The organism is Marinobacter caseinilyticus, from assembly GCF_011074955.1.
In the GTDB taxonomy this organism is placed as follows: domain Bacteria; phylum Pseudomonadota; class Gammaproteobacteria; order Pseudomonadales; family Oleiphilaceae; genus Marinobacter; species Marinobacter caseinilyticus.
This window is the reverse complement of sequence record NZ_WUQJ01000022.1, coordinates 114,179-164,594: the sequence shown is the minus strand read 5'-3', so window position 1 is coordinate 164,594 and position 50,416 is coordinate 114,179. Positions and strand designations below refer to the sequence as shown.

The window sequence follows — 50,416 nt, the reverse complement described above, 5'->3', positions numbered from 1 at the left end:
GGTAATCCCCCCTTTTTCCAGGGGCTTCAAAAGTAGAGTTCAGGCCACAGCGGCCAGTTTCTGTTGTGGGGTTATGCCCCCAAGTGCCATGTTCGGTCGTTCGTGATTGTAGGTCCATAACCAACGCGTTGCATATTCCTGCACTTCCTCGATGGAGTGGAACAGGTACTGGGCCAGCCAGTCATAACGCACCGTGCGGTTGTAACGCTCGATATACGCGTTCTGTTGCGGGTTGCCCGGCTGTATAAACACGAGCGTGATCTCACGCTTTTCAGCCCAGGCGGCCAAGGTGGCGCTGATGTATTCCGGGCCGTTGTCACAACGGATCTGGGCGGGCTTTCCCCGCCACTCGATGATCTGTTCCAGGGCCCGAATTACGCGTTCAGAAGGCAGTGACAGGTCTATCTCGATGCCCAGGCCCTCCCGGTTGTAGTCGTCGATCACATTGAACAGCCGGTAGCGGCGGCCGTCCTCCAACTGGTCGTGCATGAAGTCCATGGACCAGCTGGTGTTGATGGCCATCGGCACCGCTAGCGGCTCGGGCTTTTCACGTACCAGCCGCTTTCGGGGCTTGATGCGCAGGTTCAGCTCCAACTCCCGATAAACCCGGTAAACGCGCTTGTGGTTCCAGGGGTAGCCCTTCACGTTGCGTAAATACAGGAAGCACAGACCAAAACCCCAGTTGCGCTGGTTGTGGGTTAACCGCACCAGAAGATCCGCAATTTCGGCATTTTCAGTGCTGAGTTTGGCCTGGTAGCGATAGCAGGACTCGCTGACGCTAAAGGTGGCGCAGGCCAGGCGAATGCTACAACGCACATCAGCAACCGCTTTACGCGCCATCTCACGGCGGAGAGATGGCTTTAGAACTTTCCCTCCAGGGCTTCCTTGCGCAGCTCGGACTTGAGGCGCTCTTCGGCGTACATTTTCTTGAGGCGCCGGTTTTCGTCTTCGAGCTCCTTCAGGCGCTTCATCATGGAGGTGTCCATGCCGCCGTACTTGGCCCGCCACTTGTAAAAGCTGGCACTGCTCATGCCGTGCTCGCGGCACAGCTCAGGGACCGGCACGCCACTCTCCGCCTGCTTGAGGATGGCCATGATCTGGCTGTCGGTAAAACGTGATTTCTTCATGCAGAATCTCCCTGCGTTTAGCTTACGGAAAATTCTACTTTTGAGCACCTGGGTTTTTCGGGGGGATTACCAGACGGCTTGCATCACCATCGCCACCGTTTACTTTCTCCACTTGGAAGTAACCGTACTGAACGCCGAAATTGACATTTTGCACCGGGCTCCATTGATAGTTAACAAAAGCGTTGGTGTTGGTTTCATATTTGTCACCCACGGCCAACCCATCATCGACAGCGTCGTCCCAGTCCATGGTGGTCGCGCCATAAACAACGTTGAATGCACCTGGGCCAGCCTTGACGCTGGCGCCAATATTGGCGCTGTAGCCGGTAATGGTTTCTACGTTGCCGCTGGCGTCCACATAGGCGTCCTCACCGTAGTAGTTGGTGCCTGAACGCCACAGGTAGCCGTTGGCGCCATCGGTGTAATTGACATTACCCTGAATGCTGACAGTGTCGGTGACACTGAACTTGGCTTAGCCGAATACAGCAAAGCCTATTGCTGTATCGTTCTCGGTGCCGGTGTCATAACCAACTTGCTGGATGAGTGCAGACGTAGAAAAGGCCACAGGTCCGGACTTGCCAGTATAGCGGGCGGTAAAGGTCGGAATGCTCTGTTTGGTCCCTACTGCACTGGTTCCGTCAGTAATGCTGGCCTTGGAGTCCTCAGCTGAGAATGACAAATCACCCGTGGTGTAACGTACTTGGGCGGAGCGGCTGTAAAGGCCTGCATTGCCTGCTACCCCATCAAATTCCAATACCGAGGTGGCACCGGTAAATGCAGTATGGTTCGACCAGGTCTGCCCGACGATCCAGTTCCTGTACTGACCGAAGGCATGGCGCAGACGAACGGTACTGGTGCTGGTCCGAAAGTCACCTTCGATAGTGACTTTCACATCGTTAGCGAGAGTCGTACGAACTCCGAGGCGTGACTGTACAGCGTCGGCTCCAAAATGACCGGAGACTTCGCTATCTTCTTCCGCACCGGTGTTTACTTTACTAAAATCACCTGAACGGGTGCCGTTGGCGTGGCTGATATCTTCTTCAATATCGTAGGAGGCGTTGAGTCGTGTATAGCCATAAATATCGACAGTCGCTTCGCCAGCATTGAATTCAATGGCTGTCGCCGGACCGGCGACGCCCAGGGCCACAGTGGCTGTGGCCAGCTTGAAAACCATGGATAATTTGTTGTTAGGCATGGGATCTGCCTCTCCAGATATTATTGTTGGAATATTTGCAGTCTACTCAGGCATGCCTCGGCTGACGTATTGTGAAGTTGTCTTTGCCAGCCAAGTGCCATGTGCAAACTAGCAGTGGATAATGCCGCCAACAATTATCTATATTTGATATTAACTATGCCAAAAAATTATATATAAGCTGGAGATTAACAAAGATCGTTCCTCTTCTGTGGTGTTATTCAGGCGTCTGGAAGCTTGTTGGAGTGATTGATTTCTTTCGGATCAAACAATAATTTGCCTTTCCACGCACCTGATCCCACCTGTTCGGCGACTTGTTGCATGATGATTTCCGCCAGTTTCAATGTCGCCACCGAGGATGGCAGGTCCGTGGGGGTGACAATAGAAAGTGTTCTTTTCAGTTCAGGCGAGGTAATGGGGATGGCAATGACCTCCTTGCGGGTCGTCATTTCATGAACTGCGGCGGACGACAATATAGTGTACCCAAGGCCCCTGCGTACCATGTCGGTAAGCATGGGCCAGGCGCTGACTTCGAGTGCCAGGTTCAGGGATTTGTTTCGCTCAGCGGCCTCTTTTTCCATGGAGACTCTCAGCCCGTGTTTTTCTTCCGGCATAACCAGAGGAAGTTCAAGCACCTCATCCAGGGTAATTTCTGACCGGTTGGATACTTTTGTATTGGTGGGGGAGATCAAATAAAGACGCTCCTCAAGTAACGGACGGTATCGCAAATTTTTATGGTTACTCGGGCTATAGGAAATAGCAAGATTCAATCGATGCTGCATAACCATTTGCTGAAGTGTGCCGCTCATGGCTGATTTAACCGCGAGGTTTACCTGCGGGAACCGCTTTCGATATTCCTCAATAATGGACCCGGAGAATGTATGGGCCACAGTGGGGAGTAGCCCCAGTACAACCTGCCCCGTGACTTCACCCGCCACCGCGGTGACATCAGCTTGCGTTCTCTCAAGGCTCTGAAGCAGGCTGCGCGCGCGTTCATACAAAAGCTCACCGGCCGCAGTCAGCACTACGCCGCGTCCGTGCCGGACGAATACATCAACATTCAAGGCTTCTTCCAGCATCCGGATCTGACGGCTCAATGCCGGCTGGGCTACAAACAGTTTTTCAGAAGCCCGGCTAAAGCTGCCGGTGTCGGCCACGGTCAGGAAGGTATTGAGCTGGCGCAAGTCGACGTTCAGATTGAAGGGCATCGGAATTCCACCTATAACTTTGAAGTATCTAATTTCTCACAATACACCATTTCTGTTGATGACGAACCATCGTGGCTCCCTCTAAGATATGCTTAAAAAAGATGGTTGATATAAAAAGTATATAATTGTTGTAGGTTTTTCTTGCTGATACGGTTGAACCATAAACGGGAGCCAGCCGAGTTCTTCTCACTTCTTTACCGGTTTATCCGGCGCCAGAAATAACAGGGACTAACAAACATGCAGAGCAGAGCTATCTACAGCAGTGAACACGAGCTTTTCCGCGAGAACGTCCGTCGTTTTTTTCGCGCTGAGCTGGAACCGAATATAGATCAGTGGGAAGAGCAAAGTGTGGTTCCCCGGTCACTGTGGGAGAAAGCCGCGGCAAACGGCTTTCTCTGTTGTGGTGTGCCTGAAGAGTATGGCGGGCCGGGTGCTGACTTTCTCTACAACATGGTGCTGTCGGAGGAGACTGGCTACGCCATTGGCGGTGCCAGTGTCGGCTTCTCCGTTCAGGCTGACATAGTAGCCTACTACCTGATGAACGCGGGTACCGAGGAGCAGAAGCAATACTGGTTGCCGAAGATGGTAACGGCAGAAAAAATTGCTGCCATTGGTATGACTGAACCGGGCGTTGGCAGTGATCTCAAGAGCTTGCGCACCAGTGCTGTTCGCGACGGTGACGAGTATGTAATCAATGGCCAGAAGACATTTATTACCAATGGCCAGAACTGTGATTTTGTATTGGTTGCCTGCACTACAAACCCAAGCAAAGGTGGCCGTGGAATCAGCATGATTCTGGTTGAATGTGATAGCCCCGGCTTCTCTCGTGGGCGTAATCTGGACAAGATCGGACAAAAAGCGGCCGATACCTCGGAAATGTTTTTCCAGGACGTCCGGGTACCGGTCAGCAATCTGGTAGGTGAAGAAGGTGATGGTTTCAAGATCATGATGCGGGAGCTTCCTCGGGAGCGCATCACTATCGCCTGTCGCGCTCAGGCTGAAGCGCAACGGGCCTTCGATCTGACCCTGGCGTACACCAAGGAACGCAAAGCGTTTGGCAAAGCCATTAACGAGTTCCAGAACACCCAGTTTGTCTTGGCGGATATGAAAACCAGCCTGGAAGTGGGCTGGGCTTATCTGGACCAATGCATAAGGAAGTGTGATGACGGCACCCTGACTCCTGAGGAAGGTGCCATGGCAAAACTTTGGACTACAGAAAACGAAGGCAAGGTAGTTGACCAATGTCTGCAGCTGTTCGGAGGTTATGGCTACATGCGCGAGTACCCGATATCCCGCATCTATGTGGATGCGCGGGTACGTCGGATTTACGGCGGCACTTCGGAGATCATGAAGCTGGTTATCGGACGCTCCCTTTAAGCAAGCATAAGAGGAAGGAAATCACATGTTTGGTATTACCGCCTACGGTGCCTATATACCGAGAAGCCGGCTCTCCCGAGCCGCCATAGCTGATGCAAACGACTGGTTTGATGCCAGCCTTCGTGGACTTGCGAAAGGCGAGCGCAGTATCTGCAATTGGGATGAAGACACCATCACCATGGCTGTGGAAGCGGGGCAGGATTGCCTCTCTCTTCTGGACGCCGGCTCGGTCGGTACTCTGTATCTCGCCTCCACTACCTTGCCTTTTCTTGATCGCCAGAACTCTGTGGTGGTCAGTCAGGCGCTGAACCTGGGCGATCATTTACGTACCATGGATGTCAGTGCCTCCCAGCGCGCAGCGACATCTGCACTGATTGCGATACTGGAAGCGGGTAACTCTGAGAAAGGCGCCGCCATGCTGGTGGCATCTGAGCATCGGCGCAGCAAGTGTGGCTCCCGGGCAGAGATGCTCTGGGGTGACGGCGCTGCCGCGCTGGGTGTGGGTAGTGATGGCGTGATTGCTGAATATCTGGGCAGCGAAACCTATGTAACAGACTTTGTCGATCATTATCGCGGTGAAGACTCCACCCTCGACTATGAGTGGGAAGAACGCTGGATCCGGGATGAAGGTTATCTCAAAAGTGTGCCGCTGGCCGCTTCCCGGTTGCTGGATAAGGCAGGTGTCAAAGCCGCTGATATTGCCCACTTTGTGCTGGCATCCGACCAGGCAAAAACCCCTTCGGCAGTTGCAAAAAAGCTTGGCATTACGGCCGAAGCAGTGGTGGATAATCGCATTCCAGCAATGGGGATAGCCGGCTCGGCACATCCAATTCTTCTTCTTACCTCAGCGTTTGAATTTGCCAAGCCTGGCGATCTGATAATGCTGGCAGGCTTCGGTCAGGGCACGGATGTTGTGCTCTTCAAAGCTACTGACCAGATTACGGACCGGCGCCCTGAAACCGGCTTTGCCGGAGCGATTGAACGCCGTCGTCCCGATGAGAACTACAACCGCTTCCTCAGCTTCAATAATCTTGTCGAGCGTGAAACCGGCAAGCGTGGCGAGCTGGACAAGCAGAGTTACCTGGCGGCGATGTACCGCAAAAAGGATCTGTTGACCGGTTTTATCGGTGGCAAGTGTCGCGAATGCGGCACTGTTCAGATCCCCCGGGAGAACTATTGCGTCAATCCGGAGTGTGGCGCCCTCGACAGTCAGGATGATTACCCCATGTCTGCCATACCCGGTCGGGTGAAAACCTGGACTGCCGACCGCCTTACCTTTGACTGGAACCCGCCCGCCTATTTCGGGCTGGTCGAATTCGAGGGTGGCGGTCGCTTGATGATGGACTTTACGGAAGTGGAGGAGGGCAGCATTGAAACCGGTGTTGCCGTCAGTATGCATTTCCGCATCCGGCAGTTCGATAACCAACGGGGCTTTCGGAAGTACTTCTGGAAAGCGACACCCTCCGGACAAGAACGCGCGCAGCTGACAACAGGTGACTGAATATGGCTAGTGGAATCAAAGATAAAGTAGTGATCCTGGGAATGGGTTGCAGCAAGTTTGGTGAGCGCTGGGATGCGAGCCCCGCCGACCTGATGGTGGAAGCGTTCGAGGAATGTATTGCTGATGCAGGTATCGAGAAGAAAGATATCGAAATGGGCTGGTTTGGCGCCGGCATCGACGCCTACAACGTGGGCTCCAGTGCTCTGCCGCTTTCTCTCGCCCTGCGGTTGTCGAACATTCCGGTCACCAAAGTCGAGAACATGTGCGCGACCGGTACCGAAGCATTCCGGGGTGCGGTCTATGCGGTTGCCTCCGGCGCCTGCGACATAGCTCTGGCGCTGGGTGTGGAGAAGCTGAAGGACGTGGGTTACGGCGGTTTGCCTCAGCGCACCCGCGGTGTGGAAAACGACATGTTCTGGCCCAACCTGTCAGCACCAGGCTCATTTGCCCAGCTCGCCAGTGGGTATAGGGCCAAGCATGGCATTGATAAGAGCGAACTGAAGCGGGCCATGGCGCACGTATCAGTAAAGAGCCACGCCAATGGCGCTAAGAATCCGAAGGCTCATCTTCGTCGGGAAATCACCGAAGAACAGGCCATTAACGCCCCTTATATTGCCGAACCGATCGGGCTTTACGATTGTTGTGGCGTGAGTGATGGCTCGGCCTGTGCCATTGTCACCACGCCCGAGATCGCACGTCGCCTCGGAAAAACCGATCTGGTGTCCGTTAAGGCTCTCCAGCTGGCGGTTTCCAATGGTGACGAGGCAAGTTTCAGTGACTGGGATGGCTCTTACCTGAAGACCACCCGAATTGCTGCCCAACGCGCCTACAACGAAGCCGGTATAAAGAAACCGCGCGAAGAAATCAGTATGACGGAAGTCCACGACTGCTTCTCCATTACCGAGCTGGTGACGATGGAAGATCTGCAGTTGTCGGATGAAGGCCAGGCAGTCCGTGATGTTCTCAACGGTGATTTTGACGCCGATGGCCGAATTCCGTGCCAGATCGATGGTGGGCTTAAATGCTTCGGCCACCCCATCGGGGCCTCTGGTCTTCGCATGATCTATGAAAACTATCTGCAGTTTCAGGGACGTGCGGGCGACCGGCAACTCTCGAACGCACGCCTGGCCCTGAACCACAACCTTGGCGGCTTTCCGCACCAGAATATCTGTAGCATCTCGATTATCGGGCGTTACGAGTAAATGTCGAAAGAACAGGTGACCTGATGAGTCAAACACACGAAGCCGTCATACCGTCGGGCAGTGATGCCGAAACACTGGCAGTTGCCCAACGCAGCCTTGAGAAAGTCCGGCAGCAACTGGGCCTCGCTCTCAAGAACCTCAAGAGCTATTGCACCGTTGACGGCCGTCTGAGCGCGGGCTTACTCGATCGTCACCAGTTGAGCTGCTACGAAGTTGCCTTCTGCGCGGCAGAATTATCGGCTTGCGATGCGGTTTGTCATTACGCAACGGAGACCGGCGCAGAAGACGAGCTTGCGCGGGAAGTTGCGCTGGCGTTCTGCGCAGAGACAGTGCCTTCAGCCATTCAACGTTTATTGGCCCGGGCCGGGGATACCGGACTTGATCGCGCCGCGGTCATTGGTTTGTACAGCGATAATGATATCCGGAAGTTGATTGAGGATTTCGGTAGCAGCGACTTTCTGGCGGCTATCGGCGCCACCGTGGCAGAGCGTGGCAGCACCCGTCTGCCGTCCACGCTCGGGGAAGAGAAAGAAATGGTGCGGGACATGTTTGCCCGTTTCGCTACTGACGTGGTGATGCCGCTGGCGGGAGAAATCCATCGGCAGGACCTGGATATTCCCGATGAGATTCTAAAGCCAGCGACAGAACTCGGCTGTTTCGGCATCAGTATTCCGGAGCACTTCGGTGGCTTGTTGCCCGATGACAAACCGGACAGCCTTAGTATGATTGTCGTGACCGAAGAGCTTTCACGGGCGTCGCTGGGTGCGGCGGGTAGTCTGATTACCCGTCCGGAAATCGCGGCCAAAGCGCTACTGCAAGGTGGGACCACTGAACAGCAGCAGAAATGGTTGCCGCGAATTGCCTCTGGGGAAACCCTGTGTGCAATCGCGATTACGGAACCAGATTATGGCTCAGACGTTGCCTCGCTTGGGTTGAAAGCAACGCAGGTTGAAGGCGGCTGGGTACTTAACGGCAGTAAAACCTGGTGCACGTTCGCGGGCAAGGCCGGCATGTTGCTGGCCATGGCCCGGAGTGAAGCGGACCCGTCCCTGGGCCACCGGGGCCTCAGCCTGTTTCTGGTTGAGAAACCTCCCGCGCCAGGCCACGAGTTCCACCATCAACAACCGGCCGGCGGCGTTATTTCAGGCAAGGCCATAGCCACCCTGGGCTATCGGGGCATGCATTCCTACGACGTCTTCTTTGAGGATTACTTTGTTCCTGCCGAGAGTCTGATCGGCGGTGAGAAGGGGCGCGGTCAGGGTTTTTATTTCACTATGGCCGGATTTGCGGGAGGGCGAGTCCAGACTGCCGCCCGGGCAACCGGTGTCATGCAGGCGGCATTCGAGAAGGCTCTCAGCTACGCTAGAGACCGCAAGGTTTTCGGCAAAGCCGTAGGTGATTACCAACTCACCCAGGTGAAACTGGGCCGCATGATGTCGACCCTTGCCGCCTCCCGTCAGTTCAGTTACGCGGTTGCACGTCAGATGGACAAAGGCGGCGGCCAGGTGGAAGCCAGTCTGGTGAAACTGTTCACCTGCCGTGCGGCAGAGTGGGTCACCCGTGAAGCCATGCAGATCCACGGGGGCATGGGCTACGCCGAGGAGACAGATGTCAGTCGCTACTTTGTGGATGCCCGGGTATTGCCGATCTTCGAGGGAGCTGAAGAAACCCTGGCTTTAAAAGTCATTGCCAGAAATCTGGTTGCCCAGGCTTAAAACAACAAATCTGTAAGAGACCTTTAAGGAGGATATTGTGAGCGATAAAAAAATGTTAGATGGGAAAGTGATTGTAGTCACCGGTGGTGGTCGTGGTATCGGCCGCGCAACCTGCGTAATGCTTGCCGAACATGGTGCCAAAGTTGTGGTCAATGATATTGGCGGCGGCGCTGACGGTGCCGGCAATGATCAGGCCCCTGCTGACGAAGTCGTGTCTGCGATCAAGGAAGCCGGCGGCGAGGCGGTGTCGAGCTTTGATAGCGTGACGGAGTGGGAAGGTGGTCAGGCCATCATTCAGACCGCCCTTGATACCTTTGGGCAGATCGACTGCGTCGTCAATAATGCGGGTAACCTTCGTGACGGCATTTTTCATAAAATGTCGGAGCAGGACTTCGAATCAGTGCTGGCAGTCCACCTCAAGGGTACGTTCAATGTTAGCCGGGCGGCGGCTCCCCACTTTCGCGAGCAGGGCAGTGGCACCTTTGTGAACATGACATCCACTTCCGGCCTGATCGGCAACTTCGGCCAGGCCAACTACTCCGCCGCCAAGATGGGCATTGTGGGTCTGTCCAAATCCATGGCGCTGGATATGGACCGCTTTGGTGTTACGTCTAACTGTATTGCTCCGTTTGCCTGGAGCCGTCTGATCGGCAGTATTCCGACCGAAGACGAGGCGCAGAAAGAGCGTGTGGCCAAAATCCAGAAAATGACTCCGGACAAAATTTCCACCCTGGTGGTTTCATTGTGCAGTGACCAGGCTAAGCATGTGACAGGGCAGATCTTTGGCGTTCGTAACAACGAGATTTTCCTGTTCAGCCAGCCACGCCCGATTCGTTCCGCCCACACATCCGATGGCTGGACACCGGAGACCATATTGAGCAGGGTCATGCCCGCCTTTGAAGCGGACTTTTACTCACTGAGCCGCTCTGCTGACATCTTCAGCTGGGACCCGTTCTGATCAGATTCGGGTAACCATGAACCCGTCCGGTATCGCTGGGCGGGATCGTTTTCCGGACACGGGAGGATGCAAGTGGCCATCAGTTACGAGAAGTTGCTGAACCGCAAGTTCGAGCGTATTGACCAGAAATATACTGAAAAAGACACCATCCTTTACGCACTTGGCGTGGGTATGGGGATTGACCCTCTGGACAGGGACTGCCTGCCCTTTGTCTATGAGAATAGGTTGAAGGCGCTGCCCAGTATGGCGGTGGTTATGGCTTATCCGGGTTTCTGGGCAAAGGAGCCAGACACGGGTATCGATTGGGTTAAGGTTCTGCACGCCGGCCAGGAAGTGGTCATGCACAAGCCATTACCCGCTTCCGGTCACGTGTATGCCACCACCCGTGTGACCGATGTGATCGATAAGGGCGAGGGCAAGGGTGCCCTCATTCTTTCCGAACGCACGGTCAGGGATGCTGAGACCGATGAAGCGCTGTGCACTTTGTCCATGACCACCATGGCACGGGGCGATGGTGGATTCGGAGGGCCCGGTACCCAGCCACCAAAGCCGGACCCGCTCCCCGAACGCGAGCCGGACCTGGTGTGTGAGTTACCGACGCTCCAGCAACAGGCTTTGATTTACCGGCTTTCCGGTGACTATAACCCGCTACACGCAGACCCGGACGTGGCAAAAAATGCGGGCTTTGACGCCCCGATCCTGCATGGGTTGTGTACCTTTGGGGTCGCTTGCCATGCGCTTCTGAGAACGCTATGTGACTACGACCCGGCTCGCTTCCAACGTATGCGTGTGCGGTTCTCGGCACCGGTCTATCCGGGTGAAACCATCCGCACCGAAATCTGGCATGAAGGCGGTGCGGTGGCCTTCCGTTGTCGTTCTGTGGAGCGTGATCTGGTGGTCATCAACAACGGTTATGCTGAGGTGAGCTGAAATGCAGAATATTCTTTCCGGACTTCGGGTAGTTGAGGGCAGTGCCTTTGTGGCCGCCCCTTCAGGCGGCATGACTCTGGCCCAGCTAGGGGCCGATGTGATTCGGTTCGATCCTATCGGCGGTGGCATCGACTATCGCCGGTGGCCGGTGAATAGTGACAACCAGAGTCTCTACTGGCACAGCCTGAATAAGGGCAAGCGTTCCATAGCGGTGGATATCCGTCGTCCGGAAGGCCAGGAAATCCTCTCCAGGCTGATTACCCTTCCGGGCGACGATTGCGGCATGTTCCTTACCAACTTTCCGGCCAAGGGCTGGCTTTCCTATGACCGCCTCAAAGAACTCCGGGAAGACCTGATTTATTTGAACCTCACCGGTGACCGTCACGGCAATAGCGCTCTGGACTATACCGTTAACTGTAAGGTCGGCTTTCCGTCCATTAGCGGTGTTGGAAAGGCGGGGGAGATCCCGCCGCTGAACAGTCCGCTGCCAGCCTGGGATGTCATCACCGGCCAGCAGATTGCTTTGGGTTTACTCGCCGCAGAGCGTCATCGGTCTCGAACCGGCAAAGGTCAGTTGGTGAGAATTGCTTTGGCAGACGTGGCGCTGGCGACTCTGGGGAATCTGGGCTATATCGCCGAAGCGATGATCAACGACGCCGACCGCGAGGCCATCGGCAACGACATCTTTGGTACCTATGGTCACGACTTCGAGTGCAGCGATGGTGAGCGGGTAATGGTCGTCGGAGTCAGCCCGAATCAATGGCAGGTTATCGTGTCTGTGACCGGCACCGAAAATTCCATTCATGAGCTTCAGGAGCGGATGGGCCTGGACTTCAGCAAAGAAGGTGATCGCTACAAGGGTCGGGCGGAAATTACCGCCATTTTCCAGCCCTGGTTCAACCGGCGTCCTTACAGCCAGGTCAGCGCTGAATTGGATAAAGCGGGGGTGTGTTGGGGTAAATACCAGACCATCCGCGAAACCGTAAATTCAGATGTCGACTGCTCCACCGACAACCCGCTGTTCCAAATGGTAGACCAGCCCGGAATTGGGGAATACCTGATGCCGGATCATCCCCTCAGGTTTACAGCAATGGACCGTGAACCGGTTCTGCGTGCCCCGAAACTGGGAGAGCACACCGAAGAAATTCTAGCCCAGACACTGGGGCTGTCCAGCGGTGAGATCGGCAAACTGTTCGACGACAAGATTGTAGCGAGCAGCCAGCAATAGTGACACGAAAGGTGCTGCGAAGAGTGCCAGGAACAGTGCCATGAAAAGTGCGATAAAGAGTGAGCTCAAGAGTGCCCGCAGGGCGCCTGAACAACAAAGATAAGAAACGCCGGGCAATCGCCGTGGCAACAGGAGGCCATAATGGGACCGTTGAATGGGTTTCGGATTATTGAACTTGCCGGAATTGGCCCGGGACCGTTCTGCGGCATGGTGCTGGCTGACCTGGGCGCAGACGTGATCAGTGTTGAACGAGTCGGAGCTCAGGCTCTGAAACCGGCAATGGACTGCAGCCGCCGGGGCAAGCGCTCCGTAGCCCTGAACCTGAAAACCGAGGAGGGTGTCGAAGCCCTGCTTAAACTGGTGGAAACTGCCGATGCCTTGTTTGAAGGCTTCCGTCCCGGCGTGACGGAAAAGCTCGGAATCGGACCGGAGCAATGCATGCAGTGCAACCCGCGGCTGGTATACGGCCGCATGACCGGCTGGGGCCAATATGGCCCACTTGCCAAAGTCGCTGGTCATGATATCAATTACATTTCTCTGACCGGTGTTCTCAGTGCCATTGGCCGTGCTGGCGAAAAACCCGTACCGCCCCTGAATCTTGTAGGTGACTACGGCGGTGGCGGTATGTTTCTGGCGCTTGGCATCGTCTCAGCCCTGCTGGAAACTGCCAAGTCCGGTGAGGGCCAGGTTATCGATGCCGCTATGACCGACGGTTCCGCTGTGCTCATGTCGATGTTTCATTCGGCTTATGAAATGGGCCTGAACTCGCTGGAGCGTGGTACCAACCGGCTGGATACCGGCGCCCATTTCTACAACTGCTACGAAACAAGCGATGGGAAATACATTTCCATCGGTTCCATAGAGCCCCAGTTCTACGCCCAGTTGATGGACGTGGCGGGTTTGTCACGTGAGGCGTTTGGCGAGCAGCTGGACAAAAGTCGCTGGCCGGAATTAAAACGCTCCCTTGAGCAGGTGTTCAGACAGAAAACCCGCGCTCAATGGTGTGAGCTGATGGAAGGGACGGATATCTGCTTTGCCCCGGTGCTGGATATCAAAGAGGCTCAGTCACATCCCCATAACAAAGCCCGGAATACCTATATAGATGTGGACGGCATGCAGCAGCCGGCTCCAGCGCCCCGCTTTAGCCGCACCGAGCCCGCTATACGTTTCGCCGCCCGCCAATATGGAGCGGACACAGCAGAGATTTTGGGCGAACTGGGTTTTCAGCCCGAACAACTCGAAGCCATGCGCCTCGCAAAAGTCTGTGGCTAAGCCCTGGCCCCACGTTAATTACCCGACAGGATCAGACAACATGAGTGACTTGAACTATGAGATCGATGGCCAGGTCGCCTACCTGACCATGAACCGACCGGAAGCCCGCAATGCACTGTCGCTGGAAATGCGTACCGAGATCCGGGACCGTTTGCAGGAAGCGGAGCTTAACGACGACATCCGTTGCGTCGTATTGCGGGGGGCGGGTGAACACTTTCTGGCCGGTGGTGACGTCAAGTCCTTTATGGCGTTCACCAAGCTGCCGCAGGAAGAGAGGCGGCTCACGTTTATCAATCGCATTCACGGCCTGAATACCATCATGTATGCGATGCGGCGATTGAACAAACCGGTCATAGCCAGTGTACGTGGTGCGGCGGCGGGGGCCGGGGTCAGTTTGGCGCTTTGCTGTGACATGGTGGTGGCCTCCGAGGACGCCTTTTTTACGCTGGCCTATTCCAAAATTGCCAGCAGCCCGGATGGTGGTGCTTCCTATTATCTGCCACGTCTGGTGGGCACCAAAAGAGCCATGGAAATTGCCCTTCTGGGTGACCGTTTCACCGCGAAGGAAGCTCTGGACATGGGGCTAATCAACCGCGTGGTGCCGACAGAAGAACTGGAAGTCAGAACCAAGGAACTGGCAGACCGGTTGGCAAATGGACCCACCCGAGCCTATGGCAATATCAAGAAGCTGATTCTGGCCGCTTCCGATAATTCCCTGGAAGAACAACTTCAGGCTGAGGCTGAGGTGTTTGGAGAAACCGTCATGGCTGATGACTGGATTGAGGGTGTGGTTGCGTTCAACGAGAAACGCAAACCGGATTTCAAAGGGCATTGATTCCATTCAGCTTAGCCCGGATTCAAGGAAAGGTTGCAGTGACAGATACACCAATCGACAAGAAAACGTTTAAAGGTATTGTTTGCGGATCCCGGCATCTCACCCATGAAGAGTTCCAGCACGATGTAAAACGTGCTGCCAGCGTGTTCAGTAAATTGGGTGTCGGCGAAGGGGAGTGCGTGGGTATTTTCCTGCGCAATGACACTCACTTCATGACCGCCAACCACGCTGCCAATTATGTCGGGGCTTACGCGGTCCCCATCAATTGGCACCTGGCAGGAGAAGAGCTTACCTACATATTGAACGACTCCGGGGCGAGAGTCCTGGTCATTCATGCGGATTTGTACCGCAAAGTGAAGGATGCCATTCCGGCAAGCGTCAGCTGTCTTCTGGTGGCAACCCACGAAGACATCCGTAAGCCATTCGGATTGCCTGCGGACCAATGCTCTGTGCCGGAAGGCGAGGCCGATTGGCAGCAGTTGCTGGACTCGGAACAGCCATCGCAAAATCCTCCCGTGCAGGGCCCTTCCTCAATGCTCTATACCTCAGGCACCACCGGACATCCGAAAGGTGTTCGCCGCATCCCGCTGGATGCCGATGGTGCTGCCAGCATGCGGGACTTCCGTACCCGGGTTTACGGCTGCGGTCCCGGTGCCCGGTGCACCGTGCCGGGCCCGCTATATCACAGTGCCCCGAATGGATATGCCATGCAGGCGTCGAAAATCAGTGACTTGCTGCTGATTATTCCGAAATTCGATTCCGAGGAGTTCCTTGCGTTAATTGAAGAGTACCGGCTGACCGCGGCGATCATGGTGCCGATCATGTTTATCCGACTGCTGAAGTTACCAGAGGAAGTACGCAATAAATTCGATCTGTCGAGCCTGGAATTTATTATCCACGCTGCGGCGCCGTGCCCGGCGGATGTAAAACGCAGGATGATCGAATGGTTTGGCCCGGTGATCAACGAGTTTTACGGTTCCACGGAGTCCAGTGCGGTCAGTGCCTGTAATTCGGAACAGGCGCTCGCAAAACCCGGTAGCGTTGGCAAAACAGTCCCCGAGGCTGATATCCGGATTCTGGATGAGAGCGGAAATGTCCTGCCCCCGGGGCAAATCGGCGAGATCTATTCGCGGTTTCCGATGATGGACTTCACCTATAACCGCAAACCGGAGGCCCGTGCCGCCATGGAGAAAGACGGCTACATTACTTCAGGCGACATGGGTTACCTGGACGAGGACGGTTTTCTTTTTATAGCCGACCGGATAAAGGACATGGTGATCTCCGGTGGCGTCAACATATATCCAGCCGAGATAGAAGCGGTTCTGCACAACTACCCGGGTATCAAGGATTGCGTCATTTTCGGTATTCCCGATGAGGAGTTCGGGGAAGCGTTGATGGCTGTGGTGGAACCACAGGACAACATCGAGCTCGATACTGACCATATAAAAAGTTATCTGCGCGAGCATCTCGCCGGGTTCAAGGTCCCCAGGCAAATAGAGTTCGGCAAAAACCTTCCCAGAGAAGATTCGGGCAAAATCTTCAAGCGCAAACTGAGGGACAAATACTGGCAACAGGCCGGTCGGAAAATCTGAAGACCTAAGTGTTGGAAAAGGTGAAGAATGGTATTTCCTGAAAGCATGGATAATACATAAAATATAACATTTTGGCATTTCAAATTGGCTGGTGAATAGCGTGTTCAGTCCGTTATGGAAATCAGTAAAATGCAGAAAAACGATAATAGTGTTGAATTGAGCAGTGCCGATAACAGTAACTTCGGGGCCGAATCCGAGAACACGGCGGGTTTTCGGGATGCGCTGGGCTTTACGGTGGCTGAATGGCGAAAGGATTATTGTATGCTGACAGTGCCTCTCGGTACGCAGCACCTGAACAGAAACGGATTTGTCCATGGCGGGGTTTTTATGTCGCTGCTGGATTCCGCCAGTGGGCTATGTGGCACCTAGTGTCCGGTTCCGGGCAATGTCCGCAAGTGTATAACGGTGTCCATGAATACCCACTTCATGAATCCGGCCCAGGACGGGCTGATTCGGGTTGAGGCCCACCTCATTAGCCGCGGCCGCAAAATGTTCTTTGTGGAAGCGCGGATCACCCGCGAAGATCAACTCATCGCTACTGGCGCTGGTACCTTCCGGTATGTCCTGGGCGGTGAGAACGAGGAGGGTGTTCCGTTAGTTTAAGCCTAACTCTGTGCAGTCCCTTCCTATCAAATAGTTGCAAAAATCATACGATATGATATTGGCATACTTTATATAAAATATGAGTCATTGTTGATATTGATTTGCGGTGCTAGTTTGATCGCATGGCATCACAGCGGTGATGTTTCTGGATAGTCTTCCCAGCCCGGAGCGAAGTAATTTCCCATAAAACAAAAACAGGACAGCCTGGTTATGAAATCATTCAACTCAATCAAAACTCTCTGTGTGACCTCGCTTCTGGCCCTGGCCATGGCGAGCGAGGCTGTGGCCGAAACCACTTTGCGTTACGCCGAAGCGACGCCCAATCGGGGTAGCCGTGCAGAGGCATTGCAATTCTTCGCCGACGAAATCAAAGAGCGCTCTGAGGGTGAGCTCGTTCTGGATATCCATTGGGGTGGGGCGTTACTGAAGTACTCGGGCATTCTGGGTGGGGTGTCCGCCGGCACTGCCGATATGGGCAGTGTTTTGGCCGCCTACGAACCCACCAAGATGCGCGGTTTGAGCATTGGGGATATCCCGGTGGAAGGAAATTCCGATCCCTGGGTTGCCATGCGCGCTATGTACGAATTGATGACCACCAATGAGCAGATTCGGGAATCGTTTGCCGATGAGGGAGTGGTTTATGTAGGCAATTACACTACGACACCGGTTCAACTTGAATGCACGGAAGGCAATGCGATCCATACCTTGGCGGATTTAAAAGGCAAGCGCATTCGTGCTTCCGTTATTTACGCCAAGATTGTCGATGAGCTGGGAGCCAACCTGGTGAACTTCACCTACGAGGAGGTTTATCAGGCACTGGATAGCGGCCTGGTGGATTGCTCTGCCGGCTACCTTTATGCCATGCGTTCGTTCAAGACGCCAGAAGTCACCAGCAGTGTCACTCTCACAAACTGGGGCCAGATTACCGGGTTCGCCATGATGATGAACAAGTTCAGTTGGGATGACCTCAACGAGGAGCAGCAACAGCTTATGCTCCAGACGGGTTCCGATATGGTGGACTTCTATGCCGAGACGGTAATTGAAGAAAGCCAGGCAATAATTGATGCGTTACCTACCGGTGAACTGGGTAATGAAATAGAAGTGATAAAGATGGCGGACTCGGAGCGTGAAAAGTTGCTCGCCCTCTCCGATAAGTACATCGATATGTGGATTGAAGAAATGAACCAGGCTGGGTTTGACGGGCAGAGCATCTGGGACGAATACCAGCAACTTCTTGCCAAATACCAGCAGGTGGTCGATGAGAAAGGCTATCCGTGGGAAGGGTAATCTGCTCCTGAATCAGCACCGATACCGGGGCCCTTGGTGGAGAGGCCCCGGCCTTCAGTTTTCTAATTGTATATCGCAATTATCCCGACAGGTTTCAGGAGCCCGGCAATGAAGAGTATTCACTCCTACCTACCGCCCGATCCCAATGGTTCAGGCCCGGAAAACTGTTCCCCGGGGTCGAAGCCAGTCAGAAAGCTTCGTGGCTGTCTGTCATGGCTTGAGAATGTCTTCATTTACCTGGGCGTTCTGTGCATTCTTGCTATGGGCGTGTTGATCACCACCAGTGTTGTAATGCGGACGCTCGGTAATTCGAGTGTTACCGATGAGGTCACCATTATTGGCGAGCTGATGATTGGCGCACTCATCCTGCCGCTCGCGTTTGTGGCGGCAGAGCGCGGGTTTATCTCAGTCGAGATTTTTACGCAGAAACTGGGGCCTGGCTTTCAACACGCCCTTAACCTGTTAGCGGCCATTGTTGGCCTGCTGGCCGTTACCCCTATTACCTATGCAGCCTATGTAACGATGGTGGAGGCCTATACCTCAGGCGGCTATTTCTTCGGCATGTTGCAACTTCCCAAGTGGCCGGGTGCGACAGCATTTTTCGCCGGTTACTTTCTGTTCTTCCTGCGTCTTATTGATCTGACTGTGACTGATCTCCTGTGTTCACTGGGGGTAATCAAACCCCGGCCAGACCAGTCTTCAGAGGAGTTGTAATTCATGGAACCAACTACGATTGGTGCCTACGGGTTTATTGTAGCCCTGGTGCTGATGCTCTTGCGGGTGCCTATCGCGTTTGTGCTGGTCAGCGTAGCCTCGGTGTGCTCCCTGATTACCTATGCCTGGCGCCCTGGCAGGGACTTCGATTTTGAACGGGGCATTCGTCCGGCGCTGTCGTTGATCGAGACTAACGCTTTTGACTTTATCCACTCCTATTCTCTCAGCATGATCCCGTTGTTTATTGCCGCAGGGCATATCGCCTATCACACTCGAATAACCACAGACATTTATGCGGCCGTTCGGGTCTGGCTGGCGAGGCTGCCGGGCGGTCTGGCGATTGCGTCGTTGTTCGGTTGCGGGGGATTCTCTGCTATTACCGGCTCAAGTCTGGCCTGTGCCTCTTCCATGGGTCGGATATGCGTTCCAGAAATGTTGCGGTTCGGATACGGCAAGCAACTGGCGACCTCAACCGTGGCGATGGGGGGAACCCTCGGGTCTCTGATTCCGCCCAGTGTGCTGTTCATACTTTACGGTATGTTTACCGAGCAGTCGGTGAACAAGCTCTTTATGGCAGGGGTATTGCCGGGTGTTCTGACCATGCTGGGATTTATTCTGGTGGTGGTGGTCTGGGCCCTGTGGAAGCCGAGTGATGCTCCGGTAGCCGAGGGACTGCGTTATACGCTGAAGGACAAGTTCAGAGCTGGTTTCAAGGGCTGGCCCGCGTTGGCGCTGATGACCATCATTATTGGTGGTATCTACGGCGGAATTTTCACAGCGACTGAAGCGGCTGCGGTCAGTCTCGCCTTCGTGATCGGTTTTGGAGTGGTGGCCCGTCGCCTTAAGTGGACAGACTTTCTAAGCTCTTTGAAGGAAACCGCTTATCAGACTGCTTCCCTGTTCTTCATTGCCATTGGTGCGAAGATCTTTGTGTCCTTTGTATCACTTACCGGGGTAACCGGGGCCTTTGTTGGCTTCGTCGCAGGCCTCGGGCTGGAAACCTGGATGGTGCTGGTCTTTATCGTCCTGTTGTACGTCGTACTGGGGATGTTTCTGGACTCAATCGGAACCATGTTGCTGACACTGCCTTTTGTAATTCCGGTTGTAGAGGGCATGGGTATGGATCTGATCTGGTTCGGCGTTGTTGTGGTGAAGCTGCTCGAAATCGGACTGGTGACACCACCCCTGGGCATGAACGTGTTTGTTATTAACAGTGTTGTGACGAAAGAGATAAAAGTTCACACGATTTTCTTCGGCGTGATGAAGTTTCTGGTGGCAGATTTTGTGGTATTGGGCCTCATTGTCGCTTTCCCAGTTATTTCACTTTTACTCCCGAATGCTATGTCGTGACCGTTGGTAAAGCGGCCACTTGAATAACTCAAAGCGGAGAAGGTACAGATGTCAGCAGCAGGGGCCAGAGTACAAACGCCGGAAATATCCGCCATGGCATGGTTGGAAAAGGCGGCAGATTGCTGGCCTGAAAAACCCTCGGTTTCCTGGCACGGAAAAACCTACTGCTGGCGTGAGACCTATACTCGCTGCAAGGCAATGGCGGGAGCTCTGGAACAGCAGGGAATCAGCTATGGGGACCGTGTAGCTTACCTGGGGTATAACACCCACTGGGGATTCGAACTGTTTTTCTCAGTGCCCTGGCTGGGTGCCATCATTGTGCCGGTGAACTTCCGGCTGTCCGTCAGGGAAATGGTGGAGTGTATTGCTGATTCCGAACCGCGAATTCTGGTGGTGGATGAACATCACCTCGAGCAGGCTCGCGCCATTCAGCAGGCATGCCCCTGGCTGACAACTCTTATCTATGCGGGCTCAGGTGAAGTGCCCGAAAGCATGGTGTCCTACGATAGTCTGCTGCTGGAAGAGGCAGGGCCGACAGCAATTCCCGGTGGCAATGACGATACCCTGATACTGTTCTACACCGGCGGTACCACCGGCCGATCCAAGGGCGTGATGCTCTCCCATATCAATCAGTTCGCTAACGCGATGGGGGGAATTTCCCTTTACCAGTTGCAGGAAGGCGAGACGCATTTGCTGGCTGGCCCGATGTTTCACACCGCTGCAGGTTCCCGGGTTTACACCGCGACGCTGATGGGCATCCATACGGTGATACTGTCCCGCTTTGATGTAGTTTCAGTGATGGAACTGGTGCACCAGTACCGTATCAATACCACCCAGATTGTGCCCACCATGCTGCAGATGATTCTGGATCACCCCCGTTTTACAGACTTTGACCTGTCCAGTCTGCGGCTTATCACCTACGGCGGAGCTCCGATGCCTGTCGCATTGATGGAGCGGGCGTTGCAGGTATTGCCAGGCACCGGTTTTGGCCAGTCTTATGGCATGACGGAAGCGTCCCCGGTGGTGTCGGTGCTGAACACCCATGACCACTCCCTGGCACCGGAGCGGCGGGCACGTCTGGTCTCTGCCGGCCGCGCCGCGCCACACGTTAATATTCGGGTGGTCGGACCAGACCGAAAGCGCCTGCGCAACGGTGAGGTTGGGGAGATCGCTGTACGCGGTGCCAATATCATGAAAGGTTATTGGCGCGCGCCAGAGTTAACCTGTGCGGTATTGGAAGATGGCTGGTACTACACTGGTGACAGTGGGTTCCTGGATGACGACGGTTACCTGTTTCTGGTTGGCCGTATGAAGGACATGATTGTCAGCGGCGGCGAGAACGTTTATCCCATTGAAATCGAAAACATACTGTCTCGCCATCCGGATATAAAAGAATGCGCCGTAATCGGTGTGCCCCATGAAAAATGGGGCGAGGCGGTACACGCTGTTATAAGGGTCGCTGAGGACTCCTGCGTGACGGAACAGGAAATTATTGATTATTGCCGTGAGCGGATCGCCCATTATAAATGTCCGTCTGCAATCAGTTTTATGGATCAGCCGTTACCGGTCTCCACGGTCAATAAAATCCTCAAAACAGCACTCAGAAAAATGATTACCGGGGAGAATAAATAATGTCGGAAACCATCCGTTTCAACTTCCCCGCACCGGTTATCGACGACAGCGTTGACCGCTTGCGTAAGGAAGTCCGGGCATTTCTGCAGGCAGAGATTCGCAATGGCGGCTTCCAGCCTGTGACCGATTGCTGGTGCTCCGGTATCGATCCGGCATTCAGTCGCAAACTGGGCCAGCGTGGCTGGCTTGGCGTTACCTGGCCAAAAGAGTATGGCGGCCAGGAATTGAGTGCGTTGCACCGCTACGTGATCACTGAAGAATTGCTGGTGGCAGGTGCGCCGGTACACGCCCACTGGATTGCAGACCGTCAGAGCGGGCCGTTGATTCTGGCCACCGGAACGGAAGAAATGAAGCGCACGCTGTTACCCCGCATTGCCGCAGGCGAGTGCTTTGTGGCGCTCGGTCTGAGCGAGCCTGAATCCGGTTCGGATCTGGCCTCCGTGCGCACCAGGGCTCACAAGGTTGAGGATGGCTGGGAACTTACCGGCACCAAACTGTGGTCATCCGGCGCCCAGATATGCCAGTACATGACGGTGCTGGCCCGCACCAGCGAGCGGGATGACAAAAAACGCCATGAAGGTCTGACCCAGTTTCTGGTGCCGCTGGATTCGCCGGGTGTCAGCGTGCGTGGTATCCGGGATATGAGTGGTGTCGAGCATTTTAATGAAAGCCACTTTGAGAATGTCTTTGTGCCGGAGGATGCGGTACTGGGTGCGGTGGGAGCAGGCTGGAAGCAGATTACCAGTGAGCTGGCCCTGGAGCGTTCCGGCCCCGAACGGTTACTCAGCACCTTTGTGGTTCTGGAGAAGGCGTTCCTGCAGGCAGTCGCCACCATGAGCGGACATCAGGCGGCAGTGATGGGCGGCATGCTGGCCCGCACCCGGGCGTTGCGGGCGATGTCTCTGGGAGTAGCGGCGTTGCTGGAGCAGGGGCAGTATCCGGAGGTGGAAGCGTCCCTGGTCAAGGATCTTGGTACCCGATTTGAGCAGGATATCATTGAGCGCTTGCGTGAATTCTGGCCGATTCAGCTCAAACAGAGCTTTGGCGACGAGCTCCATTACCTGCTCGCCGACAGCCTGTTGCGGCAACCGTCGTTTACTCTACGCGGAGGAACCAACGAGGTGCTTAAAGGCATTATTGCTCGCGGCATGGGGCTGCGCTAATCAATTGTGGGGTTTGATATGGAACAGACGGATCAACTCATACTGGATACCGCGCAACGATTATTTGCCGATCATTGTGGCGCGGACGTCGTTAACGCGGCCGAAAGCGGCGTAGCGCCGGTCAGGCTCCTGACTGCCCTACTTGAGGCGGGGCTGCCTTTGGCGTGGGTTCCGGAAAATGCCGGTGGCGTAGGTGGCTCCTTGGCGCTTGGCTTTAATCTGATTCGCCAGTCGGCGGGCTTTGCGCTGGCTGCGCCCTTGGCAGAGACGTTGGTGGCTAACCGGGTGCTGGCGGAAAGTGGTCTTGAGGTTGCAGAATCCTGGACCGTGCTGGTATTTGACGGTGGCGTGCTGCCGATGTTAGCCGGTGGCAAGATCAGTGGCCTGGTGGAGAGCGCCCCCATGCATGCTGGGGTTACGCGGTTGGTGGTCCCGGTCTCGGATCAGGGAGCTATCAGAATTGCTACCTTTGCCCCCGATGATGTAGAGATAGATTATCGCGAAAGCCTGGCCGGGGAATCAAGAGCGCAAGTTCAACTGAGCGAGAGTGTCCCGCTGGCATTATCGTCAGCGGTGGATGGCATGAGCGAGCACGGGCTAATGCAGTTCTGCGCCTTGGTGCGGGCCTGCCAGATTGCCGGTGCGATGGAAAAAATGAACGAACTGACCGTTGCTTACGTGAAAGAGCGACAGCAGTTCGGTCGCGCACTAGGTAAGTTCCAGGCCATTCAGCACAAGGTTGCGGATATTGCTGGCGAAAGTGCCTTGGCAAATGCAGCGGTAGAGCAGGCAGCGCGAGAGTTGTCTGAGCACTCCCGGCCGTTCAGTGGTAGTGCCGATACCTTGCTGTCCATAGCCACGGCCAAGGTGGTAGCGTCGGAAGCCGCGGGCACCGTATCGCGACTGGCACACCAGTGTCATGGTGCCATGGGCTTCAGTTATGAGTACCCGCTGCAGCAATATAGCCGGCGCATATGGAGCTGGCGTGAAGAATACGGTTCGGAATTCTACTGGTCCGAGCGTATCGGTCTGGCAGTGGCCGATGAGCTGAAACACAGCGCACCCGGGCAGAATGACGGCCGGGTCTGGGACATTGTTTCCCGCTAGCAAACAAGGACAACAGATGAAATCGTTTGATGATGTTGACGTACAGTGGCACGAGCATGTGGCGGTGGTGGAGATTCAACGTCCGCCGCTTAATTTTTTCGATGTGACGCTGATCGAGCATATAGCCTATACGTTTGAAGCGCTCGAGCAGGACGACCAGTGTCGGGTTATTGTGCTAGCCGCTCAGGGTAAGGCGTTTTGTGCCGGTGCGGATTTTTCCTCCAATGGCAGTGATTTGTTCAAGCCGGACGCCGCCAACAATGCCATCAGCCTTTATAAGGCGGCGGCTCGTTTATACGCTTGCAGAAAGCCGATTGTGGGCGCTATTCATGGTGCTGCCATTGGTGGTGGTTTTGGGTTGTCACTGGTGCCGGATTTTCGGGTAGTGTGCCCCGAGGCTCGCTTTGCGGCTAATTTTGTGCAGCTTGGGATACACCCCGGGTTTGGTATCAGCCTGGTATTGCCGAGACTGATCGGCCAGCAGCGAGCCAACCTGATGCTGTTAACCGGACGCCGGATCAAAGGTGAAGAAGCCTATGACTTTGGCCTGGCAGACAAGCTGGTGCCTGCGGAGCAGGTGCGGGAAGCGGCCGTCGCCCTGGCAACTGAAATCGCCCAATGCGCGCCGTTCGCGGTTGAATCCACCCGGGCAACGCTCCGGAAAGGGCTGGTGGATGAGCTGAAACAACGGCTGGATCATGAGTTCGCCGAACAGGTCTGGCTGGCGAAAACCGCTGATCACAAAGAAGGTATGGCCGCGGTTATTGAGCGCCGTCCGGGAAAGTTCACTCGCTCCTGATCGCTATGACGCAAACCAATACCGCACCCAAAGCCTTGGCGCTTTGAGTGCGGTCGAAACCGTCACTTCAAGATGTTCTTCCGCGCGGTCTCATATTCATCCCGTAACTGGGCCACGGCTTTCGCTACCGGTACCAATTCCGTAATGCCGCCCACGCCCTGACCTGCTCCCCAGATATCTTTCCATGCCTTTGGTTTGCTGCCCCCGGCAGAGCCGAATTTCATCTTGCTCTTGTCGGACACCGGCAGGTCTTCAGGATCCAGACCGACCTTTTCAATACTGCCACGCAGGTAGTTGCCATGAACGCCGGTAAACAGGTTGGTGTAAACGATATCGGACGCTGATGACGCCAGAATCATGTCCTTATAGGCCTGCTCGGCATTGGCTTCTTCGGTGGCGATAAAACGGGTTCCCATGTACGCCATATCAGCACCCATGGCCCTGGCGGCGAGCACATGGTTGCCTTTGGTGATGGCACCGCCAAGGACAACCGGCCCGTCAAAGAAACTGCGTATTTCTGATAACAATGCAAACGGGCTAAGGGTACCGGCATGGCCACCCGCGCCCGCTGTCACCAGAATCAGGCCATCGATCCCCATGCTGAGGGCCTTTTTGGCATGGCGGATATTTGTCACATCATGAAACACCAGCCCGCCATAGCTATGAGCGGCTTCCACGATCATCGGGTTGGCCTGCAGGCTGGTGATGATAATGGGCACTTTATGATCCACGCACACCTGCATGTCATGTTCCAGCCGGTCATTGGTTGAGTGCGCAATCTGGTTGACCGCGTAAGGTGCGACCTTCGCGTCCGGGTTCTCGGCTTTATAAGTGGCCAGTGCGGCTTCAATTTCTGTCAGCCATTCGTCCAGTTTCTCCGCCGGCCGGGCGTTGAGAGCGGGGAAGGAACCGATAACCCCCGCCTTACACTGTTCGATCACCATTTTTGGGTTGGAGATGATGAACATCGGTGAGCACAGCACCGGAAGGGTCAGTTGGTCTTTGAGATTAGCTGGAAGGCTCATGGCAGATGCTCCTGCTGAAAGGATAAATAAAGCTGGGCCATTACAGCACCAGATAGAGAGTCACATACATAATGGCCAGCACGCTGGCGCTGAACCACCCGTTCCACTCGATACCGAAGCGTAAGGGTGAGATGCCGGCGAAACCGGAGATAAATCGCAGAGACGCAGTGAACGGTGAGGCACCTGCGAAAACCGCCCATGTGATGGCAATAACCGAGGCCTGAACCTGGGGAGGGATGTTCAGGTCGGGCAGCTGCTGCAAAGCCCCCAGTATCAGTGTTACGGTTATGATCGCGTTAACACCGATGAACGCAAAAACCAGCATCACCAGTGAGATACCGACCATCAGGGAGGCATTGTTGATATTAGCCCGGGCCAGAAATTCGCTGGCGGCTACCGGGTCGATCAGGGGGATCAGAATTACCCCGATAAAGCCGGACGAGACAAACAACACCACTTCGTTTCGTTGGTTGGTGAATGTTTCGGGGAAAGAGCTTCCCATACGTCTGAGTAGCAGACCTCCCTTTATTCGGGTCGGTCTACCTTTGTACTGTACCCAGATCCAGGTAAGGCCAATGACTGGCGCGCACATCAGCAACGCCGAAAACAGAGCCAGCCCAGTGACCTGTGAAATCACGAAGGCGAGGCTGGGAATCAGCGCTACCAATGCCACCAGCGGAATAAGATGGGCCAGGTTGCCGCCGTTGAGGGATCGTACTTTGGGGCGTTTGTAGGCAAGGCGGTCCAGCACCGCACCCCAGAGAAAGAACAGTAGAGTCCAGAGTATGCCGAACGGCGCGTATTGCTCCCAACTCAGGTCAGGAATACCGGACAACACCAGTAGCATGGTAACGGAAGTGGGGGCCCACAGCGGCACACCGCAAAAGCCTCGGATGGTGGCCGTTAACATTCGTTTGCGGCGGATACCCGCGATACGCTGAGCTTCTGGATCAGAACCTGGACGAATTGCACGGCGTATCATAGTGCCCAGTACATTCAGCGCACCAATATTCAACATCACGCCGAATAGGTGAGAGCCGAACGACATCAGCAGATAGCGGCGGCCCGGAGGCTGGTTTACCAGTACCGTTCCGCAGCGACGCACCAATCGGGAGGTTTTGGCGGATTCACGGAGAACTGCCAGAGAGGTCAGGAACAGGGTGAAGAACGCTCCACGATCAACCGCCTTTGCCAGCACTTCTGTAGAAACAGCATCGCTTAACCAGAGCGAGAGCCCCAAAGCGGGTGCCAGAATGGCGAAAATACGATAGGTCAGGTTGATTCCCGGCCACTGCAGGACAGCAAATAGCACGAGGGCGCCACCCGCCAGAGGGCTGAGCAGGAACCAGTCGCTGAACTCTCTGGCAATTGCACAGAAACAGGCGGTCAGCAGACAGAGTGTTGACAGAGTGCGGGCCACTAAAAGGCCCCTACCGGCTCTTGAAAACCACCGTGTCAGACAACGGTTCCCGGGAGGTGCGGGTACGGTTGGCTGACACATCGGGATCTTCGTAGCCAAAGCTGATGCCCAGAAGAATTCCCGTCTGTTCATCCAGCCGGAAGGCTTCCCGAATCAGGTCCGGGTAGGTGCGCATGCTGCCCATGGCGCAGGTGCTTACGCCGTAGGCATTCATCGCCAGCATCAGGGTCTGGGCATAGATGCCGACATCCAGAGCGATTGTGGAACTGAACTCGCGGTCCATGCCCAGGAACAGGATATGAGGTGCGTCGAAGAACTCGAAGTTACGACGTACCGCCCGCAAGCGCCCCGCCTTGTCGTCCCGGGCAATCCCCATTTCGTTATACAGGGCAACCGCGCATTCAACCTGGCGCTTGCGATATTCGCCTTCAAACTGGGAAGCGTAACCGAAATCGGGAGTGCCGGGAACGCCATCTTCCTGCCGCTGCAGGAACTGTTCCCGCAACCGGCTTTTCAGGTCACCAGAGGCGACATAGCAGGTCCAGGGCTGGGTATTGCAGTTCGACGGTGCTGTTCTGGCCAACTCAAAGATCGCCTGCAGGACATCATTACTCACCGGGTCGGGAAGAAAACCTCTAACTGAGCGGCGTGTCTTGATGGCGTCGACCAGTGTCATTGTTGGCGTAGTCATGAATTTCCCGAAGTTATCAGATGCATGGTTAAGACTGACACGGTATCAAGATTACGGTCAGCAGAGAAAAGCATATTTTCTATAAAAGCCATGCCATTTGTGAATATCTATGTAAGCCATTCCGTACGGGGGCTGGATACGCTCAGCTTTTGCCCAGTAGCTCTTTGGTTTTGAGTTCTGTGTTGATCCTGTTGGCAGTCTTTTGCAACGCCTCCAGCAGGTAGTCCAGCACTCCCGGTTCTGCGGCCTTGCTCGGAGGCATAGTCAGGTTGATCGCCGCAATGACTTTGTGATGGCGATTGCGGATGGGCACAGAAATGCCGCACATACCTTCCTCAAGTTCACGATCTACGATTGACCAGCCTTTGGCGCCATCCGCCAGTATCACCCGTCTGAGCTGTTCCTTGTCGGTAATGGTAAACCGTGTGTAGCGGAGAATTTCCTGGGTGTTCAGGTAATGATCGAGATCTTCCGGTGGCAGGTCCGCCAGTTGAATGCGACCCAGTGAGACAACATGAGCAGGCAGAGTACTGCCCACGTTTAACGTGCTTTTGAGCAGCCGCCGGGTCGGCACCCGCATGACATAATAAATGTCATAGCCCTGCAGTACGGCGATAGAACAGGATTCCTGAACCTTCTGCACCAGCTCTTCCATGTGACCCTGAGCGAACGACCAGATTTCCATGGACGACAGGTAGGAAAAGCCGAGGTCCAGGATTTTGGGTGTGAGCCAGAAATGCTTGCCATCGGTGTTGGCATACCCCAGCGCCGTTAGGGTGTGGAGCAGCCTGCGGGCACTTGCGCGGGAAATGTCTGAGCGCCTGGCAACATCCGAAAGCGTCAGTCTTGAGGCTCCTTCACCGAAAGCCCGGATCACGTCCAGACCCCGCGCAAACGACGTCACCATGGCGTTCTCGTCGTGCCTACCGCTGTTAGTCATTTTTTCTATACCTGACAAAGATGCTTTGACAATGATCAAAAATTGCTCTTATCTTGATTGTGTTCTCAGAAAGAACAATACGTGCGCACAGCGAACAATATAACATCGTAGGTCTGTGAGCAACCCAGCGATTCGGAGACATATATATGCCTAACAACAATAGATCTCGACTGATCCCTGCAGCCTTTGGTTGTGCACTACTTACCGGGCTGGCCGTTTCATCCGTTGCCGTTGCCCGTGACCTCACGTTTGCGAGTTATCTGCCGCCCCAACACCCAACCAGTGAAGGCATCACCACGTTTATCGATAAGGCTCGGGAGCGCTCTAACGGTAGCATCGACTTCAAATTCTTCCCGTCTGGTGCGGCTGCGGCCGCCAAAGGCATGCTGTCTGCAGTCACTGACGGCATGATCGACGGCGGCTTTCTGGTCACGGTTTATTTTCCGACCTCGGTGCCTGCGAATACCACCATCAGTGACCTGTCATTCTGGAATCAGGACTCCCTGGTGGCCACAGCCGCTACGGTGGATACCATCCTCAATGATTGCCCGCAGTGCTTGGGGGAGTACGAAAGCCACAATGTGAGGTTTCTGGCCAGCTATGCGACACCACCTTACCAGGCCATGTGCAAGGACGAATTTGCCTCCGGGTTTGAACCAGAAGGTATGAGAATGCGGGTAGCCGGTGAAGAAATTGGCAAATGGGTATCCGGTATCGGTGGCGTGCCGGTGAATATTCCCAACAGTGAATCCTATGAAGCTATGGAGCGCAGCCAGCTGGATTGTGTCATTGGCGCTACCAGTTGGCTCAAGTCCCTATCCCTGATCGAGGTGGCCAACAGTGTTGTCGAATTGCCCATGGGGTCTTTCCTCGGTGGCTCGGTGTTGAACATCCGTGAGTCGGTCTGGCAGGAGATGAGTGACAGGGAGCAGCAAGCCCTGATTGAAGCTGCGCCAATCGGCCTGGCCCGCATCATTTACGCGTACCAGGGCGAGGAAAACGAAGTCAAAAAGCTGGCCAGGGATGAGGGCGTTAACTTCGTTGAAGTATCCGATGCCATGACGCAGCAGCGGGAAGAGTTCATGCAGTCCCAGCTTGCGCGGGCGGCCGAAACAGCCACCGGTCGCGGAGTTGAGAACGCCGGACAGATTGTGGCGGGTTTCACCAAGAACCTGGAAAAATGGGAAAAGTTACTTGCTGGTAAGTCGCTGTCAGAAGCGCAATACGCAGAACTTCTGAAAACGGAAATATACGACAAGGCATTTTAATGTTGAAAGGATGTCGGTCCCTGTGACCGGCATTTCTACTTTTTCTGGATGGTTGTACCGATGAGCGAGAGTTTAACGCAATTCAAACCCTTTCGCGGGGTTCGTGTACTGGACATGAGCCAGGGCCTGGCAGGTCCCTACGCCGCGCAAATGCTGGTGATGATGGGGGCAACTGTACTGAAGGTCGAGCCACCACAGGGCGATTGGGGGCGGGTAATGGGTGTTGCCCGCGATGGCCACAGTTCCCTCAGCGTATCGGCGAACTGGGGCAAACGTGCCATCTGTGTGGATGCCAGAAAACCAGCAGGAACAGACATCCTCAAGCAGCTCGTACGGGAGTCAGACGTTGTGCTTGAGAGTTTTCGTCCCGGCGTGCTGGCCAAGATTGGCGTGGGCTATCCGGTGCTTGAGCAGCTGCGCCCCGGCATCATTCTCGCGTCGATCTCCGGGTTTGGCAGTACCGGCCCCCATTCCACGCGGCCAGGTTCCGACAGTATCTTGCAAGGCTCCACCGGGATGTCAGTGATGAATGAAACTGAAGAGGGTACCCCGAAACGGGTGGGCATGCTGGCGGTGGACATGATCGCGGGGCTTTACGCCGGCTTTGCCTTGTCTGCGGCAATTCATGAGCAGCGAGCAACAGGGCAGGGGCGTCATCTTGACCTTTCTCTGCTAGGTTCTGCCTCTGCCTTTCAGGCCATGCCATTGATCGAGTCGCATTTGCAGGGTGGCGCCAAGAACAAACACGTCACTGTGCCCTCGGGAAATTTTGCCACCAGCGACGGCATGATCTCCGTGGTCTGCCTGCGTAACGAAATGTTCGTGGCGCTTGCTCAGGCAATTGATCATCCGGAATGGGCTGAAGACCCTCGCTTTGCCGATAACGAATCGCGTCAGACCAATGCCGAGGAGGTTCACCGTTTGCTGGCGGGCGTGTTCGTCCGGCGAACCCGGTCCGAGTGGGTTGAACGCCTGAACGAAGCCGGTGTGCTGTGTGGGCCTTTGAACAGTTACCAGGAACTACAGCAAGATCCACAAGTCCGTTTTCTTGATTTGATGCCGATGGTGGCGCACGGAGCGTTTGGCGATATTCCCATGCCCCGATTTCCCGGAGCAGGCCTTCAGGCGGGGGAGCTCAGCCCGGCGCCCGATCTGGGACAACATACCTGTGAATTACTGCGGGAGTCGGGCTACAGCCAGAGCGAAATCGATTCCTTTCTGGCGGCGGAAGTCTGTATCCAGGCCCGGCAGTCCGGCTAGGCGAACAGAAGGGTATCTATTATGCGTGCGGTTATTTGTGACCAGTTTTCGTCCTACAAGGATCTCAGGGTTGCGGAGGTTACCGCCCCTGAAATGAAACCGGGGTGCGTGCGGATTGGCGTTCACTTCGCCAGCGTCAGCTATGCCATTTCGTTAATGGTTGCCGGCAAGTATCAGCGCAAGATGGCGCTACCCTTTATCCCTGGCACCGAGGTGTCCGGCTACGTGCTGGAATGCGGTGAGGGAGTTTCGGAGTTTCAGCCGGGTGATCCGGTCGCCGCCATCGTCGACTCGGGTGCTTACGGCGAGGAAGTGGTGGTCGACCCGGCAACGGTTTATCCAGTTCCCCCGGGCTTTCCTTTGGTGAAAGCCGTATCGGTGCCGCTGTCTTTCGGTACCGCCCTGACAGCCCTGGAGCGTGGCGGCGTGGGTCCGGGCAAGACAGTGCTGGTCACCGGCGCCGGAGGTGCACTGGGTCTGGCGGCAGTGCAGGTAGCCAAGCTGAAAGGGGCGACGGTCATCGCGGCCGCGAGCTCTAAATTTAAACAGGATGCTGCCCTGGCCGCAGGCGCCTCCCACGTTATCGATTATTCAAGCGATGATTTAATCAACAGCGTGAAGTCGCTTACCGATGGCCGGGGAGCGGACCTGGTTTTTGATCCGGTTGGCGGCGATCTGTTCGAACGCCTGATCCGCTGCACGGCTATCGAAGGCTGCGTGCTCTCCCTGGGGTTCGCTAGCGGTGATATTCCCTTTATTCCGGTCAACCTGCTACTGGTGAAAAACATCAGCCTGTTCGGGGTGAATTTCTCGGAATATGTGGGCTGGGGCAAGCAGGATCGCCGCCATGAATTTGCTGCTCGTACCAAGGTCATGATGGGTTGGCTGTTCAGTGAAGCGGATAGCCAGAATCTTGCCATCAAGCAGCCGGAAGTATTCGCCCTGGCCGATCTTGAAGCGGCCATGGACTGCATTATCGAGCGTCGCTCAATCGGAAAAGTCATTATAACAACAAGATTAGGGGTGTTTCGTGGGTAGTTATCTAAAGAAATTCAGCGACTGGATGGCACTGGTGGTCGGGGGAATAGTCGTCCTTATGATGTTGCACGTAACCGCAGAGGTATTGGTGCGGGTCGGGTTTGATATGCACATTCCCGGCACCATGGAGGTAGTGACCTATTACTACATGGTGTCTGCAGTGTTTATGGGCATCTTCGCCTGCACCACTGAAGACGGTCATATTCGGGTAGACGTGCTGGCGCAGTTTCTCAAAGGCAGGGTACGCCTGGTCGTCGAGGTGATCGGCCTGGTGGTGATGGCAGTCTATTTTGCCATTTTCTCCTACGGTCTCTACCTGCAGGCGGTGAAGAGCTGGGCCCGCAGTGAAACCGTTGACGCAATTTTTCTGGAGCTGCCAGTGTGGCCCTCACGTTGGATTGCCGTTGCGGGTATGGTCCTGTCCGTGCTGTCGGTGCTCTATCTCTTCCGCTTTGTCTGTAATAGGTGTCCTGATAAGTCCCGGGAGCCGGGGCAATGAGTAATATTCAGATTGGTCTGACGTGTATTCTCCTGCTGCTGGTGCTGCTTTCCCTGCGGATTCCGATCGGTGTTTCCCTGGGCATGACGGCTTTTACCGGCATTTTCGCGCTGCGTGGAATGGATGCAGCGTTTTCCCTGATGGGCTCTACGACCTTCCAGTTCATCGCCCACTGGTCGCTGACCGCCATCCCCATGTTTATCCTGATGGGCGCCATTGCTTTCCACACAGGGCTTACCCGAACGCTGTTCGATGCGGGCAAGGCCTGGTTAAGCTTTTTGCCGGGAGGATTAGCTATTGCCACCAATGTGTCGAGTGCGGGCTTTGCCGCGGCCAGTGGCTCCAGCGTGGCGATGGCTGGAGCCATGTCGCGGCTGGCGGTGCCAGAAATGCTCAGGGCAAAGTATGACCCGGGACTTGCCACTGGTGTCGTAGCGGCTTCGGGGACACTCGGAGCGTTTATTCCCCCCAGCATCCCTTTTGTGTTGTATGCGGTTTTCATGGAAGCGTCGGTCGGCAAGCTGTTGATGGCCGGTATTCTTCCGGGGCTGTTAACCATGGTGGCCTATTCGGTACTGATCATTGTGCGGGTAAAGATGAATCCGGGTTTGGCGCCGGTTACCGGTGACACCATTAGCCGTTCCGCGAAATGGATGCTGCTACTGAAGTCGTGGCCACTGCCGGTTATTGTGGCAGGCGTGGTTGGCGGGCTGTACACCGGAACCGTAACGGCGACCGAAGCGGGTGCATTCGGTGCCTTTATCGCCATTATTGCCGCAGTTGTTCAGAAGACCTTCAGCTGGCTGGGGCTTAGGCAGGCGGTCTCAGAGACGGTAAAGAGCACAGCGTCGATCTTCCTGATTGCTATCGGCGCGGTGCTGTTCAGCCGAATGCTGACATTGAGCCAGATTCCCATGAACATCGGCTTCTGGGTTGAAGATTATGCTGTAGCGCTATGGATGTTTCTAATTATTGTTACAGTTTTTTATATCATTCTCGGTATGTTCCTGGACCCAATCGGGTTGATGCTGGTTACCTTGCCGGTGCTGGCGCCGTTTGTTATTGCTTTTGATATCGATGTGATCTGGTTCGGCGTGCTGGTAGTCAAGTTTATTGAGATAGGGCTTCTGACACCCCCAATCGGTCTTAACCTGTTTGTGGTGAGCGCCGGCGTGGGGGATGCTGTTCCGTTCAGTACCATTGTTCGGGGCACGTTGTGGTTTCTGGCAGCAGAGGCGGTTGTGCTGGCGTTGCTGATGTTTTTCCCACAGATTTCACTGTTCCTGCCTTCGCTGATGTATTAGTGCCCTGAGATACTGGGGCCTTCAGAGGTGCTCGCTGAAGGCCTGCATTCCTTCAGTTGCAAAGGGGCTTATGCCACCGGCACTTCGGGTAGCACCCCTTGTGCCTTCAAGTACTTGATTTGTCGCTGCGTGAACCCTGCCTCATGAAGGATAGCGTCGGTATGTTCAGCAAACCGTGGTGGCGGCGTTTCATAGCGCGAGGGCGTACGGGCTAGCTTTATAGGCGAACCAGTTCCCTTGTAACTGCCAATGTTGACGATCATATTGCGATGCTGGGTGTGCGGATGCGCCAGTGCTTGTGAGGTATCAAGCACGGGGCCACAGGGAACGCCTATGCGCATCAACTGGTTGGCTAGCTTATCGCCGTCCCAATCGGCCATGGCACTTTCCAGCACATCACGCAACGCGTCGCGGTTACCCAGGCGTGCGCCATTGCTCGCAAAGCGTTCGTCCTGGGTAACGGAATGACACTCAAGCAGCCCGCATAAACGCGCAAACTGCACATTATTGCCAACCGCTAGAAAAATCGGTTGTGTCGCAGTACGGTAGACTTCGTAAGGCGCGATATTTGGATGCTCATTTCCTGTGCGACGTGGCTGCGACCCGCCATAAAATACGTTAGGAAAATGGGGGTGCATCAAGGACAACCCTGAATCAAATAATGCCGTCTCGACAAACTGTCCCAGTCCACTGCGCGTCCGCTCATGGAGTGCTAACGTGATACCGATGACGGCATTGAGACCGGTCACGATATCGACTATGGGCAGCCCAACCCGCAGCGGATCCCCCTCTTTTTCGCCGTTGACGCTCATCAGCCCCGCCATTGCCTGGATAATAGCGTCATAGCCTGGCAAACCACCCATGGGTCCATCAGTACCAAAACCACTGATGCGACACTGAATCAGGCGGGGGAAACGCTCGCTCAAAACATCATAGCTTAGCCCCCACTTTTCGAGCGTACCCGGCTTAAAGTTTTCCACCAGGACATCCGCGCCTTCCAATAACTGGAGTAGCAGTGCCTTACCGTCGGGATGGCAAAGATCCACTGCCATACCTCGCTTACCACGGTTTAAGCCGTGGAAATAAGAAGCTGCATCCCCTTCAAAGGGAGGCCCCCAGCCACGGGTTTCATCACCACCTGGAGGTTCAATCTTAATCACATCCGCACCGTAATCACCCAGCACCTGAGTGCAGTACGGACCTCCAAGTACACGACTAAGATCTATAATTCTGACACCGCTCAATGCTCCATTGTGCTTATTCATGGCTACCCTCCAGCCCATGACAACGAGCCAGTTCTTCTGTATTCACCAGCGCCACCACCTGTTCGTCGGTCATCGGGGTTTCGTCGAGCAGCTTCGCAAGCGCTTCCGTCGACTCTCTGCTGACCGATAAAGGATCGGGGGGCAATAGCTTGTGGCGCACAACCAGCCAGGCTAGTGCCTGTCGCCGCTTATCTTCCGGTAACTGAGAAGCTTCCCATGCCATCAGAATGGCTGAGGTGATGTGATACAAGCCGCTGGCGATCCGCCTGGCGTCATGCTCACAGGTAGAGTCCTGAGCCAGCGCTTCTGCACTCCCCACCGCCTGGTTGAGCAATGCCTGCAGCAGTCGACACTCATGAACCTCAAGCGTTGACTCTTGCAGTCGCTGGTGCAAATAGTCAGCAAGCACGGGTAATGTCTTCTCACGACGGATCGACCGAAACACATCCAGAGCAACAATATTGCTTGTGCCTTCCCATATTGAGCCAAGATGTGCATCGCGAAGTACTCGGGCGTCCGACCACTCTTCGATGTAGCCGCATCCACCGCGTACTTCCATTCCATCCCCCGCCACCTTGCGTGCATCCCGTGTGGTGCGGAACTTGATCATGGGTGTGAGGATACGTAATAACTTGGCTGACTGGGCATCACCGGAATCGGCACGCCGCAGGCAATCAGCAGTATGGAAGACCATCGTGCGACCCTGCTCGGCGGTGACCATCATTTTGCTGAGCTGACGCTGCATAAGCGGCAGTTGGATGAGCTGGCTACTGAAAGCATGACGATGGCGAGAAATAAAAAGCGCTTCGTTAACAGTCCGCCGCATTAACCCCGCCGAACGAACGCCGTTCGAGAGTCGAGACATGTTGATCATGTCCGTCATCTGTTTGAATCCCTGCCCGGGCTCTCCCACTACATAGGCTTCGGCACCTTCGAGAAGAATCTCACCACTGGCCATCGAGCGCGTGCCTAGCTTGTTCTTCAGGCGCACTAAGCGATAGTGGTTGAGTTCACCGCTCTCTAAATACCGTGGCAGAAGAAACAGCGTAAGGCCACGTGTACCGCTCTCGCCTTGTTCGGGGCGCGCCAGCACCATCGCCAGAGAAGCATCAGGATTGGAGCAGAACCACTTGTCTCCGTAGAGGCGCCACGTGCCATCCACTAATTTGGCTTCAGTAGTAATCGCGCCAACATCAGAGCCGGCATCCTGCTCGGTCATGAACATGGCACCCTGATAAGCCTGGTCCATATTTTGAGAGGTCAGAGCCTCAAGATAGCGACTAACCAGCGCCTCGTCACCAAACTTGCGAAGTGTGCGAGTCAGTGCATCCGTCATACTAAGTGGGCAGCACAGACCAAATTCCGCCTGAACGAACAGGTAAGTTAATGCGTACTTAACCACCGGGGGCATGGGCTCCGACCAGTCGAGCACCCCGCCACGATGCGACATGGCCGCTAGACCAAATTGGCCATAGGCATAAGCTTCCAGGTGTAGATAGGCGGGATGCTTGTGAATCTCCTGAAGCTCGGCGCCATTCCTGCTTCGCAAGACAAGTTCAGGTGGGTTCTTGTCAGCCGCAAGTGCCAGGGTTTCGAGCTCACCACCAGCCAGCGCACCCATTTCGGCAAAGTGCGTTTCCAGGTGGCGGCGTAATGTCGTTGGCAAATAAATGTCGAGGAGTTGGGATAGAGTCGGGTCGTTGTGGTAGCTATTTTGCCCCCAGGCATCAGGGATATTGCGGTATATACTTTCTTCACTCATTGCGGCGTACCTCCCGGACTTATTATATGTTTTATCGTCACATTAGGCGGGTATAGAGACAGCCTCCAATACCATTTTAGGATTCATTGATACAGTTTTCTGTATGATTGAAGGTGGATAGGCAATAAGGGGGGTAAAGTTTATGGCGCTGACATTTCGGCAGTTGCGATATTTTTTGGTGCTCTCGGAGGAGTTGCATTTTGGTCGAGCCGCACAACGTCTACATATTTCTCAGCCACCCCTGAGCGCTAGCCTTCGTCAGTTGGAAGAGGAGCTGAGTGTCAAGTTACTGTTGCGCAATAGCAAACGCGTCTTACTCACACCTGCAGGAGAAGCGTTTCAGCGCCAGGCACGCCGAATACTTGAACAGTTAGAAGAGTCGCAAACCCTGGTGCGCAGAATTGCCTCTAGTGCAACAGGCTTAGTTCGCGTCGGGTTTACTCCGGCAATGCTTTTTCGCGGTCTTCCAGAACTCCTCAAACTTCTGCAATCTCGTTACCCAGGTATAGAGATACAGTTAATAGAACGCAATTCGGTAGACCAGATTGAGGGTGTCATGCAAGAGCAGCTCGACATAGGTTTCATCCATTCAATGCCGTTACCCGATGGTATCGACTCGGTGACTCTAACGGATGAGCCCTTTCTATGTTGCTTACCTACACACCACCACTTGGCAGTCCGGCGCAATTTGGCAGTGAGGGACCTTGTCAATGAGCCGGTTATCCTGTTTGGTCGCGACCTTGCTCCTCACTATTACGATAGGATTATTAGCCTTTTCCATCATGCAGATGTCGAACCACAGATTTGTCACGAAGTATCCCATTGGCTGACCATTCTTGCGTTGGTAGCCAATGGGATGGGAGTCGCCCTGGTGCCCCAATCGCTAGCCAAGTCCGGGTTTTCCAATGTCAGCTTTCTACCGCTTACCGACTCAACCACCCGTCATCAATCGCACTGCATCTGGCGCCGCGATACCGATTCACACAAGGAAATTCGTGACTTGCTACTGAACTTCCTGAAAGAACAACATCATGAGCGAAACTGGGCTTTTAGCCTGCCAGTTAATGATTAACTTGAGCTGTACAACGGCTCTACGCCTCAAACACCCTAAGTGAAAGCTTGGCTGAAGAAGCTTCCTCGCTTCGAAATTCACCTCATTTGCCACTTATCTCTGCATCGCACTCTCCATCACATTCTCCATTTCACTCTCACTTGCTTTTATGAAGGAATGCCGGAGAAGGCTGGTTTAGGCAATTGGAGCGCCGGGCGTTTTACCGCAATCCACTATCCTAATCTGCTGGGAGTATTGTGAGGGTTAATATCCTCGCCAACATTGCTGCGCCTACGCCCAAGTTTGACAACCAGGTGTTTAGAGGTATAGGTGCGAGCTATATAAAAATAGTATTTCTTATATAAAATAGTTGTTTATTCGATTATAGAAAATACGTTGACTGGTCGGGAGGGCAGGTTTAGTTTGAAGAAGCTATCGGTTCGGCCGGTGGCAGTTTGCTATCCATGACAGGCTAAAATTCTGTTGTGAGCTAGGCTTAAGTTGCGACTTACAACAACAACTATCCGGAGAGTCACTATGAAATCCCGAACAGCAAATTTATTCCGCCCTCTAGCCAGCTCCATATGCGCCGCCGTAATGGTCCTGGGCGTCAGTGCGACAGCCGCTGCCGAAACTGAGCTCCCAGATACGATGACATGGACTTCCTACGATGTTGGGTCCGCAGGCTACGCTGAAGCCTCCGCCATTGCCGATGCCTTCGGCAAGAAGTATGGCACCCGGGTCCGCATCCAGCCCTCCGGTTCCGCCATCGGGCGGCTGCAGCCTTTGCTCAGTGGTCGCGCGGACTACGCCTTCCTTGCCACAGAAACCTTCTTTGCTGCTGAAGGTATCCATGACTTTTCTACCCGTCGCTGGGGTCCCCAGGATCTCCGGGCCGTCGCTGGTCGTCCGTCATCGTTTGGTATCTTCACTGCAGCAGACGCGAATATTGAATCTCTCGAAGATCTGAAGGGTGTGCGCTTTGCCTACGTAGCCGGTAATCCGTCCGTCAACGTGAAATGCGATGCCTTTTTGGCGTTTGCAGGCCTGACCAGGGATGATGTGGACGCCATCATGTTCCCAACCTATGCCAACACGATGAGCTCCCTGGCACGTGGCGAAGCCGACGCCTCCTGCACCACTACAACTCCGAGCCACGTCTATGAACTGGCCGAATCGCCCCGCGGCATTCGCTGGCTGGAAGTGCCGAAGGACAACGAGGAAGGCTGGAAACGGATCCGCGAAGTGGCGCCTTTCTTCCAGCCCTACACGGAAACTGTGGGTGCTGGCATCAGTGAAGATAATCCGGTTGACATTCTCGCCTATCGCTACCCGGTTCTGACCGTTCGTGCCAACATGGACGAAAAAGCGGTCTACGACTACATCAAGGTGCTTGATGAGACCTTCGACATGTACAAGGACGCCACGGCTGTTATGGACCGCTGGGACCTGAAGGAAGCTGGCACTCCGGCCATTGATGTGCCCTTCCACGCGGGAGCCATTCGCTACTTGAAAGAGAAGGGTATCTGGACCGAAGAACACCAGAGCTGGAACGATGCGCGTACCGAGCGCCTGAACGCATTGCTGGAAGCCTGGCCGAAAGCAATGGAAGAAGGTGAAGGCAAAAGCGATGAGGAGTTCGCTGAAATCTGGGAAAAACACCGGACCGAGGCACTCAGCTCGCTGTAACCGTTTATCAATGGCTTGAATAAAGTGGTGCATCAGCTGCACCACTTTACTTCGTTTTTTCGGGGTATGGCATGACTTCTTCTCCGGGCACCTCTGCCCAGACTTCATCACCAGTTCCAGGCGAAACCAGCGGCGGTCGTCTGCACGGCGCCGGCTATTGGGGCGTCCTTATACTAGGTACCCTGGGTTTGTTGATGGCAATCAACCAGACCTTCAATCTGGAAATTCTCGGGTTTAAGCCACTGGGTAACTCCTACCTGTACTATCTGATTGGTATTTTCCTCGCTGCGGCATTCCTGTGTTTTCCCGCCTGGTCCGGTGCTCGCCACAAAGTGCCCTGGTACGACTGGGTTCTGGGGGTTTTGGCACTGTTGCCCTGTGGGTATCTGGGGTTTTATGGGTTGATCATGATTCAACAGGGCTGGGAGTTTGAAGCTCCGCTGGCCGCAACCATATCTTCCGCCGTTCTGTTGGTGATGATCCTTGAAGGTGTCCGCCGATGCGGCGGTTGGCCGTTGCTGTTCGTTTCACTGTTCTTTGGCACCTACCCGCTTTATGCCGGGAGTATGCCGGGATTCCTGTGGGGCAATGAATATACATTGACGGAGATTATTCGCGCCCATGTTATTGGCGTGGAAAGTATTATTGGCATTCCGATGCAGGTGGTTGCGCAACTGGTGATCGGTTTCGTGGTTTTTGGCGCGGCGCTGACCATCACCGGTGGTGGTGAGTTCTTCATGAAATTTGCCACCGCCCTGATGGGTCGGAGTCGCGGTGGTCCGGCCAAGGTGTCGGTATTGTCGAGCGGTATCCTGGGTAGCCTGTCCGGTAGTGTGATTTCAAATATCCTCACCACTGGCCCTATTACCATTCCCACCATGAAGAAGACGGGTTACCCGGCTCATTATGCTGCGGCGGTTGAAGCTTGTGCCTCCACCGGTGGTACCTTGATGCCCCCGGTTATGGGTGCGGTGGCGTTTATCATGGCGTCGTTCCTGGGGGTGGCTTACGCAGAAATCATGATTGCGGCGTTTCTTCCCGCACTTTTGTTTTATCTGGCGCTACTTTTCCAGGTCGATAACTACGCCGCAAAACGAGGCCTCAAAGGGTTGCCGGATGACCAGATTCCCAGCCTGAAAGAAACCCTGAAGGAGGGGTGGCCCTATCTGTTTGCCTTGGTCATGTTGATCTACATGCTGTTGGTGATGCGGCTTGAGGCCTATGCTCCTTATTATGCCTCACTGGTGTTGCTCGGTGTTTCGTTGTTCAAGCGTAAGTACCGTATGAATTTTTCCCGCGCGAAGTTGTTCATCCGGGACCTGACTACCAACGTGGCTAACCTGGTGGCGATTCTGGCAGGCATCGGGTTGGTGGTCGGAGGGCTTTCCTATACCGGTGTGGCGGGGGCGTTTTCCCGTGAACTGTTGCTGTATGCCGATGGCAGCATACCTCTGATGCTGGCGGCTGGTGCGGTGACCAGCTTTATACTCGGCATGGGGATGACGGTCAGTGCCTGCTATATCTTCCTGTCTATCCTGCTGGCTCCCGCTCTGGTCAATGCCGGGCTGAATCCGCTGGCGAGTCACCTGTTTATTCTGTACTGGGGGATGTTGTCCTACATCACACCACCGGTTTCTCTGGCCGCGATAACGGCCGCCGGTGTTGCCGGCGCGAACGCCACAAAGACTGGCCTGTATTCCATGCGCCTGGGAGGCATTCTTTTTGTTCTGCCGTTCCTGTTCGTATTGAATCCGTCCCTGATCATGCAGGGGGAACTCTCGCGGATCCTGATGTCGACCGTGACTGCCGTCACCGCGATCTGGCTGATCGCCTCTTCGATGGAAGGTTATCTTTACCGGGTGGGCATTATTGCCTGGCCCTTGAGGGTGATCGCGTTGATCGCCGGTGGTCTGATGATCTATCCGGATCTGGTCACTGAGCTCGCGGGGTTGGGCGTTATTGTGGTGATGTATGCCGCAAAGGGGCTGCTGAACCGTAATGCCACGCCGGTACTTCATCGTTAAACCCGGTTTATGACAGAAGGGGAACAGGTTGTGATTGATAAACGGGTTAACTCGTTCAAAGATGCCGTGGCTGATATTCCTGACGGTGCGGTCATCATGATTGGGGGCTTCGGCAGTTCAGGTATTCCGCTGAAACTGATCGAAGCGCTTCGACAGCATGGCGCAACAGGGCTCACCATTATCTCCAACAATGCTGGGGTGGCAGAGGAGGGCATTGCATCCTTGTTGAGAGATGGACTGGTGAGCAAGATCGTCTGTTCTTTTCCTCGCTCAGCCGGTTCCATATGGTTCGAGAAACGCTTTGAAGAGGGTTCGGTAGAATTGGAACTGGTGCCGCAGGGCACTCTGAGTGAGCGTATCCGGATTGCCGGAGCCGGGATTGGTGGTTTTCTGACACCAACCGGCTATGGCACCAGACTGGCCGAAGGGAAAGAAACCAGGGTCATCAATGGCAAGGGCTATGTCCTGGAGTTGCCGCTGCCGGCAGATTACGCACTGGTACGGGCGGAGTGCGGCGACCCATGGGGTAATCTGGTCTACAACACCGCCGGGCGGAATTTTAACCCGATGATGGCCAGCGCGGCGCGTGTAACCATCGCCGAAGTGAATTCCATTGTCGAAGTCGGTGGGCTTAACCCAGAACATGTGGTGACACCGGGTATTTTTGTTGATCGGTTGGTGGCAGAGGAGGTGGACCATGCTCAGGTTTAACCCCGAACAGATGGCCGAACGTGTGGCCCAGGATATACCTGATGGCGCCTACGTGAATCTTGGTATCGGCATACCCACCAAGGTTTCAAACTACGTGGCCGGTGATAAACAGGTTATCTATCACAGCGAGAACGGCATTCTCGCCGTCGGTCCCGCGCCTGCACCGGGGGAAGAAAACCCCAATCTGATCAATGCAGGCAAACAGTATGTAACCCTGCTCCCGGGCGGGTGTTATTTCGATAACGCGGAATCCTTCGCGATCATGCGGGGAGGGCATCTGGATATTGCTGTGCTGGGTGCTTTCCAGGTGTCTGCCACGGGTGACCTGGCAAACTGGGCGACCAATAACGACAAGTTTCCCCCGGCGGTTGGTGGTGCGATGGATCTGGCCGTAGGCGCTCGCAAACTCTTTGTAGTGATGCGGCACACGACCCGGGAGAACGAACCCAAGATTCTCGAACAATGTACCTATCCTTTGACCGGAACGGGTGTGGTTCAAAGGATTTTTACCGACCTCGCCGTCATAGATGTGACGCCGGACGGGCTTCGGGTAGTGGAGTTGTTTGGTGAGAATACATTTGAGGAAGTTCAGGCTTTGACTGGTGCACGGTTGTTGCCTCCTGCCTGAAGGCATGGACGAGACTCGTCAGAAGACCAACCAGAAGGCTCGGGGCGATAGGGAATGTCGGTAGTATGAAGTCTTTATTGCACCCGGACAGCCTGCCCCTGCCTCGCTCAATCCTGGCTTACCTTGCTTTGGGTGCCGGGGTCGCCACTTTTTTACCGGGTCATACCGTGGCCGCCACTGTGTTTGCCTGTATGGCCATTGTGTTGGGTTGGGGCAATCTGCGCGTAGTGGGGAAGGTGATATTTTCACTGATCATCCTGCTCACCTTTGCGGCACTTGCGTTTGAGCCGTCCGCCTTGCCCAGAGCTGCGGCCAACATGGCGCGTATTGGCGCTCTTATTATCACCGTCATGCTGTTATCTGCCGTGATGGGTCAGTCCAATGATCTGAAAATCATTGCCCGCAGTCTGTTTGCTGGCAAATCCCTAGTGCGATACCTGGGTATGAGTGTGGGCACGGCGTTGCTTTCGATTCCCCTGAATTTCGGAGCCGTAGGCGTGGTCGCCACCATGATCGGTGTGCAAATCAAGGAGCAAGGCGACAGTGCGTTGGGGCGCAATGCTGCCCGGGCGGTGGTGCGCGGCTTCGGTGCCTCGCCCATGGCCTCACCCCTGTCGATCGCCATTGTGATGACCGTAACGTTCCTGCCGGGGCTGTCGAGCTGGAAATTGATTGCTGTGGGATTGCCAGTGTCCATTCTCTTTTTGCTGGCGGGCGCTTTTGCGAGGGAGCAGGAGCCTGCCCGAGCCGAAGTGACCGTGCTGCCGGGCGATCATGAATCTGCGCTTTTCCCCTGGCTCCGTTTTGTGGCCATTATCGCGCTGATTTGCTTTGGGGCCTTTACCTTGAGCGCCCGGGCCGGGCTTGTATACTCCCAGGCAGTCACCCTCAGCTGTCTGTCGGCTGTGATACTTGGCCTGGCTTATCGTCGTCTGGCTGACGGCGTTGTAGCGTTGCCTTCATTGGCGCCCATGAACAACGAGCTGGTAATAATGGGGGGGTCTTCGTTTCTTGGCGGCATCATCGGAACCTTTGCACTGACCTGGTTGGGAATGGATTTCAGCTTGCCGGTATGGGCCTATCCGCTGGTCGCGATCGCGGTGCCCTGGTTATTTTTCACCGGGGGCGCCGTGGGCGTGAACCCGATTATTTCCGGAACTCTTGCGGGCAGTATTCTCGGTCCGATCTGGCCCGATTACGGTTTGTTGGGGTTGGGTCTGGGCATCATTACCGGCTGGGGAATTACCATTGCAGGCACGCCCTATTCCGCTAATTCCTTGCTTTTGGAACGCTGCACGGGCTATAACGCGCATCGGGCCGCCTGGGAATGGAGCTTGAAATACTCTCTGGCCGCGCTCACCTTTTGCAGCCTGCTTTGTGCGGTCCTGACCCTGCCGTTCTGATGAAGACGGGCAGGGTTTTCGTGTCGTGTTAGTTGTGTCCGGCTATCCTATGCGGCACATAAGCATCTTCCAGGGCGGCTTTTTCTTCATCTGAAAGCGTCAGTTCCAATGCTGCAATTGCCTCTTCAATGTGTCCCGGTTTGCTTGCCCCAACGATAGGTGCGGTGACAGCCGGGTTGGACATAACCCAGGCCAGCGCAATCTGAGCCATACTCATGCCGCGATTCTTGGCAACCTTGCGGAGGGCGTCGATAACAGGTTGGTCAACGTCGCTGCCGAGGCGCCATTTTCGGGTGTTCTCATCGGTTTTCGCCCGGGTACTCTCGCCGCCTTCACCCTGCACGGTCTTGCCCGCGAGAATGCCCCTCGCCAACGGACTCCAGGGAATAACGCCCACACCCTGATCGATACACAACGGGAACATTTCCCGCTCTTCTTCCCGATACACGAGGTTGTACATCGGCTGCATGGTGGCAAAGCGGGTCCAGCCATGCATTTGTGCCGTGTGCTGGGCTTTTGAAAACTGCCAGGCATACATGGATGAGGCGCCGATATAACGTGCTTTCCCGGCCTTCACCACGTCGTGCAGGGCTTCCATGGTTTCCTCGATTGGTGTCTTGTAGTCCCAGCGGTGGATCTGGTAGAGATCGACGTGGTCGGTGCCGAGGCGCTGTAATGAGCTGTCTATAGCAGCCATGATGTGCTTTCTCGACAGGCCCCGGTTGTTGGGACCATCTCCCATGGGGTTGAATACTTTGGTGGCGATGACCACATCCTCGCGGGGCGCGTAATCCAGCAGCGCCTTGCCCACAACACGTTCCGATTCCCCCAGTGAGTACATGTCAGCAGTATCAAAAAAATTGATGCCAGCATCCAGTGCCTGTTTTATAAATGGCCGGCTGGCCTGTTCGTCCAGCACCCACTCCCGCCACTTCGGCGAACCATAGGTCATGGTGCCGAGACACAGGGCGGAGACGTTCATGCCGGTAGTTCCGAGTCGGCGATAGTTCATGGTTCTGCTCCTTTATATTTGGCTTAAACAAGAGTAAACGAAATGCTCATTACGGGGGCCGGATCCATATTCACATTGCCTTAACGGGGTCTTAATAAATGGCGAATTGTGCGTAGCTGAATCGGTGCTAGGTTTGAATGGAATAAAAACAATACCGAGGACAGATTATGTTACGTAAGACGCTTTCTTCCATCGCTTTTGCCATAGGGCTTGCTTCTGCCGTTTCTGTTCAAGCCGAGGACATCGAAATTGGCGCGGTCTTTCCGCTCAGTGGCCCTAACGCCACCTACGGTGACATTTTTATGTCTGGTGCAGATCTGGCTGCCAAGCATATCAACGAAGACGGAATGTTGTCAGGAAATCTGAATATCCTGTACGAAGATAGCCAGGCCTTGCCCCAACAAGGGGTGGTGGCGATGAATAAGCTGGTCAATGTTGAGGGCGTACCCTTCGTGCTCTCCGCCTTCACCGGGGTTTCCAAGGCTCTCTCCACACTGGCTCAGCGCAGCCAGACGGTGGCAGTAAATGGCGGTGGTGTTGGTCCTGATCTGGCGGAACTGGGCGAATATTTCTGGAACGTCATTCCACTGGCAAACAATGAAGTTGGAGCCCTGGCGAGGTATGCCGTCGAAGACCTGGGTCACAAACGATTCACCTTGGTGTACGTGGATGATCCACTTGGGGAGTCGATACTGAATGAACTGGAAAAAACCTTGCCGACACTGGGTGCCGAACTCGTGGAGTCCCACTCCATTGCAGCGTCAGCCCAGCAGTTCAGTGGTGTGGCTGCCCGGGTTCGTAGCGACAATCCGGATGTAGTCTATGTGGCTTCCTACGGCTCCCAGCAATTGCAGATCGTTAAACAGTTGCGTGACAACGGCGTAAAGGCGCAAATCGCCAGTTACTCCGCGTTCTCGGTGCCCGAGCTGCAAAGCCAGGCAGAAGCACAGGGCGCATTGTTCACCACCCAGAGCATTGAGTGGGGCTCCGATGACCCTGTCACCAAGCGTTTTGTGGACGACTACAAAGCAGAGCATAACAAGAATCCGACCTCCTACATTGCCAACTACTACAATGCCGTAAGGGTCTTCGGGTTACTTGCCCAGGCTCTGGAAGCGCAGAACAAAGAAATTACGGGTGCTAACCTGCTGGCACAGCGTAAAGCAACGGAGACGTTCGAATTGGTCGGTGGCGAGGTTTCTTTCCAGGATAATGGCACTCTGTTGGCTCCAATCCAGGTTCTTGAGGTTGACGGTTCAGGTAGTGGCAAAGTGGTCTCAGTCAAGACTGCGGAGTAAGGGGCCGTCATGCTTTTTCTGCAACTCCTTGCCAACGGTTTGCAGGTGGGGGCGATCTACGCCCTCACGGCAGCTGGCTTTTCGCTGATATTTGGTTCTACCAAGATATTCCATTTTGCCCACGGTGCGACCTTCGCTATTGCGGCTTACCTGTTCCACTTTGCGTTGACCGGCTTGGGTTTTCACTGGACCTTTGCAGTCGCCGTGGCGGCCATCAGTGCGGTGGTTTTCGGTGTGGTGCTGGACCGCTTCATGTATGCGCCGATCCAGCGTCATGAAGGCTCATTCTTCACGGTGTTCGTGGCTTCTTTTGGTGTCGGTATTGTGGTGCAAAATCTGCTAGGTAGTGTGTTCGGGCGCGGCTTCATGTCTGTCCCGACACCCTTGAGCAACTCTGTGGAGGTGATGCCGGGGCTATATCTTTCGCCACTGAACGGGCTCGCCATTGGGTGTGCTGTAATCTGCTTTGTGGCGTTGCATTACTTCCTGACTCACACCTTTGTGGGCAAGGGGCTGAGAGCTCTGAGTGAGAACCCGGAACTGGTGCGTATGTTTGGGCTTAGTCCCCGACGTTTGTCCACCTACGCTTTTGCTCTCGGATCGCTGCTGGTAGTGCCGGGCGCGATTTTTACCGCTGCGGGCACCGGGATTAATCCGGCGGTTGGCCACCACGTCATGCTGATCAGTCTGGCTGCGACCATTGTCGGCGGCATTGGCAGCCTCCGGGGCGCTGCCTGTGCCGGCTTGCTGATCGGTGTGGCCGAGAACCTGGCGATGTGGAAGCTGGGCACTCAGTGGAGCGAAGCCATTACCTTCGCGATCCTGTTCTTCTTCATCATCTTCAAACCGTCCGGGTTCTTTGGGCGGGCGACGGTTTCGTGAGGCGCTGACATGACCGCTTATATACTGAACCTGCTGGTCCTGATCTCGGTCTACGCGATCCTCTCGACCACCCTGAATTTCATCATCGGCTACGCCGGTATTTTCTCTCTGGCGCATGCGGTGTTTTTCGGGATTGGAGGTTATACCGCGGCCCTGGTTGCGATGAATGTGACCCCGGAATTTTTTGTGGCGATACCCGTTGCGATGGCGGCTGCCGCGGTAACCTCCCTGCTGCTGGCATTACCCGCGCTGCGGGTCCGGGGCGAATATTTTGTGGCCGCCTCCCTGGGGCTGCAGGTGCTGGCTGTCACTCTGTTCTCGGAGTGGAAGAGTTTTACCGGCGGTATTGGCGGTGTGATCGGGATTCCCGCTGTGGAAATGCTCGGTTATCCGATTTATAAGCCCTGGCAGTTTCTACTGATGTCGCTGATTTGCCTGGTGATTATTATCGGGATTATCCGAATCCTGGTGCACACCAGCTTCGGCCGCAGTCTCAAAGCGATCCGCGACAGTGAATCGGCTGCTTTGGCGTCCGGCAAGAACGTCACGGTGATAAAGACGCTCTCGGTTGTCCTGTCTTCGGCGCTGGCGGCGGTTGCCGGTGCGCTCTATGCCTTTTACATGAGCTTTATTAATGTCCAGAGCTTCATGCTCGACACCTCGGTACTGGTGATGGCGATGGTCATTATCGGAGGCACCGCTACTATATTGGGACCGCTGTTGGGCGCCGCATTGTTGATGCTTATGCCCAGCGTCCTGACCTATTTGTCATTCCTGCCTCAGACCGAAATCGGTTCCATTCAGCAGATCGTTTACGGGATGGCCATGGTGTTGCTGATGATTTTCCGTCCCGGCGGTATCGTGAGTTCACACCCGGGAGGTGGCAAATGAGCGAACAGTTAATGACAGCTCAGGAGATCGAAAAGCCAGCTCCCGGTTCCGGTTTTACCGGGTCTACGGATGGCCAGGATGTATTGCTGGAGATCACTGACCTGAGCAAGAACTTTGGTGGGCTGCAGGCAATCAATGATGTTTCCCTGAATCTGAGGGCAGGTATCATCACCACCCTTGTCGGCCCGAACGGAGCAGGCAAAACCACCTTGTTCAATATGATTACCGGACATATTTCGCCTTCCGAAGGCGACGTAAGCTGGCAAGGCGAGTCGGTCATCGGTCAGGCGCCCTGGAGAATTGCCAGGGCGGGGATAGCCAGGACCTTTCAGGATCTTCGGCTGTTTACCCACATGACGGTAGAAGAGAACATCCTGACCATGATGGAGTCTGGTTCCTGGCTCTGGCAGTCTGGCGGAAAATTCCGTAAGGCCAAACGGCTCGACAAAGTGAATCAGATTCTCGAGCGTACCGGACTAACTGACAAGCGCCACACCCGTGCGCTTGATCTGGCCTATGCAGAGCGCAAGTTCCTGAGCCTCGCCCGTATCATGGCAACGGATTCTCGCCTGTGGCTGTTGGACGAACCGGCGTCCGGACTTGATCCTAACTCCTATAATCTGTTCCTGCGGTTGCTCAGGGAGGAAGTTAAAGAGGGTATTACCGTCTGCATCATCGAGCACAATCTGGACATTGTGGTGAATATTTCTGACCGCATTGCTTTTCTCGATCAGGGTAAATTGCTGGCTGATGGCGAGCCGCAAGCCATCCTGAATGACCCGGCCCTGGCCGCCATTTACTTCGGGGAGAGATAATCATGGCAGACAAAATGCTCCAGGTTGAGAATCTGGTGGTCGGTTATGGTGGCCGGCCTGTTCTGACGGACATCAATCTTCATGTCAACGACAATGAAGTGCTGTGCCTGATCGGTCACAACGGGGCTGGCAAATCCACGCTGCTAAAATCCGTATTCGGTCTGGTGCTCCACGAGGGTGGCCGCATTCTGTTCAATGGTAAACCGGCAGTGACCGAGCCACGGGCCATGACGATGGCGGGGATGTCCATGATGCCGGAAGGCCGGGGAGTGTTCCCCGGTATGACCGTGGAGGAGACCATGAGTCTCGGCATGTGGGCCGCTGGGGTTCCGGAAAAAGAACGCGCAGACCGAATTGATTGGGTGATGTCGATCCTGCCGGTGATGAAAAAATTCTACCAGACCCGAGCCGGTAACCTGTCGGGTGGCCAGCAGCAAATGGTCTCTATTGGCCGGGCGCTGCTCAGCCGTCCTCGCTGTTTGCTGATGGACGAGCCTTCCATAGGCCTGGCGCCGAAGCTGTTCCAGGATCTCTGTGGTCCGATCCGGGAATTACAGCAGAAAACCGGCATGTCGATTCTGCTGGTAGAGCAAAATGTCAAGGAGGCTCTGAAAATCTCGGACCGGGTCGTGGTGATGAAATCCGGTCAGATGACCTGGGAAGGCCACCCTTCCGAGTTAAGTGATAACAAGAAACTAATGGAGCTCTACTGATGCCGAAGAAGCTGACCCTTGCAGCGCTGGTGAGTAGA

47 protein-coding genes (1 of these 47 only partly in view) are annotated in these 50,416 nt (G+C 55.0%); 36 read left to right on the top strand and 11 right to left on the bottom strand.

All coding sequences use genetic code 11. The features are described 5' to 3' along the window. Positions 1 to 39: 39 nt before the first annotated feature. From GRX64_RS11730 to GRX64_RS11720, 4 genes are all read right to left on the bottom strand, one after another. Positions 40 to 1,127 (bottom strand): IS3 family transposase gene (locus GRX64_RS11730; RefSeq protein ID WP_166263825.1). Its coding sequence is split into 2 segments (ribosomal slippage): positions 40 to 872 and positions 872 to 1,127, totalling 1,089 coding nucleotides; the frame shifts between segments, so codons are not numbered across the junction. Between the two features lie 34 nt (positions 1,128 to 1,161). Continuing rightward, positions 1,162 to 1,482, bottom strand: a complete 321-nt coding sequence (locus tag GRX64_RS19585) for a hypothetical protein (protein ID WP_235937646.1) — start codon at positions 1,480 to 1,482, stop codon at positions 1,162 to 1,164. 114 nt (positions 1,483 to 1,596) lie between these two features. Continuing rightward, a complete protein-coding gene (locus GRX64_RS19580) occupies positions 1,597 to 2,319 on the bottom strand; it encodes a DcaP family trimeric outer membrane transporter (protein WP_235937644.1) in 723 nt (240 codons plus the stop codon). A gap of 218 nt (positions 2,320 to 2,537) precedes the next feature. Beyond that, on the bottom strand, positions 2,538 to 3,524 hold the full coding sequence (locus GRX64_RS11720; protein ID WP_166267393.1) for a LysR family transcriptional regulator: 987 nt from the start codon (positions 3,522 to 3,524) through the stop codon (positions 2,538 to 2,540). Positions 3,525 to 3,761: 237 nt separating this feature from the next. Here GRX64_RS11720 and GRX64_RS11715 point away from each other — a divergent pair, with 237 nt between their 5' ends. The 19 genes from GRX64_RS11715 to GRX64_RS11625 all read left to right on the top strand — a co-directional run bounded on the left by GRX64_RS11715 (position 3,762) and on the right by GRX64_RS11625 (position 24,789). Further along, positions 3,762 to 4,901: an acyl-CoA dehydrogenase family protein gene (locus tag GRX64_RS11715; RefSeq protein WP_166267391.1), complete on the top strand. Its 1,140-nt coding sequence runs from the start codon at positions 3,762 to 3,764 to the stop codon at positions 4,899 to 4,901. A gap of 25 nt (positions 4,902 to 4,926) precedes the next feature. Then, complete coding sequence (locus tag GRX64_RS11710; RefSeq protein WP_166267389.1) at positions 4,927 to 6,402, top strand: 3-oxoacyl-[acyl-carrier-protein] synthase III C-terminal domain-containing protein; 1,476 nt, start codon at positions 4,927 to 4,929, stop codon at positions 6,400 to 6,402. Positions 6,403 to 6,404: 2 nt separating this feature from the next. Continuing rightward, entirely contained in the window at positions 6,405 to 7,604 is a 1,200-nt protein-coding gene (locus GRX64_RS11705; protein WP_166267387.1) for an acetyl-CoA acetyltransferase, read from the top strand. A 23-nt stretch (positions 7,605 to 7,627) separates the two neighbouring features. Then, positions 7,628 to 9,319: an acyl-CoA dehydrogenase family protein gene (locus GRX64_RS11700; protein ID WP_166267385.1), complete on the top strand. Its 1,692-nt coding sequence runs from the start codon at positions 7,628 to 7,630 to the stop codon at positions 9,317 to 9,319. A 52-nt stretch (positions 9,320 to 9,371) separates the two neighbouring features. Next, positions 9,372 to 10,277 carry an SDR family NAD(P)-dependent oxidoreductase gene (locus GRX64_RS11695; protein WP_235937648.1) on the top strand — a complete coding sequence of 302 codons (906 nt, stop codon included), beginning with the start codon at positions 9,372 to 9,374 and terminating at the stop codon, positions 10,275 to 10,277. A gap of 72 nt (positions 10,278 to 10,349) precedes the next feature. Then, positions 10,350 to 11,207, top strand: coding sequence for a MaoC family dehydratase (locus GRX64_RS11690; RefSeq protein ID WP_207308787.1), 858 nt, complete (start codon positions 10,350 to 10,352; stop codon positions 11,205 to 11,207). Between the two features lies 1 nt (position 11,208). After that, positions 11,209 to 12,435 carry a CoA transferase gene (locus tag GRX64_RS11685; protein WP_166267379.1) on the top strand — a complete coding sequence of 409 codons (1,227 nt, stop codon included), beginning with the start codon at positions 11,209 to 11,211 and terminating at the stop codon, positions 12,433 to 12,435. 141 nt (positions 12,436 to 12,576) lie between these two features. Beyond that, positions 12,577 to 13,707, top strand: a complete 1,131-nt coding sequence (locus GRX64_RS11680) for a CaiB/BaiF CoA transferase family protein (RefSeq protein WP_166267377.1) — start codon at positions 12,577 to 12,579, stop codon at positions 13,705 to 13,707. Positions 13,708 to 13,747: 40 nt separating this feature from the next. After that, entirely contained in the window at positions 13,748 to 14,542 is a 795-nt protein-coding gene (locus GRX64_RS11675) for an enoyl-CoA hydratase/isomerase family protein (RefSeq protein WP_166267375.1), read from the top strand. Between the two features lie 38 nt (positions 14,543 to 14,580). Further along, entirely contained in the window at positions 14,581 to 16,134 is a 1,554-nt protein-coding gene (locus GRX64_RS11670; RefSeq protein WP_207308786.1) for an acyl-CoA synthetase, read from the top strand. 129 nt (positions 16,135 to 16,263) lie between these two features. Next, positions 16,264 to 16,503: a PaaI family thioesterase gene (locus GRX64_RS11665; protein ID WP_166267373.1), complete on the top strand. Its 240-nt coding sequence runs from the start codon at positions 16,264 to 16,266 to the stop codon at positions 16,501 to 16,503. Positions 16,504 to 16,539: 36 nt separating this feature from the next. Then, positions 16,540 to 16,737, top strand: a complete 198-nt coding sequence (locus GRX64_RS11660; protein WP_282433948.1) for a PaaI family thioesterase — start codon at positions 16,540 to 16,542, stop codon at positions 16,735 to 16,737. 210 nt (positions 16,738 to 16,947) lie between these two features. Further along, positions 16,948 to 18,024 carry a C4-dicarboxylate TRAP transporter substrate-binding protein gene (locus GRX64_RS11655; protein WP_166267369.1) on the top strand — a complete coding sequence of 359 codons (1,077 nt, stop codon included), beginning with the start codon at positions 16,948 to 16,950 and terminating at the stop codon, positions 18,022 to 18,024. A gap of 108 nt (positions 18,025 to 18,132) precedes the next feature. After that, entirely contained in the window at positions 18,133 to 18,738 is a 606-nt protein-coding gene (locus GRX64_RS11650; RefSeq protein ID WP_166267367.1) for a TRAP transporter small permease, read from the top strand. Positions 18,739 to 18,741: 3 nt separating this feature from the next. Beyond that, positions 18,742 to 20,088: a TRAP transporter large permease gene (locus GRX64_RS11645; RefSeq protein WP_166267365.1), complete on the top strand. Its 1,347-nt coding sequence runs from the start codon at positions 18,742 to 18,744 to the stop codon at positions 20,086 to 20,088. A 93-nt stretch (positions 20,089 to 20,181) separates the two neighbouring features. Further along, positions 20,182 to 21,720 carry a class I adenylate-forming enzyme family protein gene (locus GRX64_RS11640; protein ID WP_166267364.1) on the top strand — a complete coding sequence of 513 codons (1,539 nt, stop codon included), beginning with the start codon at positions 20,182 to 20,184 and terminating at the stop codon, positions 21,718 to 21,720. Then, entirely contained in the window at positions 21,720 to 22,883 is a 1,164-nt protein-coding gene (locus GRX64_RS11635; RefSeq protein ID WP_166267362.1) for an acyl-CoA dehydrogenase family protein, read from the top strand. The genes GRX64_RS11640 and GRX64_RS11635 overlap by 1 nt, the downstream gene beginning before the upstream one ends. Before the next feature lie 18 nt (positions 22,884 to 22,901). Beyond that, positions 22,902 to 23,990 carry an acyl-CoA dehydrogenase family protein gene (locus GRX64_RS11630; protein WP_166267360.1) on the top strand — a complete coding sequence of 363 codons (1,089 nt, stop codon included), beginning with the start codon at positions 22,902 to 22,904 and terminating at the stop codon, positions 23,988 to 23,990. A 16-nt stretch (positions 23,991 to 24,006) separates the two neighbouring features. Next, the gene (locus GRX64_RS11625) at positions 24,007 to 24,789 is read left to right on the top strand and encodes an enoyl-CoA hydratase/isomerase family protein (RefSeq protein WP_166267358.1); all 783 of its coding nucleotides are present in this window, start codon (positions 24,007 to 24,009) and stop codon (positions 24,787 to 24,789) included. A gap of 62 nt (positions 24,790 to 24,851) precedes the next feature. Here GRX64_RS11625 and GRX64_RS11620 read toward each other — a convergent pair whose 3' ends face one another. From GRX64_RS11620 to GRX64_RS11605, 4 genes are all read right to left on the bottom strand, one after another. Beyond that, on the bottom strand, positions 24,852 to 25,814 hold the full coding sequence (locus GRX64_RS11620; RefSeq protein ID WP_166267356.1) for an NAD(P)H-dependent flavin oxidoreductase: 963 nt from the start codon (positions 25,812 to 25,814) through the stop codon (positions 24,852 to 24,854). 40 nt (positions 25,815 to 25,854) lie between these two features. Continuing rightward, positions 25,855 to 27,234 (bottom strand): hypothetical protein, encoded by a 1,380-nt coding sequence (locus GRX64_RS11615; RefSeq protein WP_166267354.1) that lies wholly within the window; start codon positions 27,232 to 27,234, stop codon positions 25,855 to 25,857. A 10-nt stretch (positions 27,235 to 27,244) separates the two neighbouring features. Beyond that, positions 27,245 to 27,925 carry a nitroreductase gene (locus GRX64_RS11610; RefSeq protein WP_166267352.1) on the bottom strand — a complete coding sequence of 227 codons (681 nt, stop codon included), beginning with the start codon at positions 27,923 to 27,925 and terminating at the stop codon, positions 27,245 to 27,247. A 142-nt stretch (positions 27,926 to 28,067) separates the two neighbouring features. Then, positions 28,068 to 28,865 (bottom strand): IclR family transcriptional regulator domain-containing protein, encoded by a 798-nt coding sequence (locus GRX64_RS11605; RefSeq protein ID WP_166267350.1) that lies wholly within the window; start codon positions 28,863 to 28,865, stop codon positions 28,068 to 28,070. A 146-nt stretch (positions 28,866 to 29,011) separates the two neighbouring features. Between GRX64_RS11605 and GRX64_RS11600 the strand changes: the two genes are divergently transcribed. Genes GRX64_RS11600 through GRX64_RS11580 form a run of 5 tightly spaced genes read left to right on the top strand, consistent with a single transcriptional unit; the run spans position 29,012 to position 34,234 of the window. Then, positions 29,012 to 30,133: a C4-dicarboxylate TRAP transporter substrate-binding protein gene (locus GRX64_RS11600; protein WP_166267348.1), complete on the top strand. Its 1,122-nt coding sequence runs from the start codon at positions 29,012 to 29,014 to the stop codon at positions 30,131 to 30,133. A gap of 60 nt (positions 30,134 to 30,193) precedes the next feature. Then, on the top strand, positions 30,194 to 31,393 hold the full coding sequence (locus GRX64_RS11595; protein ID WP_166267346.1) for a CaiB/BaiF CoA transferase family protein: 1,200 nt from the start codon (positions 30,194 to 30,196) through the stop codon (positions 31,391 to 31,393). Between the two features lie 21 nt (positions 31,394 to 31,414). Continuing rightward, positions 31,415 to 32,431 (top strand): NADPH:quinone oxidoreductase family protein, encoded by a 1,017-nt coding sequence (locus GRX64_RS11590; protein WP_166267344.1) that lies wholly within the window; start codon positions 31,415 to 31,417, stop codon positions 32,429 to 32,431. Then, complete coding sequence (locus GRX64_RS11585; protein ID WP_166267342.1) at positions 32,424 to 32,930, top strand: TRAP transporter small permease subunit; 507 nt, start codon at positions 32,424 to 32,426, stop codon at positions 32,928 to 32,930. Before GRX64_RS11590 ends, GRX64_RS11585 begins: the two co-directional genes overlap by 8 nt. Beyond that, entirely contained in the window at positions 32,927 to 34,234 is a 1,308-nt protein-coding gene (locus GRX64_RS11580) for a TRAP transporter large permease (protein WP_166267340.1), read from the top strand. Before GRX64_RS11585 ends, GRX64_RS11580 begins: the two co-directional genes overlap by 4 nt. Before the next feature lie 68 nt (positions 34,235 to 34,302). On the opposite strand, the gene GRX64_RS11575 is transcribed toward GRX64_RS11580, so the two are convergent. Both GRX64_RS11575 and GRX64_RS11570 read right to left on the bottom strand, forming a co-directional pair. Further along, entirely contained in the window at positions 34,303 to 35,499 is a 1,197-nt protein-coding gene (locus tag GRX64_RS11575) for a CaiB/BaiF CoA transferase family protein (RefSeq protein ID WP_166267338.1), read from the bottom strand. Continuing rightward, positions 35,492 to 37,261, bottom strand: a complete 1,770-nt coding sequence (locus tag GRX64_RS11570; protein ID WP_166267336.1) for an acyl-CoA dehydrogenase family protein — start codon at positions 37,259 to 37,261, stop codon at positions 35,492 to 35,494. The genes GRX64_RS11575 and GRX64_RS11570 overlap by 8 nt, the downstream gene beginning before the upstream one ends. 142 nt (positions 37,262 to 37,403) lie before the next feature. On the opposite strand from GRX64_RS11570, the gene GRX64_RS11565 reads away from it, so the two are divergent. The 6 genes from GRX64_RS11565 to GRX64_RS11540 all read left to right on the top strand — a co-directional run bounded on the left by GRX64_RS11565 (position 37,404) and on the right by GRX64_RS11540 (position 44,767). Further along, positions 37,404 to 38,333 (top strand): LysR family transcriptional regulator, encoded by a 930-nt coding sequence (locus GRX64_RS11565; RefSeq protein WP_166267334.1) that lies wholly within the window; start codon positions 37,404 to 37,406, stop codon positions 38,331 to 38,333. Between the two features lie 516 nt (positions 38,334 to 38,849). Then, complete coding sequence (locus GRX64_RS11560; RefSeq protein ID WP_166267332.1) at positions 38,850 to 40,001, top strand: TAXI family TRAP transporter solute-binding subunit; 1,152 nt, start codon at positions 38,850 to 38,852, stop codon at positions 39,999 to 40,001. A 71-nt stretch (positions 40,002 to 40,072) separates the two neighbouring features. Next, entirely contained in the window at positions 40,073 to 42,025 is a 1,953-nt protein-coding gene (locus GRX64_RS11555; protein WP_166267330.1) for a TRAP transporter permease, read from the top strand. 30 nt (positions 42,026 to 42,055) lie between these two features. Then, positions 42,056 to 42,736, top strand: a complete 681-nt coding sequence (locus tag GRX64_RS11550; RefSeq protein WP_166267328.1) for a 3-oxoacid CoA-transferase subunit A — start codon at positions 42,056 to 42,058, stop codon at positions 42,734 to 42,736. Next, complete coding sequence (locus GRX64_RS11545) at positions 42,723 to 43,364, top strand: 3-oxoacid CoA-transferase subunit B (RefSeq protein ID WP_166267326.1); 642 nt, start codon at positions 42,723 to 42,725, stop codon at positions 43,362 to 43,364. The genes GRX64_RS11550 and GRX64_RS11545 overlap by 14 nt, the downstream gene beginning before the upstream one ends. Positions 43,365 to 43,429: 65 nt before the next feature. Beyond that, positions 43,430 to 44,767, top strand: coding sequence for a hypothetical protein (locus GRX64_RS11540; RefSeq protein WP_166267324.1), 1,338 nt, complete (start codon positions 43,430 to 43,432; stop codon positions 44,765 to 44,767). A 28-nt stretch (positions 44,768 to 44,795) separates the two neighbouring features. Here the strand turns inward: GRX64_RS11540 and GRX64_RS11535 are convergent, their stop codons facing one another. Then, the gene (locus tag GRX64_RS11535; protein ID WP_166267322.1) at positions 44,796 to 45,779 is read right to left on the bottom strand and encodes an aldo/keto reductase; all 984 of its coding nucleotides are present in this window, start codon (positions 45,777 to 45,779) and stop codon (positions 44,796 to 44,798) included. A gap of 167 nt (positions 45,780 to 45,946) precedes the next feature. On the opposite strand from GRX64_RS11535, the gene GRX64_RS11530 reads away from it, so the two are divergent. The 6 genes in view from GRX64_RS11530 to GRX64_RS11505 are tightly spaced (at most 9 nt apart) and all read left to right on the top strand, a layout consistent with a single transcriptional unit that may run on beyond the window. Then, the gene (locus GRX64_RS11530) at positions 45,947 to 47,077 is read left to right on the top strand and encodes an ABC transporter substrate-binding protein (protein WP_166267320.1); all 1,131 of its coding nucleotides are present in this window, start codon (positions 45,947 to 45,949) and stop codon (positions 47,075 to 47,077) included. A 9-nt stretch (positions 47,078 to 47,086) separates the two neighbouring features. After that, entirely contained in the window at positions 47,087 to 47,959 is an 873-nt protein-coding gene (locus tag GRX64_RS11525; protein ID WP_166267318.1) for a branched-chain amino acid ABC transporter permease, read from the top strand. A 9-nt stretch (positions 47,960 to 47,968) separates the two neighbouring features. After that, the gene (locus GRX64_RS11520) at positions 47,969 to 48,850 is read left to right on the top strand and encodes a branched-chain amino acid ABC transporter permease (protein ID WP_166267316.1); all 882 of its coding nucleotides are present in this window, start codon (positions 47,969 to 47,971) and stop codon (positions 48,848 to 48,850) included. After that, positions 48,847 to 49,665 carry an ABC transporter ATP-binding protein gene (locus GRX64_RS11515; protein WP_207308784.1) on the top strand — a complete coding sequence of 273 codons (819 nt, stop codon included), beginning with the start codon at positions 48,847 to 48,849 and terminating at the stop codon, positions 49,663 to 49,665. The genes GRX64_RS11520 and GRX64_RS11515 overlap by 4 nt, the downstream gene beginning before the upstream one ends. A gap of 2 nt (positions 49,666 to 49,667) precedes the next feature. Next, complete coding sequence (locus GRX64_RS11510) at positions 49,668 to 50,378, top strand: ABC transporter ATP-binding protein (RefSeq protein WP_166267314.1); 711 nt, start codon at positions 49,668 to 49,670, stop codon at positions 50,376 to 50,378. After that, positions 50,378 to 50,416: the 5' end (the start) of an AMP-binding protein gene (locus GRX64_RS11505; RefSeq protein ID WP_166267312.1), read on the top strand. Its footprint extends 1,560 nt past the window's final position; only the first 39 of its 1,599 coding nucleotides appear in the window; its start codon is at positions 50,378 to 50,380; the stop codon falls past the right edge of the window. Before GRX64_RS11510 ends, GRX64_RS11505 begins: the two co-directional genes overlap by 1 nt.

Bases quoted from the DNA above. Each gene is read 5' to 3' on its own strand.
- GRX64_RS19580 (WP_235937644.1), bottom strand. From the start codon at position 2,319: ATGCCTAACAACAAATTATCCATGGTTTTCAAGCTGGCCACAGCCACT.
- GRX64_RS11720 (WP_166267393.1), bottom strand. From the start codon at position 3,524: ATGCCCTTCAATCTGAACGTCGACTTGCGCCAGCTCAATACCTTCCTG.
- GRX64_RS11715 (WP_166267391.1), top strand. From the start codon at position 3,762: ATGCAGAGCAGAGCTATCTACAGCAGTGAACACGAGCTTTTCCGCGAG.
- GRX64_RS11710 (WP_166267389.1), top strand. From the start codon at position 4,927: ATGTTTGGTATTACCGCCTACGGTGCCTATATACCGAGAAGCCGGCTC.
- GRX64_RS11705 (WP_166267387.1), top strand. From the start codon at position 6,405: ATGGCTAGTGGAATCAAAGATAAAGTAGTGATCCTGGGAATGGGTTGC.
- GRX64_RS11700 (WP_166267385.1), top strand. From the start codon at position 7,628: ATGAGTCAAACACACGAAGCCGTCATACCGTCGGGCAGTGATGCCGAA.
- GRX64_RS11695 (WP_235937648.1), top strand. From the start codon at position 9,372: ATGTTAGATGGGAAAGTGATTGTAGTCACCGGTGGTGGTCGTGGTATC.
- GRX64_RS11685 (WP_166267379.1), top strand. From the start codon at position 11,209: ATGCAGAATATTCTTTCCGGACTTCGGGTAGTTGAGGGCAGTGCCTTT.
- GRX64_RS11680 (WP_166267377.1), top strand. From the start codon at position 12,577: ATGGGACCGTTGAATGGGTTTCGGATTATTGAACTTGCCGGAATTGGC.
- GRX64_RS11675 (WP_166267375.1), top strand. From the start codon at position 13,748: ATGAGTGACTTGAACTATGAGATCGATGGCCAGGTCGCCTACCTGACC.
- GRX64_RS11665 (WP_166267373.1), top strand. From the start codon at position 16,264: ATGCAGAAAAACGATAATAGTGTTGAATTGAGCAGTGCCGATAACAGT.
- GRX64_RS11655 (WP_166267369.1), top strand. From the start codon at position 16,948: ATGAAATCATTCAACTCAATCAAAACTCTCTGTGTGACCTCGCTTCTG.
- GRX64_RS11650 (WP_166267367.1), top strand. From the start codon at position 18,133: ATGAAGAGTATTCACTCCTACCTACCGCCCGATCCCAATGGTTCAGGC.
- GRX64_RS11645 (WP_166267365.1), top strand. From the start codon at position 18,742: ATGGAACCAACTACGATTGGTGCCTACGGGTTTATTGTAGCCCTGGTG.
- GRX64_RS11640 (WP_166267364.1), top strand. From the start codon at position 20,182: ATGGCATGGTTGGAAAAGGCGGCAGATTGCTGGCCTGAAAAACCCTCG.
- GRX64_RS11635 (WP_166267362.1), top strand. From the start codon at position 21,720: ATGTCGGAAACCATCCGTTTCAACTTCCCCGCACCGGTTATCGACGAC.
- GRX64_RS11630 (WP_166267360.1), top strand. From the start codon at position 22,902: ATGGAACAGACGGATCAACTCATACTGGATACCGCGCAACGATTATTT.
- GRX64_RS11625 (WP_166267358.1), top strand. From the start codon at position 24,007: ATGAAATCGTTTGATGATGTTGACGTACAGTGGCACGAGCATGTGGCG.
- GRX64_RS11620 (WP_166267356.1), bottom strand. From the start codon at position 25,814: ATGAGCCTTCCAGCTAATCTCAAAGACCAACTGACCCTTCCGGTGCTG.
- GRX64_RS11610 (WP_166267352.1), bottom strand. From the start codon at position 27,925: ATGACTACGCCAACAATGACACTGGTCGACGCCATCAAGACACGCCGC.
- GRX64_RS11605 (WP_166267350.1), bottom strand. From the start codon at position 28,865: ATGACTAACAGCGGTAGGCACGACGAGAACGCCATGGTGACGTCGTTT.
- GRX64_RS11600 (WP_166267348.1), top strand. From the start codon at position 29,012: ATGCCTAACAACAATAGATCTCGACTGATCCCTGCAGCCTTTGGTTGT.
- GRX64_RS11595 (WP_166267346.1), top strand. From the start codon at position 30,194: ATGAGCGAGAGTTTAACGCAATTCAAACCCTTTCGCGGGGTTCGTGTA.
- GRX64_RS11590 (WP_166267344.1), top strand. From the start codon at position 31,415: ATGCGTGCGGTTATTTGTGACCAGTTTTCGTCCTACAAGGATCTCAGG.
- GRX64_RS11580 (WP_166267340.1), top strand. From the start codon at position 32,927: ATGAGTAATATTCAGATTGGTCTGACGTGTATTCTCCTGCTGCTGGTG.
- GRX64_RS11575 (WP_166267338.1), bottom strand. From the start codon at position 35,499: ATGAATAAGCACAATGGAGCATTGAGCGGTGTCAGAATTATAGATCTT.
- GRX64_RS11570 (WP_166267336.1), bottom strand. From the start codon at position 37,261: ATGAGTGAAGAAAGTATATACCGCAATATCCCTGATGCCTGGGGGCAA.
- GRX64_RS11565 (WP_166267334.1), top strand. From the start codon at position 37,404: ATGGCGCTGACATTTCGGCAGTTGCGATATTTTTTGGTGCTCTCGGAG.
- GRX64_RS11560 (WP_166267332.1), top strand. From the start codon at position 38,850: ATGAAATCCCGAACAGCAAATTTATTCCGCCCTCTAGCCAGCTCCATA.
- GRX64_RS11555 (WP_166267330.1), top strand. From the start codon at position 40,073: ATGACTTCTTCTCCGGGCACCTCTGCCCAGACTTCATCACCAGTTCCA.
- GRX64_RS11545 (WP_166267326.1), top strand. From the start codon at position 42,723: ATGCTCAGGTTTAACCCCGAACAGATGGCCGAACGTGTGGCCCAGGAT.
- GRX64_RS11540 (WP_166267324.1), top strand. From the start codon at position 43,430: ATGAAGTCTTTATTGCACCCGGACAGCCTGCCCCTGCCTCGCTCAATC.
- GRX64_RS11535 (WP_166267322.1), bottom strand. From the start codon at position 45,779: ATGAACTATCGCCGACTCGGAACTACCGGCATGAACGTCTCCGCCCTG.
- GRX64_RS11530 (WP_166267320.1), top strand. From the start codon at position 45,947: ATGTTACGTAAGACGCTTTCTTCCATCGCTTTTGCCATAGGGCTTGCT.
- GRX64_RS11525 (WP_166267318.1), top strand. From the start codon at position 47,087: ATGCTTTTTCTGCAACTCCTTGCCAACGGTTTGCAGGTGGGGGCGATC.
- GRX64_RS11520 (WP_166267316.1), top strand. From the start codon at position 47,969: ATGACCGCTTATATACTGAACCTGCTGGTCCTGATCTCGGTCTACGCG.
- GRX64_RS11515 (WP_207308784.1), top strand. From the start codon at position 48,847: ATGAGCGAACAGTTAATGACAGCTCAGGAGATCGAAAAGCCAGCTCCC.
- GRX64_RS11510 (WP_166267314.1), top strand. From the start codon at position 49,668: ATGGCAGACAAAATGCTCCAGGTTGAGAATCTGGTGGTCGGTTATGGT.